This window comes from Pseudomonas viciae (assembly GCF_004786035.1).
Classification (GTDB): Bacteria; Pseudomonadota; Gammaproteobacteria; order Pseudomonadales; family Pseudomonadaceae; genus Aquipseudomonas; species Aquipseudomonas viciae.
The window spans coordinates 1971348-2029018 of sequence record NZ_CP035088.1; the positions used below are offsets into that span (position 1 = coordinate 1971348).

Consider the following 57671-nt stretch of genomic DNA (forward strand, 5'->3'; position numbering starts at 1 on the left):
GATGTGATCGCCCAGACGGCGTCCCAGAGCTTCGATATTTCGGTGTGGCAGTTCCTTGCCGCGCCGTTGTTCGGCGCCCGGGTGGACATCGTGCCCAATGCCATCGCCCACGACCCGCAAGGGCTGCTGGAGCATGTGCAACACCAGGGCATTACCGTGCTGGAAAGCGTGCCATCGCTGATCCAGGGCATGCTCGCCCAGGACCGCATCGGTCTGGACGGCCTGCGCTGGATGCTGCCCACCGGCGAAGCGATGCCGCCGGAGTTGGCCCATCAATGGCTGTTGCGCTACCCGGACATCGGCCTGGTGAACGCCTACGGTCCGGCGGAATGCTCCGATGACGTGGCGTTCTTCCGTGTTGATATGGCCTCGACTCGCGGCACGTATCTGCCGATTGGCACACCCACCGACAACAACCGCTTGTACCTGCTCGACGGCGCGCTGGACTTGGTGCCGCTTGGCGCGGTGGGTGAGTTGTGCGTGGCGGGAACCGGGGTTGGGCGCGGCTATGTCGGCGATCCGTTGCGCACCGCCCCGGTGTTTGTGCCCAATCCCTTCGGCGCACCGGGAGAGCGCTTGTACCGCACCGGCGACCTGGCGCGGCGACGCAGCGACGGGGTGTTGGAGTACGTCGGGCGCATCGACCATCAGGTGAAGATTCGTGGCTACCGCATCGAACTGGGGGAAATCGAAGCGCGGCTGCATGAACAGCCAGAGGTGCGCGATGGGGCGGTGAGCGTGCAGGAGGGCGCCAATGGCAAACATCTGGTGGGCTACCTGGTGGCTGCCGACACGGCACTGAACCCGACCGAACGCCTGGAGCGCATCAAGCAGCGCCTGCGCAGCGAACTGCCGGAATACATGGTGCCGCTGCACTGGCTGTGGCTTGATCGCCTGCCCCTCAATGCCAATGGCAAACTCGACCGCAAGGCCTTGCCGGCCCTGGAGATCGGCCAGTTGCAAAGCCAGGACTACCAGGCGCCCGGCAACGCGCTGGAGCAGACCCTGGCGGACATCTGGGCCCAGGTGCTGAAAGTCGAGCGAGTGGGTGTGCGCGACAACTTCTTTGAACTGGGCGGCCATTCCCTGCTGGCGACGCAAATCGCCTCGCGCGTGCAAAAAGCCCTGCAACGCAACGTGCCGCTGCGGGCGATGTTCGAATGCAGCACGGTGCAGGAACTGGCCGAATACATCGACGGGCTGGCGGCCAGTGAGATCACTGAGGAGAAGGTGGATCGGTTGAATGATTTGATGGCGGAACTGGAAGGATTGTAGTTTTGCGGCGTCTATAGAGGCCTCATCGCGAGCAAGCTCGCTCCCACAGGGGGGTTGTGTTCACCGCGAATCCAGTGTGGGAGCGAGCTTGCTCGCGATGGCGTCATTACTAACACCGAGAAGCCCGCGGTTGACGCCTCGCCCTGCGCAGCTCAGTCTTCCCAAGGCTTTCCCCCAGTCAAAACAAGGAAATCATCAATGCCCTTTTCAACTATTGACGGACAACAGCTTCACTATCTGGACCAAGGCCAGGGCCCTGCGGTGCTGCTGGGTGGCAGCTATCTATGGGACCACACCATGTGGGCGCCGCAGATCGAGCTGTTGTCCCGCAATCACCGGGTGATCGCCCCGGACCTGTGGGGCCACGGCCGGTCCGAGCAGTTGCCTGAGGGCACGACTTCACTGGATGACCTGGCCCGCCAGGCCTTGAGGTTGATGGATGAACTGAGCATTGACTGCTTCAACCTGGTAGGGCTCTCGGTCGGCGGGATGTGGGGCACCCGGCTGGCACTGGCGGCGCCGAAGCGGGTCAAGGCGCTGGTGCTGATGGACACCTACGTGGGCGTCGAGCCGGAGATGACTCGCCAGTATTACTTCTCGCTGTTCGACAAGATCGAAGCCAGCGGCAGCGTTCCCGAACCGTTGCTGGACATCATCGTGCCGATCTTCTTCCGGCCGGGCATCGATCCGCAGTCCGCGCTCTACCAGCAGTTGCGCGCCACACTGGCGGCACTGCCGGCTGATCGCCTGCGCAACAGCATCGTGCCGCTGGGGCGGATCATTTTCGGGCGGGACGATCTCCTGCCGCGGCTGCATGAGCTGGATGCCAAGAATACCGTGGTGATGTGTGGCGACGAGGACAAACCGCGCCCACCGTCCGAGTCCCTGGAAATGGCCGAGCTGATCGGTTGTTCCCATATTCTGATTCCGCAGGCGGGACATATCTCCAACCTGGAGAATCCGGAATTCGTGAATCGGATGTTGCTGGGATTTTTGCGTAGCTGACCTAAAACTGTGGGAGCGGGCTTGCTCGCGAATGCGGTGGGTCAGTCACAGCTGTATTAACTGATTCTGCGCGTTCGCGAGCAAGCCCGCTCCCACAGGGGGATCTGCTGTGGGGGCCAGTCACTTCGGCCCGAGAATCTTCACCAACTTGTCCGGCGACGGCGCGCCTTGCTGCTGTTGCAGTTCGCCTTTGTCATCCAGGTAGAAAATCGCCGGGGTGGCGGACAGTTCCAGCTCGTCCATCAACTGTTGGTTGGCGTCGAGTTTGGCCTGGATGGCCGCCGGGATGTCCTTGAGGGGCTTGAGCGCGCTGCCCTTGCCGGCCTTTTCATGCTCCGCCAGGGCTTTTTCAGGGTCCTTGGCGGCCAGTAAGGCGGCGGATTTACCGGGACTGTCTTCGCGGATGATGCCCACCATGATGTGACGCAACTGCACCTTGCCGGCCTTGACCCATGGCCGTGCCTGTTCCCAGAACATGTTGCAGTACGGGCAGTTCGGGTCACTGAACAGGTACACCGTGCGCGGTGCGTCCTTGCTGCCGTCGGCGATCCAGTTGCTCGTCTCCATCTTCGCCCATATTGCCTTGGCCATCGGTGCATAGACCAGTTTTTGCAGCGGCTCCGCGCTCAGGTCCTTGCCGTCGGCGTCGTACAAGTTGCCCAGCAGGACATGCTGGCCATCCGGCGTCAGGTACAGCGCCATGCCACGGTTCTGGTATTGCGCCGCGTAACCGCGCAGGCCGTCCGGCGCGTCGAAGGTGCCGACGATTTTCGCACCCTTGGCTTCGATCTTCTTGATGGCGGCCGGCAGTTCTTCGGCCTGGAGCAGCGGTGCCTGCGACAGTGCGGCGGCTACGGCCAGGGTCAGCAGGTGGCGGAGGCGGGGCATGGCGGTTTCCTTGTGGCGGTGTGGGGCGCCGCGCTCGAGCCCGGCGTTTCGAAGTGTTCCAGGGCACGGGCCAGGCTCGCTTCCGAGAGTTCACCCAGGTGGCTACCCAGCAGACGGCCGTCGGCGCTGTAGAACAGGGTCGTCGGCAGGGCCATGGAGCCGACGGCCTGACCGAGACGGCCACTGCCATCGAACAATACGTTGGTCAAGCTCAGGCCCTGGGTGGCGAGGTAGGTGCTGACGCTTTGCATGCTTTCGGCCTGGTTGACGAACAGGAAGGTCAGGTCTGGGCGCAACTGCTGGGCTTCTTCGAGCACCGGCATTTCCCGTCGGCAGGGTGGGCACCAGGTGGCCCAGAGGTTGATCACCAGGGGGCCGCCCTGATAATCGGTGAGTTTCACGGTTGCGCCATCGGCGGTGCGCAGGTTGATGTCCGGCAGCCGGGTGCCTTGTTCATAGATCGTCAACGACATGCTCGCCACCAGCCAGAATAGCAGGCCGCTGCCGACGCCCAAGCCCAGTGACTTGCGCAGTGGCGGTCGGCGCCGCGCCCAGAGCAACGCGCCAATCACCAGCGCCACGACGCCCGGCCAGGCCAGGAAACCACCGTCGCGCAGATCGACAACCTGCCACGGGTCGTCCTGGTAATGTTGCCAGTAGGCGGCGACAAAGCCGATTCGCGCAGCCAGCAGCCCGAGCAAAAACAGCACGAACAGCACTGATTCGGGGTTCTCGCCACCGCGCTTGGCCACCCGCCATCCGACAAAGGTTGCCAGCGCCAGGGCGCTGATCAGCAACAGATGATTAAGGGCGATGGCAAAGGTGCCGAGGGTGAACGTCAGCATCAGCGCGCGTCCCGGGTGATGTTCCAGCGCTCCAGGAACACCTTGGCATTGACTTCCCCAGTGATCCGCTGACTGCGGCGCTCTTCACCGTCGGTGCCGATCCACAGCAGGCTCGGAGGCCCTGGCACCCGGTAACGGCTCAGCAGTTCGCGACTGGCGGCGTTATCGGCGGTGACATCGAGGCGTACCAGGCGCACATCTTTCAAGGCGTCGAGCACCTCTGCGCGGCCGAATACCTGTTTTTCCATGATCTTGCAGGACACGCACCAGTCGGCGTAATAGTCCAGCAGCACCCATTGGCCCTGGGCCTTGGCCGCGTCCAGTTCCCGTTGCAGGGCGGCAGGTTCACTGATGGTGACGAAAGCATCATCGGCGCTGACGGTCGCGCTGCCCTCGGTGCCGGCGTACACCTTCAGGGGCTGGAAGAAATCATCGCCGCCGCCCGCTGCGCCAATCACCAGCAGGCTGCCCCACAAGCCGAATAGCAACGAGGCGCTGCCGCAGACATAGGCGATGCGGCCGAAGCCCTCGGTCTGGCGCCAGGCACTGTAGGCGGCAATCAACAACAGCACGCCCCACAGACCGACCCACAACGAACCGTCGATGACCGGACGAATCATCAGCAACGCAGTGCCCAGGAACAAAAAGCCGAACACGCCCTTGAGCAGGTTCATCCAGGCGCCGGGCTTAGGCAGGAAGCGGTTGCCCACGGTCACCAGCAGCAACAGCGGCAGGCCAATGCCGACGCCCATGGCAAACAGGATCAGCCCACCGTGCAGCGCGTTACCGCTCTGGGCGATGTACAGCAGCGCGCCTGCCAGCGGGGCGGTCATGCACGGGCCGACCAACAGGCCGGACAGCGCTCCGAGAACGCCAGCGCCCAGCAGACTGCCGCCGCGTTGCTGGCGCCCGGCGTTTTCCAGGCGGTCGCGCAGGGCGGCGGGCAATTGCAATTCGAAGAAGCCGAACATGGGCAGCGCCAACAACACGAATATTGCCGCGAAGGTGCCCAGCAGCCATGGCTGCTGCAGCAGCGCCTGGAGATTGGCCCCCAGCAGCGCGGCGAGCACGCCCATGGCGGCGTACACCAAGGCCATGCTGATCACGTAGCTGCCGGCCAATGCCAGGCCGCGCCGGGGCCCGGCGCCGCTGCCCACCACCAGCCCGGCCAGGATGGGCAGCATGGGCAGCGAACACGGCGTGAACGCCAGCAACAACCCCAGGCCGAAGAACACCAGCAGGCTCCAGCCCAATGCCCGTTGTTGCAGGCCGCTGGCCAGGGCCTGGTCCGGTGCCTCGCTGCTATTGGCTGTTGCGGGTGCGTTGCCACCGAGGTCGACCACTTGGGTCTGGGGTGGATAGCACAGGCCCGCGTCGGCACAACCCTGGAAGCCGACCTTGATCTTGCCGCTGGCGCCAGCCGGGATCTTCAGTTCCAGCGCCTGGCGATAGACTTGCTGGTCGCCGAAAAACTCATCGCTGTGGGCTTCACCCTCCGGCAGCTTCGGTTTTTGCGCCTCGGCAAGGCCATCGAACTTGAGCCGTTGCTGATAGAGGTAATAGCCATCGGCGATCTGCCAGAACAGCTGGGTTTCACCGGTGTCCAGGCGTTCGGAGGTAAACACGAACGCCTTTTCCACCGGCAGGAAATCGGGTTTGGTCTCGAAGGGATTGGCGGCCTGGGCCAGGCCCGAGATCAGCAGCAGCCACAGCAAAAACAATCGACGCATGGATAAAGCCTTAGAACGAAGCAAGTGGAAAGCACAATGGCGCCTGGCGATTAACCGTCGATTAACCCGGCGACGACCGGCAGGCAGCAATGATCGCCCATGTTTGCCGTACTCGTCGCATAATGTCGGCTTAATCGGCCAGCGGCCTAATGTACCTTTTTCCACGGGGCTTACCATGCACGTACTGGTCTGCGAAGACGATGAGTTGATCGCCAGCGGGATCGTCGCCGGGCTCACGGCCCAGTGCCTGACTGTCGAGCACGTCGCCACGGCATCGGCGGCGCGGGCGATGGTCGGCGTGGCCGAGTTCGACGTCATGGTGCTGGACCTCGGGCTGCCCGACGAGGATGGCCTCAAATTGCTCAAGCAACTGCGCCAGCAAGGCCTGGAGATTCCGGTGCTGATCCTCACCGCCCGGGACTCGGTGACCGACCGGGTCGACGGCCTGCAGGCCGGTGCCGATGACTATCTGCTCAAACCCTTCGACCTGCGCGAACTCGCCGCGCGCCTGCACACGCTGCTGCGGCGTGTGGCGGGGCGCAGCGTCAATCTGATCGAGCATGGCCGCCTGACCTACGACCCCAGCAGCCGGGAAACCACGCTGGGTGGGCAGCCAGTGGATTTATCCCGTCGGGAGCAGTCACTGCTGCAAGCGCTGTTGCACAACCGCGGCCGGGTGCTGTCCACCGAGCAACTCAAGGACAGCGTCTACGGGTTCAATGACGAGCTGGAAAGCAATGCCCTCAACGTCCACATCCATCACCTGCGGCGCAAACTCGGCAACGGGATTGTCGAGACGGTGCGCGGGCTGGGTTATCGCCTGGGGCCGGCCGACGGCGGGGAATCTTCCAAGTGATGAGCCTGCGACTGCGCCTGAGCCTGACCCTCGGCGCGGCCTTCGCCCTGATCTGGGCCTTGGCCGCGGCGTGGATGCTCAGCGACCTGCGCAACCAGATGATGTTCTCCCTCGACCAGCGCCTGGTGGCCTCGGCGCGGATGGTCGCCGGCCTGCTGGAACAGCTGCCGCCGTTGTCCAGCAAGGGTGAAGGCACGCATTTGAGTGCAGAGCAATTGAGCATTCCCGGGGGCATGGCCTGCCAGGTCAGCTCCTTGCGCGGCGAGATTCTGGCCCGCAGCCACGGCACTCCGGAACAAGTCCTGGAAGCCGAGAAGATGGGCTTTCGCGACCAGATGATCGACGGTGCGCCCTGGCGCAGCTTCACCCTGGCCCGAGGCGATCTGCGCATTACCACCGCCGACCGCCAGATCGAACGCGAAGCGCTGAACATGTCGATACTGCTGGCGGCCTCGGTGCCGGTGGGCGTGGCGTTGCTCGGATGCCTGTGCTTGCTTTGGCTGGGCACCGGCCAGGGGCTGGCGCCGCTCAATCGCATGCGCGATGCGCTGATGCGGCGCAATGCCGATTCCCTGGAACCCTTGCAGATTCATCCGCTGCCCAGCGAGTTGCGGCCACTGTTGGAAACCCAGAACCAGCTGTTCCAACGCATCGGCAAGACCATTGAGCGTGAGCGTCGGCTGACTGGCGATGCCGCCCACGAACTGCGCAGCCCGTTGACGGCGATCAAGACCCACCTGCAGGTGGCGCGCATGACCGAAGGCGCCGCCCGCGACCAATCCCTGGCCCGGGCCGAGGAGGGCGCCGACCGTTTGCATCGCACGCTCGAGCAGTTACTGTTGCTGGCCCGTGTCGAAGGCAGCCTGTCGTTCGACGATGGTGTGCAGTGCAACGCCGAGCAGGTTGCGCGCCTGGCGATTCAGGACGCGGCCAGCAGTGATTCCCGGCGGATCAAGCTGCACGTATCCCCCGGGTTGTCCGACGCCCCGGTGCAGATGCCGGCGGTGCTCTCCATCGCCGCCTTGCGCAATCTGCTGGACAACGCCCTGCGCCACACCCCGGCAGATACCGATGTGGAGCTGAGGCTGGAGATGATCGGCCAGCGCGTGCGTTTCCAGGTCCGTGACCATGGCCCTGGCATTGCTGCCGACGATATCCAGCACCTGACCCAACGCTTCTGGCGCAATGGCCAGAGCACCGGCTGCGGGTTGGGGCTGGCGATCGTCCAGGCCATCGTCCAGCGTTGCGGCTGCGGCCTGCATTTCGACAGCCGCCCTGACGGGCTGCGGGTCGAGTTGACGATGCCGGTGCAGGTGTTGCCGGGTTAGTCCCCTGTAGAAATAGAGCTTTGCTCCCACAGGCTCTGCTATGTACATCTGCTGTAACGACCTGCCATTGGCGCGCCCACCTGATCCGGGTCTATGTTTTTTCAGCTCGACTCAAGGACTGAGGAAAACCGCGCCATGGACACGCTCATCGAAATCAGCACGGCCTCGCCCAGCGATGCCGGCATCATCAGCCGCATCGCCGAACGCTCGATCCGGGTCGGTTGCGCCGTCGAACACCGTAACGATCCGCGCATCGTGGCGGCCTGGACCCGCAACAGCGCCCTTTCCCAGATCCAGCCCTGGCTGGTCGACCCGAGGTTACGCCTGACCCTGGCGCGTTTGCAGGGGCGGCCGGTGGGCACCGCCATGGCCTCGGTCAATGGCCGGATTGCGTTCTGCTACGTGCAACCGGAATGGTTTCGCCGCGGTGCCGGACAGGCACTGGTGCGCGACATCGAGGCCTGGCTGCAGGCGCGTGGGGTGGTTCAGGTGCGACTCAACAGCACCCGCACCAGCCATGCGTTCTACCGGCACCTGGGATTCGAGCAAAGCGCCGAGGCCTTCGCCATCGGCGGCGTCATGGCTATTGCCATGCACAAGCCGCTGATCGACCCCGCCGGGAATGTTCGGCCCGAGGGTAAATCCTTGCCGCGTTGATGCGTTTCCACAACAGGAAACCTGCACGTGCGCCCCAACCGGATGCGCACCTGCCCGGTGTGTCATTGGGTCACCACTTCAATGTATTGCGGGGTCGAGAGATGTCAGTCGCCAACAGCCTTATCGAAGCACAGCCGGCCCGGATCAGCGCCGCGCCGGTCGAGACGCTCTACCGGTTCAATGAATCGCCACTGCTGGCCCGCCAGAGCCGCCAGGAGTCCAACGCCCGCAGCTATCCGCGACGCATTCCCCTGGCCCTCAAGCGTGCCAAGGGGTTGTATGTCGAGGACGTCGAAGGGCGTACCTTCATCGACTGCCTGGCCGGGGCTGGCACGCTGGCGCTGGGGCATAACCACCCGGTGGTGATCGCGGCGATCCAGCAAGTGCTGGCCGATGAGCTGCCTTTGCACACCCTGGACCTGACCACGCCGGTCAAGGATCGCTTTGTCCAGGACCTGTTCGGCCTGTTGCCGGCGGGCCTGGCCGACGAGGCGAAGATCCAATTCTGCGGCCCCACCGGCACCGACGCGGTGGAAGCCGCGCTCAAGCTGGTGCGCACTGCCACCGGGCGCAGCACCGTGCTGTCGTTCCAGGGCGGCTACCACGGCATGAGCCAGGGGGCTTTGAGCCTGATGGGCAGCCTGGGGCCGAAGAAACCCCTGGGCGCCTTGCTCAGCAGCGGCGTGCAATTCATGCCATACCCCTACGATTACCGTTGCCCGTTCGGGCTGGGCGGCGCCGAGGGGGTGAAGGCCAATCTGCATTACCTGGAAAATCTGCTGAATGACCCCGAGGCCGGCGTGCAATTGCCCGCGGCGGTGATCGTCGAAGTGGTGCAGGGCGAGGGCGGGGTGATCCCGGCTGATCTGGATTGGCTGCGTGGCTTGCGGCGCATTACCGAGCAGGCCGGCGTGGCGCTGATCGTCGACGAAATCCAGAGCGGTTTCGGCCGCACTGGCAAAATGTTCGCGTTCGAACATGCCGGGATCATCCCGGACGTGGTCGTGCTGTCCAAGGCCATCGGCGGCAGCCTGCCGCTGGCGGTGGTGGTTTATCGTGACTGGCTTGACACCTGGCTGCCGGGTGCTCATGCCGGAACCTTTCGTGGCAATCAAATGGCCATGGCCGCCGGTTCCGCGGTGATGCGCTATCTGGTTGAGCACAACCTGCCCGCCCATGCCGCCGCCATGGGCGAGCGCTTGAGCGAACACCTATACATCCTGCAGCGGGACTTCCCGCAACTGGGCGACATTCGCGGTCGCGGTTTGATGCTCGGTGTCGAACTGGTGGACCCGACGGGTAAGCCAGATGCCCAGGGCCATCTGCCGGTGCATGCACGACTGGCGCCACGCCTGCAGCGTGAATGCCTCAAGCGTGGCCTGATCCTGGAATTGGGCGGCCGTCAGGGCGGTGTGGTGCGTTTCCTGCCACCGCTGATCATCACAGCGGCGGAAATCGATCGGGTCGCCGAGATCTTCGGACGCGCCTTGAAGGCTGCCGTCGCCGACGCCTAATTTTCAGCCGGCCCCGTACGTTCCTTTCATATCCTGGCTGCGCATGTGTTGCAGCAAACCTCGAGCAAAGATGGAGAGACACCCATGACTTCAGTATTCGACCGCGAGGACATCGTCTTTCAGGTCGTGGTCAACCACGAAGAACAGTATTCGATCTGGCCCGACTACAAGGCCGTTCCCGAAGGCTGGCGCACCGTCGGCAAAAGCGGCTTCAAGAAGGAATGCCTGGCCTACATCGAAGAAACCTGGACCGACATGCGCCCGTTGAGCTTGCGCAAGAAGATGGAAGAGCAGGCGGCTGCGATTCATTGAGTGTAGAACCTGTGGCAGCAAGGAGGCTTTTCACAGGACGGCTGCGGGAGGATGCAGATCTTGCAGCCACATCGAAACCCATGGGGGAGCGAGCAAGCTCGCTCCCCCATTAGGGGCCGGCGTTGTTGGTTATTGTCCCATCAAAAAATCAATCAACGCCCGTGCAGCCGCCGGCAATTGTCGATGGGGCGGGTAGATGATTGAAAACGGTCGGCTGCGCCCGCCAACGTCCTCCAGCAACGCCACCAGTTCCCCTCGCTCGATTCGCTCCCGGACGATGAAGTCATAGGTCTGGCAGATCCCCATCCCGGCCTGGGCCAGGGATACGATACCCAGCACATCGTCGGACACCTGGACATTGCCCGCTGGCAGCCATTCCCGATCTTCATGGTTTATGCGAAACAGCCAGGGTGCGATGCGTCCGCTGCTGGGCATCACGAAGGGCAGGCAGACGTGGGTGGCCAGTTCGTCGAGGTGCCGGGGCGTTCCGGCGCGTTCCAGGTATTGCGGCGCGGCCACCAGGCAAAGGCGGGCGTCTTCGAGCTTGCGGCCGACCAGTCCGCTGTCCGGCAGCGGCCCGAGACGGATCGCCAAGTCATACCCCTCAGCCACCAGATCGACATTGCGGTTGGTAATGCTCAGCTCGACCCGCACCTGTGGAAAAGCCTGGCCGAAGCACGACAGCAGCGATGGCAGGCGGTAATGGCCGTAGGTGGTCGGCACGCTCAGGCGTACGCGACCGGACAAGACGCCGTCCTGGCCCTGGATTCGCCGTTCGACATCGTCAATCAGGGCAAAGGCCGAGCGCGACTGTTCCAGGTACAAGGCCCCGGCATCGGTCAGGTTCAGCCGCCGGGTCGTGCGTCGTAGCAGTTGCACCCCGAGCCGGGCTTCGAGGCGGGAGATGGCGCGGCTCAGGACCGAAGGCGTGGTCCCCAGCGCCACGGCACCGGCGCTGAGGGTGCCTTTTTCCACGACCGTGACAAAGGCTTCCACGTCGGCCAGGTAATCAAATCGACGGGGCATTGTTGCCTCCAGAGGCCAGGTGATGTTCCGAGGCGCCAGTTTATCGCCGGTAAGCGCATCAATACAGTGAGCGCCTCTTTTATCGAAGCGTCCTGGAGTCATCATGAAAAAGCTCACGACCTTGGCAACATCGGTTGTTCTGGCAGGCATCAGTGTCGCGGCCCATGCCGATAACGTGCTGGTGGTCCTGTCCGATTCCGATCATCTGGATCTGAAAAATGGCAAGGTCTTCTCCACCGGGTTTTACCTCAACGAATTGCTGCAACCGGTGAAACTGTTGCTGGATGCCGGTCACCAGGTGACGTTCGCGACGCCCGAGGGCAAGGCGCCGACGCTGGACCGGTCCTCGGTGGACAAGATGTACTTCAATAACGACTCGGCGGAGCTGGAGCGCTATCAGGCGTTGCTGGCGCAGTTGAAGATCACGTCGGCCAAGGACTCGCCGGTAGTCAGCCTGGCCCGTGCCGAGCAGATCGGCCTGGAGCAGTTCGACGCCCTGTACATCCCCGGCGGGCATGCACCGATGCAGGATTTGCTCACGAGCGCCTCATTGGGGCGGGTGCTGACGCACTTCCACGACCAGGGCAAGACCACCGCGCTGGTTTGCCACGGACCAATAGCGTTGCTCTCGACCCTGCCCGATGCCAAGGGCTTCACTGGCCAGTTGGCCACCAATGGCCAGGCCTCGGCCCAGGCCGATTGGATCTACGCGGGGTACAAGATGACGGTGATCAGCAATCAGGAAGAAGAGCTGGCCAAGGGGCTGCTGGGCGGCGGAAACATGAAGTTCTATCCGCAAACCGCGCTGGAGCAGGCGGGTGGGCACTACAGCAGCAATACCTCGCCGTGGACGTCCCATGTGGTAACGGATCGGGAGTTGATCACGGGCCAGAACCCGGCGTCGGCGGTGGCGGTGGGGCAGGCGTTGCTCAAGCGGTTGAAGCGCTGACCCAGGAACACCCTAGCTTTCCTTGTGGGAGCGGGCTTGCTCGCGATAGCGGCGGATCAGCAACATTGATGCCGGCAGACACTCCGCAATCGCGAGCAAGCTCGCTCCCACAGGGACTGTTGGTTTATTTGAACCGCCGCTCCACCCCTTTCTCCACCAGAATCTTCGCCGAAATCTCTTCCACGGAAAAATGCGTGGAATTGATATGGGGAATGTTCTCCCGCCGGAACAGGTTTTCCACCTCGCGCACTTCGAATTCGCACTGGGCGTAGCTCGAATAGCGGCTGTTGGGTTTGCGTTCGTTACGGATCGCGGTGAGGCGGTCCGGGTCAATGGTCAGGCCGAACAGCTTGTGCTGATGGGCGCGCAGGGCGCTGGGCAGTTGCAGGCGCTCCATGTCGTCTTCGGTCAGTGGATAGTTGGCTGCACGGATGCCAAATTGCATCGCCATGTACAGGCACGTCGGCGTCTTGCCACAGCGCGACACCCCCACCAGGATCAGGTCGGCCTTGTCGTAATAATGCGTGCGGGCGCCGTCATCGTTGTCCAGGGCGAAGTTGACCGCCTCGATCCGCTCCATGTAATTGGAGTTGTGGCCAATGGAATGGGACTTGCCGACCGAGTAGGACGAGTGCTCGCTCAGTTCCTGCTCCAGGGGCGCCAGGAAGGTGGAAAAAATGTCGATCATGAAACCATTGGACGTTGCGAGAATCTCACGGATGTCCTGATTGACGATGGTATCGAAGATAATCGGACGAAAACCGTCGGTTTCGGCGGCTTTATTGATTTGCTGTACCATGGCCCGCGCTTTGTCGACGTTGTCGATGTACGGACGTATGAATTTGGCGAAGGTAATGTTTTCGAATTGCGCCAACAGGCTTTGGCCTAGCGTCTCGGCCGTGATGCCGGTGCCGTCGGAGATAAAGAAAGCAGATCGTTTCATTTGCGCCTTGGGCCTTAAGCTAGTGACGATTCTTGGATATGATAGGCGCGATTTGCTGGCCGCCAGTGGTCCGCATTCTCACTTATTTTCCAGGTCCAGGCCATATCGCCGGCAATCGCTCCCCTGGAGCCGTCGGTGCCTTGAGCTTTTCCAACACAGTTAGTGGAGAGATCACCTTGGTAGAGTACGTAGTTTCCCTCGATAAGCTCGGCGTCCATGATGTGGAGCATGTGGGGGGCAAGAACGCATCCCTGGGCGAGATGATCAGTAACCTCGCCGGTGCCGGCGTATCGGTGCCAGGTGGCTTCGCCACGACCGCTCAGGCTTATCGTGACTTTCTGGAACTGAGTGGCCTGAACCAGCAGATTCACGATGCGCTCGATGCCCTGGACGTCGATGACGTCAATGCCCTGGCCAAGACCGGTGCCCAGATCCGCCAATGGATCATGGAAGCCGAGTTCCCCGAGAAACTGAACGCCGAAATCCGTACCGCATTCGCCAAGTTGTCCGAAGGCAATCCCGACATTGCCGTCGCCGTGCGCTCCTCGGCCACCGCCGAAGACCTGCCGGATGCCTCCTTCGCCGGCCAGCAGGAAACCTTCCTGAACATCCGTGGCGTGGAAAACGTCATCCGTGCCGCCAAGGAAGTCTTCGCCTCTCTCTTTAACGACCGTGCCATTTCCTATCGCGTGCATCAGGGCTTCGACCATAAGCTGGTCGCCCTGTCCGCCGGTGTGCAGCGCATGGTCCGCTCCGAAACCGGTACCGCCGGCGTGATGTTCACCCTCGACACCGAATCGGGTTTCCGTGACGTGGTGTTTATCACCGGCGCCTACGGCCTGGGTGAAACCGTCGTGCAGGGCGCGGTGAACCCGGATGAGTTCTACGTCCACAAGGGCACGCTGGAAGCCGGTCGTCCAGCGATCCTGCGGCGCAACCTGGGCAGCAAAGCCATCAAGATGATCTACGGCGACGAAGCCAAGGCCGGTCGTTCGGTGAAAACCGTCGACGTGGACAAGGCCGAGCGCGCACGTTTCTGCCTGAGCGACGCCGAAGTCAGCGAGCTGGCCAAGCAGGCGATGATCATCGAGAAGCACTACAAGTGCCCGATGGACATCGAATGGGCCAAGGACGGTGACGACGGCAAGCTGTACATCGTGCAGGCCCGTCCGGAAACCGTGAAGAGCCGCACCCAGGCCAACGTCATGGAGCGCTACCTGCTCAAGGAAACCGGCACTGTGCTGGTGGAAGGCCGTGCCATCGGCCAGCGCATCGGCGCCGGCAAGGTGCGGATCATCAAGGACGTCTCGGAGATGGACAAGGTCCAGGCCGGCGACGTACTGGTCTCCGACATGACCGACCCGGATTGGGAACCGGTGATGAAGCGTGCCAGCGCCATCGTCACCAACCGTGGCGGGCGCACCTGCCACGCGGCGATCATCGCCCGTGAACTGGGCATCCCGGCTGTGGTGGGTTGCGGCAACGCCACCCAGTTGTTGAAAGACGGCCAGGGCGTGACCGTTTCCTGCGCCGAAGGCGATACCGGTTACATCTTTGAAGGCGAGCTGGGCTTCGACATCAAGAAGAACTCCGTCGATGCCATGCCGGACCTGCCGTTCAAGATCATGATGAACGTCGGCAACCCGGACCGCGCCTTTGACTTCGCGCAGTTGCCCAACGCTGGCGTGGGCCTGGCCCGCCTGGAATTCATCATCAACCGCATGATCGGCGTGCACCCCAAGGCGCTGCTGAACTACGACGGCCTGCCGCAGGAAATCAAGGACAGCGTCGACAAGCGCATTGCCGGCTACGACGATCCGGTCGGTTTCTACGTCGAGAAGCTGGTGGAGGGTATCAGCACCCTGGCGGCGGCATTCTGGCCGAAAAAGGTCATCGTGCGCCTGTCGGACTTCAAGTCCAACGAATACGCCAACCTGATCGGCGGCAAGCTTTACGAGCCGGAAGAAGAAAACCCGATGCTGGGCTTCCGTGGGGCCTCTCGCTACATCAGCGAATCGTTCCGTGACTGCTTCGAGCTCGAGTGCCGTGCCCTCAAGCGCGTGCGTAACGTGATGGGCCTGACCAACGTCGAGATCATGGTGCCGTTCGTCCGTACCCTGGGCGAAGCGAGCCAGGTCGTCGACCTGCTGGCGGAAAACGGCCTGGCCCGTGGCGACAATGGCTTGCGCGTGATCATGATGTGCGAGCTGCCGTCCAACGCGATCCTGGCTGAAGAGTTCCTCGAGTTCTTCGACGGTTTCTCCATCGGTTCCAACGACTTGACCCAGCTGACCCTGGGCCTGGACCGTGACTCCGGGATCATCGCCCACCTGTTTGACGAGCGGAACCCGGCGGTCAAGAAACTGCTGGCCAATGCCATCGCTGCCTGTAACAAGGCCGGCAAGTATATCGGCATCTGCGGCCAGGGCCCTTCGGACCACCCGGACCTGGCCAAGTGGCTGATGGAGCAGGGCATCGAAAGCGTTTCGTTGAACCCCGACTCCGTGCTGGAAACCTGGTTCTTCCTGGCTGAGGGTCAGGCTGCGGTCTGATTGAGTGAAGGGGCCTCACCGGTGATGTAAGCCGGGTAACCTTTGTGGGAGCGAGCTTGCTCGCGATAGCGGAGTGTCAGCCAAGATTATTTTTGCTGATCCACCGCAATCGCGAGCAAGCTCGCTCCCACAGTCGTCTTTTTTTGTGCAAGAGCATTATGCAAAGCAGCAGCAACCTATTTCCTGTCGCCCTGATCAGCGCCGAACGGCGTGGTGATCTGAGCGAAGACGTCTATCGTTTGAAGCCTGGCAACAGCCCGGACTACAGCGTTGAGCTGGCCGTTACCCGATTGGGCATGGCCGATGGCAGCGATATACGCGGCGTTCCGGTGATTCTGTTGCACGGCAGCTTTTCCAACCGACGTTTCTGGTACTCGCCCAAGGGCCTGGGCCTGGGGGCGTACCTTGCCCGCCTGGGGTTTGATGTCTGGATTCCCGAGATGCGCGGCCACGGACTGTCCCAGCGTAACCAGGGCTATCGCAACAACCGCGTGGCCGACTACGCCCGTTACGACTTGCCCGCCATCGGTGCCTTCGTGCGTGAGCAGAGCGGGCAGGTGCCACACTGGATCGGTCATTCCCTGGGAGGCATCACCCTGGCAGCAGCCCTGGGCGGCCACTACCTGGGCGAGCCTGCGGTGGCTTCAGTGGCGCTTTTTGGCACCCAGGTCAGCCGCACCTACTGGCCGCTGAAGATCCCTCCGGTGGAGTGGAGCGGACGCTTCATCCTCAAGCGGTTTGCCCAATTGTCTGGTTCACGGCTCAAGCGCGGCCCCGAGGACGAGCCCATCGGGCTGGCCCTGGAGAGCATGCGATGGTACGGCCTGTTCGGACGTTTCGGCGATGCCGAGAAGAACTGGTGGGCCGGATTGGCCGATGTCCAGGTGCCGGTGCTGGCGGTGAGTGCCACGGGTGATCACCAGGACCCGACCTGGGCCTGCCGCAAACTCTTCGACCAGATCGGTTCCGAGCACAAGCAGTTTGTCTGCCTGGGCCGGGAGCAGGGTTTCAAGGGTGATTTTGGCCACGTCGAGATGCTGGTCAGCAAAGCCGCACAGGCTGAGGTCTGGCCTTTGGTCGCGCGCTGGCTGCAGGATCAGCAGGCGCCGTTGCTGGAAAGCTTGCCCGCCCTGGCCGAGGCGGTTTAAGCGAAAGGCTCTGACGGGGGCATTTCGCTCTGGTCGGCTTGCGGCTAAGATATGACGCGTTACGCGGTTCCGGTCACAAACGGTTGCTCATTCAGTCTGACGTTCCAGCCTTCCAGGAGTTGTTCGATGAACCATTACCTCACGCCCGACCTGTGCGACGCCTACCCAGACCTGGTGCAGGTGTTGGAACCGATGTTCAGCAATTTCGGTGGCCGCGATTCCTTCGGCGGCGAAATCGTGACCATCAAGTGCTTCGAGGACAACTCGCGGGTCAAGGAGCAGGTTGAGCTCAAGGGCAACGGCAAGGTGTTGGTGGTCGACGGCGGTGGCTCCCTGCGCCGGGCGTTGCTGGGCGACATGCTGGCCGAAAAAGCCGCGAAAAATGGCTGGGAAGGGCTGGTGATCTACGGTTGCATCCGCGACGTCGATATCATCGCCCAGACGGATCTCGGGGTTCAGGCCCTGGCCAGTCATCCGATGAAAACCGACCGGCGTGGCGTCGGCGAACTCAATGTGCCGGTGACCTTTGCCGGTGTGACGTTTCGTCCGGGTGAATATGTCTATGCGGACAATAACGGCGTGATCGTCTCGCCGAGCCCGCTGAAGATGCCTGAATGAAGCGCCAGCTATAAGGGATGAGGATGTTCGAGGAAGAAAACGCGCAATGGGGGCTGGTGCATGCCCTGGTGCTGGACGGTAAAGGCGGCGCGCGTTCCATAGCCCGGACTGAACTCGATGATTTGCAGTTGCAGGCCCATGAAAGCCTGTGGCTGCACTGGGATCGCAGTCATCCGCAAACCCACACCTGGCTGCGCAAATCCAGCGGCCTGAGCGAATTCAACTGCGACCTGTTGCTTGAAGAGAACACCCGGCCGCGGCTGTTGCCGTTGCCCAACGCCGAGCTGCTGCTGTTTCTCAGGGGGATCAACCTCAACCCGGGTGCTGAGCCGGAAGACATGGTCTCGGTGCGCATCTTCGCGTCCGCCCAGCGGGTCATCTCCCTGCGCCTGCGTCCATTGCGCGCCACCGATGAGCTGCTGGCGCAATTGGCCGAGGGCAAGGGACCGAAAACCGCGTCGGAACTCATCCTCTATATGGCGCAATACCTCACCAACAAGGTGCAGGATCTGGTCACTTGCCTCTCTGAAATCGTCGATACCGAGGAAGAAAAACTCGATACCGACGAACGGTATACCCCTGAGCACGACGCCATTTTGCACATCCGTCGAAGGGCCGCCGGGCTGAAGCGATTCCTGGCGCCACAACGGGACATCTTCGCTCAGATGACTCGGCTTAAATTGCCGTGGTTTGTCGACGACGATGGCGACTACTGGAATGAATTGAACAACAGCCTGACCCGTTATCTCGAAGAGCTGGAATTGACTCGAGAGCGCGTGGGGCTTGTGCTGGAGGCCGAAGACCGGCGTCTTTCGGTACGCATGAACCGCACGATGTACCGCTTTGGCATCATCACCGGGATTTTCCTGCCGATGAGTTTTCTCACCGGCCTTTTGGGCATCAACGTCGGCGGTATTCCGTTCTCCGCGAGCCCTTACGGCTTCATGGTCGCTTGCTGCTTGATGGTCTGCGTGGCCCTGGGGCAGTGGTGGTTATTCCGCCGTTTGCGCTGGGTGTGATGGGGTTTCATGTGACCCGACGAAATTTGATCGCGTCTTTCACAGACATCACGAGAGGTGCGTATGCACGATCCGTTTGAACAGTCTTTGCGCGACATGCTCAAGGCTTCGCCGTCCAGCCGGGACGATGATGCTTGCCTGGGGCGTGTACTGAAAACCGCCAACCGCCAGGTCGGCGCCGGCGATCTGTTCAGCCTGCTGGGCCGCTGGTTGCCCGCGCTGATGATTGCCTTGAATAACGGCTCGGCCCACGTCTCGCCGGTCTCCCGTCGTAAACCTGTTACTCGCACCGCTGATAAGGCTGATTGAATATGGAACTTGATCTCTGGACCCAGAGCCTCGTCACGGCAATGACTGCGTTGTGGACCAAGGTGGCTAACTTCATTCCCAACCTTTTCGGCGCGCTGGTCGTGCTGCTGCTGGGTTTTGTCGTGGCCAAGCTGCTGGACACGCTGCTGTCCAAGTTGCTCGCCAAACTGGGTCTCGACCGCCTGATGGGGGGCACCGGCCTGACCAAACTGTTGTCCCGGGGTGGCATCCAGGTGCCGATCTCGACCCTGGTCGGCAAGATCGTCTATTGGTTCGTGCTGCTTATTTTCCTGGTTTCTGCGGCTGAGTCCCTTGGCCTTGAGCGAGTTTCAGCTACGCTCGATATGCTTGCGCTGTATTTGCCGAAGGTTTTTGGTGCTGCGCTGGTGTTGCTGGTCGGCGTCTTGCTGGCGCAACTGGCCAACGGGCTGGTGCGCGGTGCGGCCGAAGGCGTGGGGTTGGACTATGCGGCGGGCGTGGGGCGAATCGCCCAGGGCCTGGTGATCATCATCAGTATTTCGGTCGCGATCAGCCAGTTGGAGGTCAAGACTGACCTGCTCAACCACGTCATCGTGATCGTATTGATTACCGTTGGTCTGGCGGTTGCGCTGGCAATGGGCTTGGGAAGCCGGGAAATCGCCGGGCAGATTCTTGCGGGAATTTATGTGCGTGAATTGTATGAGGTTGGGCAACAAGTGCGTGTTGGCGAGGTCGAAGGCCAGATCGAAGAGATCGGCACGGTGAAGACTACATTGCTGACCGAGGAGGGCGAACTGGTGTCGCTCTCCAATCGGATCCTGCTGGAACAGCATGTGAGTAGCCGCTAACCCGGCAAACCCTGCTAATGTATGCCGCCGCAAAATGCCCGATATCGCAGGCTGCGGCGCACATTGACCTAGACTGTCGGCCCGACTTGTTTTGAACAAACCCCAATCGCTATCTACGCGCTACGACCCCCGTGATCTCTCCGATGAGGAGTTGGTTGCGCGCGCGCATACGGAGCTGTTTCACGTAACACGCGCGTACGAAGAGTTGATGCGCCGTTACCAAAGAACATTATTTAACGTTTGTGCACGATATCTCGGGAACGATCGCGATGCTGATGATGTCTGTCAGGAGGTGATGTTGAAGGTGCTGTATGGCCTGAAGAACTTCGAGGGGAAATCGAAGTTCAAGACTTGGCTCTACAGCATCACGTACAACGAATGCATCACCCAGTACCGCAAGGAACGGCGAAAGCGTCGCTTGATGGACGCCTTGAGCCTGGATCCTCTCGAGGAAGCGTCTGAAGAAAAGGCGCCCAAACCCGAGGAGAAGGGTGGACTCGATCGCTGGCTGGTTTATGTAAACCCGATCGACCGGGAAATTCTGGTGCTACGATTTGTCGCAGAGCTAGAGTTCCAGGAGATCGCAGACATCATGCACATGGGTTTGAGCGCGACAAAAATGCGTTACAAGCGCGCTCTTGACAAATTGCGTGAGAAATTTGCGGGTATTGCTGAAACTTAGTTCGGCGCAAATATCTCTTACGTGTAGGCAAGTTCTGATAGACTTGCCGCCGAGTTGTCCCCCGGTTTGCGGGACTGCTTCACAATCACCAGATGGGGATTTAACGGATGAAACTGAAAAACACCTTGGGCTTTGCCATTGGTTCTTTGATTGCTGCCACTTCGTTCGGCGCTCTGGCACAAGGCCAAGGCGCAGTTGAAATCGAAGGCTTCGCCAAGAAAGAAATGTTCGACAGCGCTCGGGACTTCAAGAACAACGGCAACCTGTTCGGCGGTTCGGTTGGTTACTTCCTGACCGACGACGTAGAACTGCGTCTGGCCTACGACGAAGTGCACAACGCACGTTCCGAAGACGGTCGTAACATCAAGGGCTCCAACACCGCTCTGGATGCTCTGTACCACTTCAACAACCCGGGCGACATGCTGCGTCCGTACGTTTCGGCTGGTTTCTCCGATCAGAGCATCGGCCAGAACGGCAAAAGTGGTCGTAACGGTTCCACCTTCGCCAACGTTGGCGGCGGTGCCAAGCTGTACTTCACCGACAACTTCTACGCCCGTGCCGGCGTTGAAGCTCAGTACAACATCGACCAGGGCGACACCGAGTGGGCTCCAAGCGTCGGTATCGGTGTGAACTTCGGTGGCGGCTCCAAGCCCGCTGCTGCTCCAGTTCCAGCTCCGGCTGAAGTCTGCTCCGACAGCGACAACGATGGCGTGTGCGACAACGTCGACAAGTGCCCTGACACCCCAGCCAACGTAACCGTTGACGCTGATGGCTGCCCAGCAGTTGCTGAAGTTGTACGTGTTGAGCTGGACGTCAAGTTCGACTTCGACAAGTCGGTCGTCAAGCCTAACAGCTACGGCGATATCAAGAACCTGGCTGACTTCATGAAGCAGTACCCATCCACCACCACTACTGTTGAAGGTCACACTGACTCCGTCGGTCCTGACGCTTACAACCAGAAACTGTCTGAGCGTCGTGCAACCGCCGTTAAGAACGTTCTGACCAACCAGTACGGTGTTGAATCGTCCCGCGTTCAGTCTGTTGGCTACGGCGAATCCCGCCCAGTTGCTGACAACGCCACTGAAGCTGGTCGTGCAGTTAACCGTCGCGTAGAAGCGCAGGTTGAAGCTCAAGGTAAGTAATTACCCCGCAGCTTTAGAAAAGCCCGGCTTAGGCCGGGCTTTTCTTTGTCTGGGATTTATGGAGGTGAGGGGAGCGTTGCCGCAAAACAGTTGGTTAAACACAAAACCTGTGGGAGCGAGCTTGCTCGCGATAGCGGTGTGTCAGCCAGTATTGATGCTGCTGACCCGACGCTATCGCGAGCAAGCTCGCTCCCACATTAGGTTGGATGTTGTTTGTTACAACGCCGAAGCCTGGACCCACGCCGGCTGCGACCCCGCACGTTCGGCAGCGCCTGCCACCGCACCAATGACCAGAATCGCCGGGCTCTTGAGTTGAAATGCGCCTGCATCGGCCTCCATCGAGGCCAGGTCGCTGCGGCAGTCACGCTGATGGGGCAGGGAAGCGTTTTCGATCATAGCCACCGGCGTGTTCGCCGCCAGGCCGCCGGCCAGCAGTTGTTCGCGGATTTCGCTGAGCTTCGCCACGCCCATGTACACCACCAGCGTTGTGCCGCTTTGGGCCAAGGCTTGCCAGTTCAAGCTGCTACCGTCCTGGGTGTGGGCTGTCACCAGCGTCACACCACGGGCAATCCCGCGCAGGGTCAGTGGAATATCGCACTGGGTAGCCCCTGCAAGCCCGGCGGTGATGCCATTGACCAGCTCCACCTCGACACCATGCTCGCGCAGCCACTGCGCCTCTTCACCGCCGCGGCCGAAGATGCACGGGTCGCCGCCCTTGAGACGCACCACGCATTTGCCCTGGCGGGCATAACGCAGCATCAGGCGATGGATGAAGGCCTGGGGTGTAGAGCGGCATCCGCCGCGCTTGCCCACGGCAATGATGCGCGCAGCGGGGCAATGCTCCAGCACGGCAGCGTTGACCAGGTCGTCGATCAGCACCACGTCGGCCTCGCGCAGGGCGCGCACGGCTTTGAGGGTCAGTAATTCAGGGTCGCCAGGACCCGCACCCACCAGCCAGACTTTTGCGTTCATAGTGTTTTCCTCACGAGATAGCCGCCAGTGGTTGCGCGGTGGCAACCAGCAAGCGCTTGATTTCCGGTACGCAGGAGCCGCACTGCGTGCCACAGCCCAATTCCTGTTTCAGTCCCTGCAAGTCCAAGCCACGTTCAATGCCCGCGCAGATCGCGCGCTGGCTGACGTTCATGCAGTTGCACAGCGTTTTGCTGCCGCCAAGCGCAGCGCCAACGTTGCCCGGCGGCGCGCTCAAAGGCGCCAGCAACCAACGGCGCAATTGCTCATCGGCACGACCTTCCAGCCATAGGTTTTGCAACCAATGCCGGGCCAGTGTTTCGCCAGCCAGGCGAATGGCGGTGATACGACCGTTTTCGATCCGCACCCGTTTGCCGATGGCGCGACGCGGATCGTCATAAGCCAGCACCGGCCCGTCGATCAGCCCCAATTGCTCGTCGATCGCCTGAAGCAGTTGCGCCTCGGGCGCGATGGCGCCGGCAGCGCGAATCAGCAACGCCGGGCGCTCACGGCCGGTCAGACTCAGGCTGACGTAGGAAAATGCCTCACACAGCGGTCGCAAGGCCTCCAGATGTTGTTGAACATCGCCCTCGATCAAGGCAAACAGCTGCCAGGGCAGGTTCACCGGTTCCAGGCGTACGCCGCTGTGCTTGAGTTCCGGTTGTTTCGACAGGGGGTCGAAGGCCGGTTGAGTCAGGGTATTGACCCCGCCCTTGAGGAACCGGTCGCCCCAGTGCATAGGCAGGAATGCCTGGCCGGGGCGAATGCTTTCGTCACTGTCCACGGCCACGATCACCGCGCCACGACGGCTTTTGAGGCTGACCAGGTCGCCCGCTTGCAGGCGGTGGCGAAGCAATTCGTCGGGATGCAGGCTCAGTACCGCTTCGTTCACATGACCAAACAACTGTGCGGCGGTACCGGTACGGCTCATGCCGTGCCATTGGTCGCGCAAGCGACCGGTGTTCAAGGTCAACGGGTAGCGCGCGTCACGCAGCTCTTTGGCGGGGCGATACGGTTCGGCCAAAAAGCGGGCACGGCCGCTGTCGGTAGGGAAAATGCCGTCTACGTACAGGCGCGCCGTTCCAACCGTAGCGCCCTCCGGGAAGGGCCATTGCTGAGGACCGAGCTGATCGATCAGCGCATGGCTGATGCCGGACAAGTCCAGGTCGCGGCCACGGGTCAGCTGTTTGTATTCATCGAACAGTTGGGCCGGGTTATCAAAGGCGAACAGGCTGGGCTGGCCCGGCCGCAGACGTTTCTCCAGGCGCTGTGCGAAATCCACGGTAATCGCCCAGTCCGCTCGTGCTTCACCTGGTGCGTTAATTGCCCGGCGGACGTGGGAAATACGCCGCTCGGAGTTGGTCACCGAACCTTCTTTCTCGCCCCAACTGGCCGCGGGTAGCAGCAGGTCGGCAAATGCGGCGGTCTCGGTGGTCCGGAAGGCTTCCTGCAACACCACAAACGGGCAGGCTTGCAGCGCTTCACGTACCGCCGTCTGGTCTGGCATCGATTGGGCCGGGTTGGTGCAAGCGATCCACAAGGCCTTGATCTTGCCGCTGCGAACCTGCTCGAACAGCTCGATGGCGCTCAAACCGGTGGTGGCGGGCAACTGCTCGACGCCCCAGTAGCGGGCGATTTCGGCGCGATGCTCCGGGTTGGCGGCTTCACGATGGCCCGGCAGCAGGTTCGACAGGCTGCCGGTTTCCCGCCCGCCCATGGCATTGGGTTGGCCGGTCAGCGAGAACGGGCCAGCACCCGGACGACCGATTTGCCCGGTGGCCAAGTGCAGGTTGATCAACGCGCTGTTCTTGGCGCTGCCGGCGGTGGACTGGTTCAAGCCCATGCACCACAGCGACAGGAAACTCGGCGAGGTGCCGACCCATTCGGCGCACTGGTGCAGTTGTTCGACGCTGATGCCGCACAACTGGGCGACCATCGCCGGGGTGTAGTCGCGCACCAGGTTCTTCAGGTCCGCCAGGCCTTCTGTGTGGGCCTTGATGAAGTCGCGGTCGACCCAGTCTTCCCACAACAACAGGTGCAAAATCCCATGGAACAGGGCGACATCGGTGCCCGGCAGGATCGCCAGGTGCAGGTCCGCCAGGTCGCAGGTGTCGGTGCGCCGGGGGTCGATGACGATGATTTTCATCTGCGGCCGGCGGGATTTGGCTTCTTCGAGGCGGCGAAACAGGATCGGATGAGCGTAGGCCATGTTACTGCCGACGATCATCACGCAGTCGCTCAGTTCGAGGTCTTCATAGCTGCAGGGTGGGGCATCGGCGCCGAGGCTGCGCTTATAGCCCACCACGGCGGAGGACATGCACAGGCGCGAATTACTGTCGATGTTGTTGGTGCCCACCAGCGCCCGGGCGAGTTTGTTGAAGGCGTAGTAGTCCTCGGTCAGCAGTTGACCGGAGATGTAGAACGCCACGCTGTCGGGGCCGTGCTCGGCGATGGTCTCGGCGAAGACACTGGCGGCGTGATCCAGGGCGCTGTCCCAGTCGCTGCGGGCCCGGGCCAGGCCCTTGCCCAGGCGCAATTCCGGGTAAAGAGCGCGTGCGGCGAGGTCACCGGTCAGGTGCAGTGTCGAGCCCTTGCTGCACAGTTTGCCAAAGTTGGCCGGATGGGCGGGATCGCCACTGACGCCGAGGATGCGCTCGTCGTCATGCTCGATCAAAACGCCGCAACCGACCCCGCAATAACAGCAAGTCGAAGCAGTGGTCTGGCTCATCAGCTTGCGTCCCGCAACGCCAGCATCACCCGGCCGTTCTCGACCCGTGCCGAGTGATGGTGGGCGCAGCCGACATCCGGGGCCTGGGCCTGGCCGCTTTCCAGGTCGATCTGCCAGTTGTGCAGCGGGCAGGCCACACGCTTGCCGTAGACCAACCCTTGGGACAAAGGACCGCCCTTATGCGGGCAACGGTCATCGAGGGCGAACACTTCATCGTCGCTGGTGCGGAAAATCGCGATATCGCCTTTGGGGCCATTGATGATGCGCGAACCGAGGATATTGATCTCTTCCAGGGCGCAGATATCCAGCCAGTTCATGCCGGCACCTCCAGGTTTTTCACGGGGATGACTTCAAACTCTTTTTTCAGCTGGGGCTGTTCCAGACGCTGTTTCCACGGGTCTTGTTCCAGTGACAGGGAAAACTTCAGGCGCTCGTGGAGGGCCTGGCGCCGCGCCGGGTCTTCGAGCACGGCTTTCTTGATGTGCTCCATGCCGACCCGCTGCATGTAATGCACGGTGCGCTCAAGGTAGAAGGCTTCTTCGCGGTACAACTGCAGGAAGGCGCCGTTGTATTCACGCACTTCTTCGGCGGTCTTGAGTTTGACGAAGAACTCGGCCACCTCGGTCTTGATCCCGCCGTTGCCGCCGATGTACATCTCCCAGCCGGAATCGACGCCGATAATGCCGACGTCCTTGATGCCCGCCTCCGAGCAGTTGCGCGGGCAACCGGAGACGGCCAGCTTCACCTTGTGCGGCGACCACATGTTGAACAGGTCATGTTCCAGCTCGATGCCCAGTTGGGTGGAGTTCTGCGTGCCGAAGCGGCAGAACTCGCTGCCCACGCAGGTCTTCACGGTGCGGATGGACTTGCCGTAGGCGTGGCCGGACGGCATGTCGAGGTCTTTCCAGACGCCCGGCAGGTCCTGCTTTTTGATTCCGAGCAAATCGATGCGCTGTCCGCCAGTGACCTTGACCATGGGCACGTTGTATTTGTCGGCCACGTCGGCGATGCGCCGCAGTTCTGACGGATTGGTCACGCCACCCCACATCCGTGGGACGACCGAGTAGGTGCCGTCTTTCTGGATGTTGGCGTGGGCGCGTTCGTTGATCAGGCGCGATTGTGGGTCGTCCTGGGCTTCGCCCGGCCAGGTGGAAATCAGGTAGTAGTTCAACGCCGGGCGGCAGGTGGCGCAGCCGTTCGGGGTGCGCCAGTTCAGGTAGCTCATGGTTCCGGCGATGGTCAGCAGGTGCTGGTCGCGGATCGCCTGGCGGATCTGGCCGTGGTTGAGGTCGCTGCAACCGCAGATGGCTTTTTCGCTTTTCGGCTTGACGTCCGCCGCACCGCCCACGGTGTTGATCAGGATCTGTTCGACCAATCCGGCGCAGGAACCACAGGAGCTGGCTGCCTTGGTGTGTTTTTTCACGTCGTCGACGCTGAACAGCCCGTGCTCCTGGATCGCCTTGACGATGGTGCCTTTGCACACGCCGTTGCAGCCGCAGACTTCGGCGGTGTCGGCCATGCTCATGGCTTTGTCCTGGCCCTGGTGTCCTACGTCGCCCAAGGCGTTTTCACCGAACATCAGGTGGTCGCGGATCTCGCTGATGGTGTGGTTCTCACGGATCTGGCGGAAATACCAGCCACCGTCTGCCGTATCGCCGTACAGGCAGGCACCGACCAGCACGTCGTCCTTGATCACCAGTTTTTTGTAGACGCCGCCGATCGGGTCGGAAAGGGTGATGGTCTCGGTGCCTTCGCCGCCCATGAAGTCCCCGGCGGAGAACAGGTCGATGCCGGTGACTTTGAGCTTGGTCGAGGTGACCGAGCCCTTGTAAGTGGCGAAGCCCAGTTGTGCGAGGTGGTTGGCGCAGACCTTGGCCTGTTCGAACAGCGGGGCCACCAGGCCATAGGCGGTGCCGCGGTGGCTGGCGCATTCACCGATGGCATAGATGCGCGGGTCGTAGGTTTGCAGGGTGTCATTGACCAGGATCCCGCGGTTGCAAGGGATGCCGGATTTCTCCGCCAGTTCGGTGTTGGGGCGAATGCCGGCGGCCATCACCACCAGGTCGGCGGGGATGATGTCACCGTTCTTGAACTGGACCGAGCCGACCCGGCCGTTGCCGGCGTCGTACAGGGCCTGGGTCTGCTCGCAGAGGCGGAATTTCAGGCCACGGTTTTCCAGGGCGGTTTGCAGCAGTTGGCCGCTGGTCTTGTCCAGTTGCCGTTCCAGCAACCATTCGCCCAGGTGCACCACGGTCACGTCCATGCCCCGCAACTTCAGGCCATTGGCGGCTTCCAGGCCGAGCAGGCCGCCGCCGATCACCACCGCATGCTTGTGGGTCTTGGCGGTGTTGATCATGGCCTGGGTGTCGGCGATGTCGCGGTAGCCGATCACGCCTTCCAGGGTGTTGCCGGGGATCGGTAGGATAAAGGGTGTGGAGCCGGTGGCGATCAGCAGGCGGTCGTATTCGGCCTCGCTGCCGTCTTCGGCGATGACCCGGCGCTTGACCCGGTCGATCTCCACCACTTTGCGGTTGAGCAGCAGCTTGATGTTGTTGTCCAGGTACCAGCTCAGGTCGTTGAGCACGATCTCTTCGAACGTCTGCTCACCGGCAAGCACCGGCGAGAGCAGGATGCGGTTGTAGTTGGTGTGGGGCTCGGCACCGAACACCGTGATGTCGTACAGCTCGTTACTCAGTTTGAGCAGTTCTTCGAGGGTTCGAACCCCGGCCATGCCGTTGCCGATCATTACCAGTTTGAGTTTTTTCATCAGGGTTCTCCGCAAGTACAGGCCCGTTTCATCACGGTGATCGGGCTGGCTCGGCAATTTTTTCGAAAACAAAAAAAGGCGTCCCGCTAGTTGCCTAGCGAGGACGCCTTTGTCCTGGTCCCGTTCTCTCGGGAAGCACCGCCTTCATCGTTGGAGGCGTTGCTTTATGTATGGTGAGAGAGGTTATGCAGTGGTTGTGCCAAGTGGCTTGAGGGCGTGGATTTATTGGGGGAACGGCTGATTGCACGAATGGGGGAGGGATTTATTGCACCGAATCAAAGCGTGTTGCCCGGTAATGGAGCGTGGAGGCGAGGGGCGCGACTGGATTTCAGCCATGAAATACCAAAAACAGCAGCACAATATTCACCACCAAAGACACCAGCGCCAACGTCCGCCAGACCTTCAGTGGTTCTCTTTCCAGCAGCGGCCGGGGCCTTACGCCCAAGCTGCGGCGTTCGCCCTGTTCCAGCAGCAACAGCCATTCCTCGGCGGTTTCAAAACGCTGCTGCGGATCGGCCGCGACGGCGCGTTCCAGGCTTTGTCCGAGCCATTCGGCCAGGTCTGGCCGATAGCGACTGGCATTGACCGGCACGCCAAAGCGCGGGCGCTGGAACGCCTCGATTTCGCCGTAGGGATAATGCCCGGTCAGCAGGAAATACAAGGTCACGCCGAGGGCATACAAATCCTGTTGCGCGGTCGGCGCAGCGCCACCAAAGGCTTCCGGTGCGATATAGCTAGGCGTGCCGGGCAGCATGTTAGCCTGATCTTCGGACAAGCCCGGGCAGTACGCCAGCCCGAAGTCCAGCAAGCGCAATTCCCCATCGTCTCCCAGGTGCAGGTTTTCCGGCTTGATGTCGCGGTGGTAGATCTGCCTTCGATGCAACAGGCCCACCGCCCGCACCAGCCGCTGCGCCAGGTCCAGCCATTGGGCCAGAGGGAGCGGCCCGCCCTGGTTGAACAGCTCGGCCAGGGTCATGCCCGAATATTCGCGCATCACGTAGTACAAATGCTGACGCTGGGGAACGCCATGGACCTCGGGAAACTGCCGCCCTGCGACCCGTTTGAGAAACCACTCTTCCGACAGCAATGCCTGTCCGGCCCGGGTGTCGTCCCGTAGCTGCCCGGGCAAGGTTTTCAGCAGCCATGGCTGGCCCTGCCCATCGTGTACCCGGTAGAGCAACGATTGCTGGCTCTGGCCGAGCAGACTTTCGATCTGCCAGCCCTCGAACACCTGACCCGGTTTCAGTGCCGGGGGAAGGGGCCATTGCTGCAATTGGATCAGCGCATCGCCGATGCTTGCCTCGCCCAGCGCATCGACACGTACCAGCAGAGCGCTGGCGTTGTCCTGGCTACCGGCCAGGTGCGCGGCGTTGACCAGTGTCTGCGCCGCGAGGTCCAGGTTCGGTTGGTCGCGAAGGATGCCGGCGATGGCCGTGTCCCCGAGGACCGCCCAGACGCCGTCGCTGAGCAGCACGAAGGTTTCGTCGGTGCGCAGTTCACCGTCGAGAAAGTCGAGGATCAGATGTTGATCCAGCCCCAGGGCACGCTTGAGCACATGTTGCATGCCCTGTTGCTCCCAGACGTGATCTTCGCTGACCCGCTGCAGATGATCGGCGTGCCAGCGGTAGACCCGGCAATCGCCGACATGCGCGAGGGTGAAGCGCCGGCCTCGCAGCACCAGGGCACTGACGGTGGTGAGCAGGGGTTGCCCGCCACCGTTGGCCTGCAGCCAGCGATTTTGTGCGAGTAACAGCCGGTCCAGCGCCTGGGCCACGCCCCAGGTTTGCGGCGTGGAGTAATAGTCCAGGGCCAGCGCCTGCAAGGTCGAACGGGCGGCCAGCCCGCCATCGGCGCATTGGCTCACGCCGTCAGCGATGGCGAACAGGTAACCCTTGCTGGCAGCCAGGGCCGGGGCCGGGGTGACCAGGCGCAGGGCGTCCTGGTTTTCTTCCCGCGGGCCAATGGCACTGGCTTCGGCGAAACTCAGTTGCAGGCTCATGGTTGCACGTCATACCCGAGCTGCGGTGACGGCGGCCGAACCCCAAGTGGTTCTCCAGCGACGTTTCACGCCGTACAGGCCGAACCAGGCCAGGACACCGAGGCTGGCGAACAACCACAGTGCCAGTTGATAGCTGCCGGTGCTCTGTTTGATCGCACCCATGCCCGCCGCCAGGGCGAAACCACCGATGCCACCGGCCATGCCGATCAGTCCGGTCATCACGCCGATTTCGCGACGGAAGCGTTGTGGCACCAGCTGGAATACCGCGCCGTTGCCCGCACCCAAACCGAGCATGGTGCAGACGAACAGGGCCAGGGCCGCGTAGGAACTCGGCAGGTTGAAGCCCACCGCCGCGATGCAGACCGCCGCAACGGTGTACATGCCGAGCAAGGTGCGGATGCCACCGAAACGATCCGCCAGGGCGCCACCCAACGGACGCATCAGGCTGCCACCGAAGACGCAGGCGGCGGTGTAGTAGCCGGCGGTGACCGGACTCAGGCCGTATTGGTCGTTGAAGTAGCCGGGCAGGGCGCTGGCCAGGCCGATGAAACCACCGAAGGTCACGCTGTAGAAGAACATGAACCACCAGCTGTCACGGTCGCCGAGGGCCTTGAGGTAGTCGGCCATGGATTTGGCTTTCGGCCGCTCGGGAGCGTTCTTGGCCAGCCAGGCAAAGAGCACCAGGGTCAGCACCAGCGGGATCAGCGCGAAGCCGAAGACGTTGCTCCAGCCGAATGCCACTGCCATCACCGGGGCGATCAACGCCGCCAGTACGGTGCCCGAGTTGCCAGCGCCGGCAATACCCATGGCCTTGCCCTGGTGCTGTGGCGGATACCACTGGGACGCCAGCGGCAAGGCCACGGCAAACGAAGCACCGGCCACACCCAGGAACAGGCCCAGCAGCAGCGCCTGTTCATAGCTGTGGATGCCCAGTTTCCAGGCGCAGAACAGCGCGCCGATCACAATCACCTGGCCCACCATGCCGGCGGTTTTCGGTGAGATGCGATCAGCCAGCAGGCCCATGAACAAACGCAGTACCGCACCGGCCAGGATTGGCGTCGCCACCATCAGGCCGCGTTGCTGGGTGGTCAGGTGCAGGTCGGCAGAGATCTGCACCGCCAGTGGACCGAGCAGGTACCAGACCATGAAACTCAGGTCGAAGTAGAGGAAGGCCGCGAACAGTGTCGGGGTGTGGCCGGATTTCCAGAAGCTTGAATTCATCGCGCACCTCAGCTGTAAAAGTCTCGAGAAATGAGTCAGTGCTTTGAGCAGTGCGCCGTCTGTGGTCGCACCACCGGCCCCGAGGGGCCAAAACAAAAAAACGCCGCAACCCGGATCGCCAGAGAGGCAAGGAGGGTGTGCGACGTCTTTGTCGTAGGTGGGGCAACCGCCGTTGGTTACCTGTGGGATTACTTAAGCGAGATCTGTGCCAACAGCGGGGATTGGTGTGAGGGCTATTGCGAGCAGGCTCGCTCCCACAATGGATCCTCAGGGGGCACGAACCTGTGGGAGCGAGCCTGCTCGCGGTGGCGCCAGCCCAGTCGCTACAGGGCTTTCAGCCCAGCAACTCATTCATGGCAATGATCTGCTCCGCCACCTGGATCAGCTTCTGCTGGCGGCTCATGGCCTGGCGGCGCATCAGGGTGTAGGCCTGTTCTTCGTTGCATTCTTTCATCTTCATCAGCATGCCCTTGGCCAGTTCGATGCGCTTGCGTTCGGCCAGTTGCTGGTCCCGCGCCAGGAGCTGGGCGCGCAGGGCCTGGTCGCTTTCGAAGCGGGCCATGGCCACGTCGAGGATCGGTTGCAGGCGCGCGGCGTGGATGCCTTCGACGATGTAGGCGCTCACCCCCGACTTGATCGCCTGGCGCATCACATCCGGGTCGTGCTCGTCGGTAAACATGACGATCGGTCGTGGTTGGTCGCGGCTGACCAGCACCACTTGTTCCATCACATCGCGTCCGGGTGACTCGGTATCGATCAGGATCACGTCCGGACGCACCGTTTCGACGCGCGCCGGCAGGTCAATGGTCAAACCGGACTCGTCGATGACTTCGAATCCGGCTTCAATCAGGGCGGCTTTGAGGCGGCCGACTTTTTTCGCCGTGTCGTTGATCAGCAGGATACGCAGCATGGTCGAGGCTCCTGTCAGCGGCTGGCGAGAAGGGGAGCCGCATCGCTCAAGGCGTGCAGTTTGAAGCTACGGGCATACGTGGCCGGGTCCGAGCCGTCCCAGATGATGCCGTCGATCAACTGGCTGCTGCGCACGTCCTGGCGTGGGGCCGCGATGTCCAGCGCCGCGCAGGCTTCACGGTACAGCGTGAGTTGCTGGACTTGCCGGGCCACGGCCAGGTAGTCCGGGTCTTCACGCAGTAGGCCCCAGCGGCGGAACTGGGTCATGAACCACATACCGTCGGACAGGTACGGCAGGTTCACCTCGCCGTTGCCATGGAAGCGCATCGCGTGAGGATCCTGCCAGCTATTGCCCAGGCCGTCGGCATAGATGCCCAGCAGGCGCGGCTCGATGCAGTCCAACGGTGCGTCGAGGTATTCGGGCGCACTCAACAGTTGCGCGGTGCTGCGACGGTTTTCCGTACTTTGTTCGATAAAGCGGCTGGCTTCAAGGATCGCCATCACCAGCGCCCTGGCGGTATTGGGGGACTGCTCGACGAACGCGCGGGTGCAGCCCAACACTTTTTCCGGATGATCGGGCCAGATGGTCTGGGTGGTCGCCAGGGTGAAGCCCAGGTTCTGCTTCACCGCGCTGGCGCACCAGGGTTCACCGACGCAGAAGCCGTCGATACGCCCGGCCTGCAGGTGCGCGATCATTTGCGGCGGCGGCACCACCACGCTGTCGACATCCGACAAGGGATGGATGCCCTGGGCGGCGAGCCAGTAATAAAGCCACATGGCATGGGTGCCGGTGGGGAAGGTCTGGGCGAAGGTCAGTTTCGGGCGAGTTTGGTGCACATGCTGCTCCAGTGCCTCAGGACTGGTCACGCCTTGGGCCTGGAGGCCATGGGACAGGTTGATGCTCTGGCCGTTCTGGTTCAGCCCCATCAGCACCGCCATGTCAGTCGGCGCGACGCCACCGATGCCCAGGTGCACCGCATAAATCAGGCCGTACAGGCTGTGGGCGGCATCGATTTCACCGCTGACCAGCTTGTCCCGCAGGTTGGCCCAGGACGTCTGGCGCTTGAGGTTCAGGGTCAGGCCGTAGGGTTGGGCGAAGCCCTGGGTGGCGGCCACCACCACCGGGGCACAGTCACTCAAGGCCATGAAGCCAAGATTGACCGCGCTCTTTTCCGGGGCATCGCTGCCGTTGACCCAGGCCAGGGGGTTGGCTGGAATTTCATTCATTGAGCATCACCTTCCACAAAAAAGGCGCCGTATCCGGACGGCTGCCAGAGCAGGGCCGGATGACGACGCCGTTGTCCCTTAAAACAGTGTGGCACGCATTCCGCCGTTGGCATGGGCACCGATGAACACAAATGGTGCAAGGCATATGCCAGCCCGGACCTCATCCGCTTTCCTTCAGATTTCAATACGGCGCCAAGCAGGGAGCAGGCAACTATCGGTTGCTCGCTCCCATCCCTTCACCCCGCTATAATCCGCGCCTCATTTCTCCGATCGAGTCAAACCCACCCATGTACACCCTGGCCCGTGAGCTGCTGTTCAAACTTTCCCCGGAAACCTCCCACGATCTGTCTCTGGACCTGATCGGCGCGGGCGGACGTTTGGGCCTCAACGGGTTGCTGTGCAAGGCTCCGGCGAAATTGCCGGTGACGGTCATGGGGCTGGAGTTCCCTAACCCGGTCGGGTTGGCGGCGGGGCTGGACAAGAATGGCGCGGCCATTGATGGGTTCGCCCAGCTGGGTTTCGGTTTCGTGGAAATCGGCACCGTCACCCCACGCCCGCAGCCAGGCAACCCCAAGCCACGGCTTTTCCGCCTGCCGGAGGCGGAGGCGATCATCAACCGCATGGGCTTCAACAACCTGGGCGTCGACCATTTGCTGGCCCGGGTGGCTGCGGCCAAGTACAAGGGCGTGCTGGGCATCAATATCGGCAAGAACTTCGACACCCCGGTGGAGCGCGCCGTCGACGACTACTTGATCTGCCTGGACAAGGTCTACGCCCATGCCAGCTATGTGACGGTCAACGTCAGTTCGCCGAACACTCCGGGCCTGCGCAGCCTGCAATTTGGTGATTCCCTCAAGCAACTGCTGGCAGACCTGGCCCGCCGACGTGCAGAGCTGGCGGTGATTCATGGTCGCCATGTGCCACTGGCCATCAAGATCGCTCCGGACATGACCGACGAAGAAACCGCTCAAGTCGCCCAGGCCCTGATCGAGACCGGCATGGACGCGGTGATTGCCACCAACACGACCTTGGGGCGTGAAGGCGTCGAGGGGCTGGAGCATGGCGATGAGGCGGGCGGCTTGTCGGGTGCTCCGGTGCTCGAGAAGAGCACCCACACCGTGAAGGTGTTGGCCGCCGAGTTGGCGGGGCGCTTGCCGATCATCGCGGCGGGTGGCATCACACAAGGCCGGCATGCCGCCGAGAAAATCACCGCTGGGGCGAGCCTGGTGCAGATTTATTCGGGCTTTATCTATAAAGGACCGGCGTTGATTCGTGAATCAGTGGATGCGATTGCGGCGCTGCGTTGATTGATCTTTTGAAGGCTACGCAGACCCATTGTGGCGAGGGAGCAAGCTCCCTCGCCACAATGGTGTTCACAGTAGAGTTAGTAACCCTGTTCAGAAAACCCAGGCATTAAAAAGGGCTCCTCGAAGGAGCCCCCTGGGCCGAAGCCCGCCGTCCGGATGGGACGCGCGTGGTTAAATCGATGTGAGTATCAAATTGTCGAGTTCTTGAGTGTTGAGCCCTGTGTCAGCCGACGGCGTGAAGTTCGTTGAGTCTATGGATACCCGCAGTGCCGGTCATACCGTCCCAGTTGTCGCCGCGTCCTTCTCGCCAGCCATTGATCCAGGCTTGACGTACTGACGGTAGAGTAAAGGGGCAAAGCTCACGGGATTTACCACCAACGCCATATTGGTAACCGCGTAAAAATGCTCTTTCCAACGGATCACGCTTAAGTCTTCTCATAGGGTGTTGCCCTCACTTGTTGACTGTTGCTTAGCGTCGACCTCTATCGAGGCCGGGGCAGAATCATTCTGCCGTTGGTGGCTCGTTGCCGGCGTGACGAGCCAAGGTGTTGGCGCCGTTGTGGCGTCAACCTGTGTTGAGTTCTAACCAAAGCGTCACATGGATGGAATGATCGTTTTGTCATAAGCACGTAACAATAAAGACGTTAGGGCGATAAGTAACTTGATGTTCGTTGACCGCTTTTGAGCTAGACCCCTGTATGATCGGCCTCGCGCCGAAGGGCGCGGTCTTTCCTCGAATGAGAATGTCCCCCCGTTGCACTCGGGTACTATTCGACGAAAGGGTCGAGTTTTCACAAATTGTTATACAGAATTTTTTATCTGCCCTCCCATCCAGGCTCTTCTAACCTGAACGGCGAGGGCGGGACGGCACACTTTCGTGCCACGTGGGTGCTCTTGAGAAAAGCACCTGATTGAACCCGGCCCGGCAATGCGTTGCCCGGTCCACTTAGCCAAAGGCGCTGGAAATCCCATGTCCGATCGTTTCGAACTCTTCCTCACTTGCCCCAAGGGCCTCGAAGGCCTGCTCATCGAGGAAGCCGTCGGGCTTGGCCTTGAAGAGGCGCGCGAGCACACTTCGGCCGTGCGCGGCATGGCCGACATGGAAACGGCTTATCGCCTGTGCCTCTGGTCGCGCCTGGCCAACCGCGTGTTGCTGGTGCTCAAGCGTTTCCCGATGAAGGACGCCGAAGACCTGTACCACGGCGTGCTGGACGTCGACTGGCAAGACCACATGCTCGCCGATGGAACCTTGGCGGTGGAGTTCAGCGGCCACGGCTCGGGCATCGACAACACCCACTTTGGCGCCCTGAAGGTCAAGGACGCCATCGTCGACAAACTGCGCACCCCGACGGGCGAGCGACCGTCCATCGACAAACTCAACCCGGACCTGCGCATTCACCTGCGCCTGGACCGCGGCGAAGCGATCCTCTCCCTGGACCTCTCCGGCCACAGCCTGCACCAGCGCGGCTATCGCCTGCAGCAAGGCGCCGCGCCGCTGAAGGAAAACCTCGCTGCCGCCATCCTGATCCGCGCCGGCTGGCCGCGCATTGCCGCTGAAGGCGGGGCGCTGGCCGACCCGATGTGCGGCGTGGGCACGTTCCTGGTGGAAGCCGGGATGATCGCTGCCGACATGGCGCCGAACCTGCGTCGCCAGCAGTGGGGCTTCACCGCCTGGCTCGGCCACGTGCCGGCGCTGTGGAAGAAGCTCCACGAAGAGGCCTCCGAGCGTGCCGCCGCCGGGCTGGCCAAGCCACCGTTGTGGATTCGCGGCTATGAAGCCGATCCACGGTTGATCCAGCCAGGCCGCAACAACGTTGAGCGTGCGGGCCTGAGCGAGTGGATCAAGATCTATCAAGGCGAAGTCGCCACCTTCGAGCCGCGTCCGGATCAGAACCAGAAGGGCCTGGTGATCTGCAACCCGCCGTACGGCGAGCGTCTGGGCGACGAAGCCAGCCTGCTTTACCTCTACCAGAATCTGGGCGAGCGCTTGCGCCAGGCTTGCTTGAACTGGGAGGCGGCGGTGTTCACCGGCGCGCCGGACCTGGGCAAGCGCATGGGCATTCGCAGCCACAAGCAGTATTCGTTCTGGAACGGCGCCTTGCCGTGCAAGCTCTTGCTGATCAAGGTGCTGCCGGATCAGTTCGTCACCGGCGAACGTCGCACCCCGGAACAGCGTCAGGCCGAGCGTGAGCAGGCAGCGTACGATCAGACGCCGGAGGTGCCGCAAGAGCGCCAGTACAACAAGAACGGCAACCCGATCAAGCCAACCCCGGCTCCGGCCCCTGTGGTCGAGCAGGCCCGTTTGAGCGAGGGCGGGCAGATGTTCGCCAATCGCCTGCAAAAAAACCTCAAGTTGCTGAGTAAATGGGCCAAGCGTGAAGGCGTGGACTGCTATCGGGTCTACGACGCTGACATGCCGGAATACTCCATGGCCATCGACCTGTATCACGATTGGGTGCACGTTCAGGAATACGTCGCGCCAAAATCCATCGACCCGGAAAAAGCCTCGGCCCGGTTGTTCGATGCCCTGGCGGCGATTCCACAGGCGCTGAATGTCGACAAGAGCCGCGTGGTGATCAAGCGTCGCGAGCGCCAGAGCGGCACCAAGCAGTACGAGCGCCAGAGCGCCCAGGGCAAGTTCACCGAGGTCAACGAAGGCGGCGTGAAGCTGCTGGTCAACCTCACCGACTACCTGGACACCGGACTGTTTCTCGATCACCGGCCGATGCGCCTGCGGATCCAGAAAGAGGCGGCCGGCAAGCGCTTCCTCAACCTGTTCTGCTACACCGCGACCGCCAGCGTCCACGCTGCCAAGGGCGGTGCGCGCAGTACCACCAGCGTCGACCTGTCGAAAACCTATCTGGACTGGGCACGGCGCAACCTGTCGCTCAATGGCTTTTCGGATAAGAACCGCCTGGAACAGGGTGACGTGATCGCCTGGCTCGAAGCCAGTCGGGACGAGTACGACCTGATCTTCATCGACCCGCCGACGTTCTCCAATTCCAAGCGTATGGAAGGGGTGTTCGACGTGCAGCGCGACCACGTCCAGTTGCTGGACCTGGCCATGGCCCGTCTGGCGCCGGGCGGCGTACTGTATTTTTCCAACAACTTCCGTAAGTTCCAGCTCGAGGACAACCTTGGCGAGCGATACGCCGTGGAAGAGATCACCGCCAAGACCATTGATCCGGATTTTGCGCGCAACAGTAAGATCCACCGTGCCTGGAAGATCATGGCCCGTTGATCCTATCGCTGATTGGATCCACGAAGCCTTGTAAATCAAGGCTTCTGGGCCCTTTTTGGGACTGGCTAAAGTGATGGCTAATAGCTATAACTTAGGCTGTGTCCAGGGCTGCGCCTACGCCTGGCTCCTTTCTGAGTTGTATTTATGGCATTGCATCAGGTACGCCCCAGAATCCTGGGCTTTATCAGCGAAGATGTGTCGGCCTGGCTGGTGGCTTCGCTGGTCTTGCTGGCCGGTACCTGCCTGACCGGCTTGCTGACCTGGTCGATGATGGAGCTGTTCAAGCAGCAACTGCGTCAGCGCTTCGAGCTGCAAGCCGAGGAACGTTTCAGCCGCCTCGAGGAACGCTTCCAGGGTCAGGAGCAACGCCTCGATAGCCTCAGGCGTTTCTTCGCCAATTCCGATGGGGTTTCCTACGCCGAATTCCGCGGTTACACCGAAGCTTTGTTGCCGCGCACCCGAGCCTTCGCCTGGGCGCCAAGGGTGCTTGGGGGCGAACGGCAGTCGTTCGAGCAGCAGGCACGGGCCGAGGGGGCAGACAACTTTACGATCCGTGAGGTGGATAACACCGGTGACCTGCGCCAGGCCCCCGAGCGGGACGAATACGCGCCGGTGCTCTACCTCCAGAGCCAGGCTTCCTACGGGTCACCGTTGGGGTTGGACCTGCTTTCTGACCCGCTGCGCCGGGCGGCGCTCGAGCGGGCCCGCCAGCGTGGCGGGTTGGTGGTCTCGCAGCCATTGGACCTGATGGGCGTCGACCCGAACTTGGCCCGTGGGGTTTTGCTGGTCGCGCCGGTCACCAGGGCGTCGGCCAAGGAGCCGTTCGGTTATGTGGTGGCGGCCATCAGCATGCGTCAGCTGGTGGGCGATGGCCTGCCGGAGTCCGGGCAAGACAACCTTTCGATGCGGGTCCTGGACCTGTCCACTGAGGACCGGGAGGAAGTGCTGTTCGAGTCTCTCGACCCATCGGTTGACAGCAGTTTGTCGGCGATCCGCTTGTTACGCCTGGCAGATCATGACTTTCGGGTGGAGTTGCGGCCCAGCGGGGCCTTCCTGGCAACCAACCATTCCACGGTGGAGAGCCTGGTGGTGCTGGGCGGTTTGCTCAGCCTGTTGCTCAGCGCCTTGCTCTATGTGTTGGTCAGCCAGCGCCAACGGGCCCTGAAATTGGTGGAACAGCGGACCCAGGAACTGCGCGCACGCGAGCAAGAGTTGCGGGGCACCCATGGGCAGTTGCGCGGAGTGCTGGATGCCGCGACCCAGGTTGCGATCATCGCCACGGACCTGCGCGGTGTCATCACTACATTCAATGCCGGTGCCGAACAGATGCTTGGCTATGCCAGCAGCGCCGTCCTGCAGAGCATGACCCTGGAAAGCTTGCACGTTCCGCGTGAACTCCAGGCCCGGGCCGCACAGCTTGGCGCACGCTACGGCAAACCGATTCCAACGTGTCACGCGATGTTGGTCGAGGGCGGTGAGCAGGGTGGCCAACAGGCCCGGGAATGGACGCTGGTGCGCCGCGATGGCAGCCATCTGACCGTGAATATGCTCGCCACCCCGATGCTCGATGACCAAGGGCTGTGGGTCGGCCATCTGGCGATCTGCATCGATATCACCGAGCGCAAGCGCGTCCACGAGGCCCTGGCCGCCCGGGACCTGTTACTGAAAAAACTCAGCGCCCACGTTCCTGGCGGCATCTACCAATTCAAGATGGATTTCAACGGTCGTTTCAGCGTGATCTACGCCAGTGACGGCATTCGCGACATCTATGAGCTGGAGCCTGATGTGTTGGTGCAGCACGCCGAAGCGGTTTTCTCGCGTATTCATCCCTTGGACGGCACACGGGTCCGCGCTTCGATTCGTGCTTCGGCGGCGACGTTGAGCCCCTGGCGCGAAGAGTACCGAGTGCAACTCCCGGTGCGTGGCCTGCGCTGGGTGCGTGGTGAGGCCACACCCGAGGAGCTACCCGGTGGCGGGGTGCTGTGGCATGGCTATATCTCGGATATTTCCGATCTCAAGCGCGTGGAGGAGGAGCTGCGGGCCCTGTCCGTGACCGACGCCCTGACCGGCATTCGCAACCGGCGCTATTTCCAGGAGCGCCTGACCTCGGAAATGGTTCGGGTCGAACGGGGTTCCGGTGAGTTGGCGGTGATCATGCTCGACATCGATCACTTCAAGCGTATCAACGACCAGTACGGCCACGCGGTGGGCGACCGAGTGTTGCAGGCGGTCTGCCAGCGCGTCGCCCAACGGTTGCGCCGTACTGACGTGTTCTGCCGGCTGGGTGGTGAAGAGTTTGTGGTGCTGTGCCCGGACACTGACGGTACCAGCGCCTATGCATTGGCCATTGGGCTGTGGGAAGGCCTGAGGGCCGCGCCGATCGATGGCGTGGGCGTCGTCACCGCCAGTTTTGGTATCGCCAGCTGGCGGATCGGTGAGGGCGCGGATGCGTTGCTGTTGCGGGCCGACTCAGGGGTGTATGCGGCCAAGCAGGCTGGGCGGGATCGGGTGGAGACGCAGTTGGGATAGCTATCTGGATATACGCGGTCAATTGTGGGAGCAGGCTTGCTCCCACACTGTTCTCTGGTGCCGCTGAAGTTGCGGCGAATCAAGGGTTCAGAGCACCGAAGCCGTCTGCGGCAGTTTCGGCTGGCGGTACAGGTCCAGCAGCACCTGGTCCAGCACCGAAGAAGCGCCCCAGGGCTTTGGATCATTGAGGATCGCCACCACCGCCCAGGTATTGCCATTGATGTCACGGCTGAAGCCGGCGATGGCGCGGACAGTATTCAAGGTGCCGGTCTTGACGTGGGCTTCGCCGGCCATGGCAGTGGTCTTGAGGCGTTTGCGCATGGTGCCGTCGGTGCCAGCGATCGGCATCGAACTGATGAACTCCGCCGAGTACGGGCTGCGCCAGGCGGCCTGCAGCATCGCCGCCATTTCCCGGGCGCTGACCCGTTCGGCGCGGGACAGGCCGGAGCCGTTCTCCATCACCAGGTGCGGTGCGGTGATGCCTTTCTTGGCCAGCCATTGGCGCACCACCCGTTGCGCCGCCTTGGCGTCGTCACCGTCGGCTTCGTTGCGAAACTGCGCGCCGAGGCTCAGGAACAGTTGCTGGGCCATGGTGTTGTTACTGTATTTGTTGATGTCGCGAATGATCTCGGCCAGGTCCGGCGAGAACGCCCGGGCCAGCACCTTGGCGCTGCTCGGGGTCGGAGCCAGGCGGTCCTTGCCCTGGATGCTGCCGCCCAGCTCCTTCCAGATCGCCCGCACGGCTCCGGCGGTGTAAGTGGCGTGGTCCAGCAGCGACAGGTAAGTCTGCGAGCTGCAACCGTCACCGAGCTGGCCGCCGACGGTCACGGTCACACTGCCGTCCGCCTGTGGCACCGGGTTGTAGCGCACGCCGCCGGTGCATTGCTTGGAATTGACGGCCTTGACCTGGTTTTCGATGCGAATAGTGGCAATCGGTGGCTCCACCGACACCAGCACCCGACCGCCGTCATTGCGGGCGACGAAGCGCAGGGCCTTGAGGTTCACCAACAGCGAGTCGGGCTTGACCAGGAACGGTTTGTTTTCGTCATTGCCGTCATCGTTGAACTCGGGCAGTTGCGGCTGGATGAAGAAGCTGCGGTCCAGCACCAGATCGCCAGTGATTTGCTGCACGCCGTTGGCCCGAAGGTCACGCATCAACAGCCAGAGTTTTTCCATGTTCAGCTTGGGGTCGCCGCCGCCCTTGAGGTACAGGTTACCGTTGAGAATTCCGCCGCTGAGGGTGCCGTCGGTGTAGAACTCGGTTTTCCACTGGTGATTGGGGCCGAGCATTTCCAGGGCCGCGTAGGTGGTCACCAGTTTCATGGTGGAGGCCGGGTTCACCGAGACGTCGGCGTTGTACAAGGTCGGAGTGCCGGGGCCGTTGAGTGGGATCAGCACCAGGGACAGGGCGTTGTCTTGCAGCTTGCTGTTCTTGAGGGCCTTTTGCACATTGGGCGACAGGGCGGTGTTGATGGTGGCGGCGTTGGTAGTAACCGGCAGGGCCAGGGGAAGAATAAGGCTGGCCAGAAGCAGTGGACGCAAAGATTTGATCATGTGAAATAAAACCCTACGGGCGAGGGGGAAAAAGACGAGGGCATGAAAATGAACGCCCTCAACGGTCATGAAAGTGTCGGCATTATGCCCCAAGGTGCACCGGCTTGTGCCGTGCCTGAGCCCTTGGGGGGGCTATTTTTTACCGACGGTAGGGCGAATGCGCCCGATCAGTCGGGCAATCGACGCACCAAACTGGTAAAGTGCCGGCCGTTATTACTTATGAGGATTGTTCCAATGGCGACTAACCGTTCCCAGCGTCTGCGCAAAAAGCTGTGCGTGGATGAATTTCAAGAGCTGGGTTTCGAACTGAACCTGGATTTCAAAGAAGATCTGGCCGATGAGGCTATTGACGCTTTCCTCGATGCTTTCCTCAAAGAAGCCATGGAAGCCAACGGCCTGGGCTATGTCGGCGGCGACGACTACGGTCTGGTTTGCCTGCAGAAGCGTGGCTCGGTGACCCAAGAGCAGCGTGCAGCCGTTGAAGCCTGGCTCAAGGCGCGTCCTGAGCTGACCAGCGTTGAAGTCAGCCCGCTGATGGACGTCTGGTACCCGGAAAAGCCGATCAATCCGGTCGCTTGATGTTCAAAAACCGGCAGCCCGTTTGGGCGCCGGTTTTTTTGTGCCTGTCATTTACTGGTTGTCTGTCAGGCCGCCTTCGCGAGCAAGCCCACTCCCACAGGAGTTATGTGGGCGACACAGATCTGCTGTGGGAGTGGGCTTGCTCGCGAAGCTTTTAGCCGTCAGGCGCTACGCCAGTTCAGAATCACTAAGGTCAACACCCCGGCCACAATCCCCCAGAACGCCGACCCGATGGAAAACAGCGTCAGTCCCGACGCCGTGACCATGAAGGTGATCAGCGCTGCTTCCCGTTCCTTGGCTTCGCTCATGGCGATGCTCAGGCCATTGATAATCGACCCGAACAGCGCCAGCGCCGCGATGGACAGCACCAACTCCTTGGGCAGCGCCGCGAACAAGGCCGCCAGTGTCGCGCCGAACACCCCGGCAAAGCCGTAGAAAACTCCGCACCAGACCGCCGCCGTGTAACGCTTGTTGCGGTCCTCATGGGCGTGAGGCCCAGTGCAGATGGCTGCGCTGATGGCTGCCAGGTTGATGCCATGGGAGCCGAACGGGGCCAGCAGCAACGAGGCGATGCCGGTGCTGGTGATCAACGGCGAGGCCGGCACGGTGTAACCGTCGGCCCTCAGCACGGCGATGCCCGGCATGTTCTGCGAGGTCATCGCCACCACAAACAGTGGAATGCCGATGCTGATGGTCGCCGCCAGGGAGAAATGCGGAGTGGTCCAGACTGGCGTTGCGACTTCCAGGGCAAAGCCGCTGAAGTCCAGCAGCCCCAACAGGCCGGACAGTGCCGTGCCGATCAGCAGCGCCGCCAGCACGGCGTAGCGCGGCGACAGGCGCTTGACGATCAGATAGCTGAAAAACATCCCCAGCACCAGGCCGGTGCGATGTTGTGCGGCGACGAAGATCTCGCTGCCGATCTTGAACAGGATCCCTGCCAGCAATGCCGCCGCCAGTGATGCCGGAATGCGTTTGACCAGGCGTTCGAAACTGCCGGTCAAGCCGCAGATCGTCACCAGCGCCGCGCAGGTGATATAGGCGCCGATGGCCTCGCCATAACTGACACCGCCAAGGCTGGTGATCAGCAATGCCGCGCCGGGAGTCGACCAGGCGATGGTGATTGGCGTGCGATAACGCAGCGACAGCCCGATGGAGCACACCGCCATGCCGATGGAAATTGCCCAGATCCACGAGGAAATCTGTCCACTGGTCAGCCCGGCTGCCTGGCCAGCCTGGAACATCAGCACCAGGGAACTGGTGTAGCCGGTCATCATCGCGATGAACCCGGCGACAATCGCCGAGGGCGAGGTGTCGGCCAGTGGGCGAAGTGGAGTGGTCGTGACTTCGGTCATGGTGTGCGATGGTCCTTGTTGTAGATTGACGGGCTTGGAGGAGCCACAGGTTGCGGGTTTAAGCCTAAACTCAACCCAGGAGCCGATTGCAATACAGCCATGCCTGCAAACAGCCGTACAGTCGTGTTGCCATCAGAGGTTGTGTACAATCGGGCTGTTTTTTACGCGATACTTGCCAGCGATCCGCTGTGCCGTATTACAGTCACGGTCAATTCGCCGCAGTTCTCCCGACTCGAGTGCCCATGAACGAACAGTTGCAGCCCCTCAAGAAACAACCGCGAGCAGGTAAAGCCGGCCGCAGCGGAACCCAGGACGATATTGTCTATGCGCATATCTTTGAGGCCATCCTCGAACAGCGCCTGGCGCCCGGTACAAAATTGAGCGAAGAGGCGCTGGGGGAGATTTTCGGGGTCAGCCGCACCATCATCCGCCGGGCGCTGTCACGCCTGGCCCACGAAGGGGTGGTGTTGTTGCGGCCCAATCGCGGTGCCGTGGTAGCGAGCCCGAGTGTCGAAGAGGCCCGCCAGGTGTTCATGGCCCGGCGTCTGGTGGAGCGGGCGATCACCGAGTTGGCGGTGCAGCACGCCACCGCTGAGCAGTTGGCCGAACTGCGGCAGATGGTCAGCGACGAGCGCGACAGTTTCTCCCGTGGCGACCGTGGCGCCGGCATCCGCCTGTCGGGCGAGTTTCACCTCAAGCTGGCCGAAGCGGCGAAGAACGCCCCGCTGATCAGCTTCCAGCGCAGCCTCGTGTCGCAGACTTCGTTGATCATCGCCCAATACGAAAGCGGCAACCGCTCCCACTGTTCCTACGATGAACATACCCAGTTGATCGACGCCATCGAGGCCCGCGACGCCACGCTGGCCGTGGACCTGATGATGCATCACATGGACCACATCGACAGCAAACTCAACCTCGACGAGGAAAGTGCGTCGGATGATTTGCATGCGGTGTTTTCGCATTTGTTGCAGAGCAAGAAACCGGGACGGTCGACGGCCAAGCTTTGATGGGTTGAGCCAGTCATACCGAGTCGCGCCCTTCGCGAGCAAGCCTGCTCCCACATTGAAATGCATTCCAAATGTGGGAGCAGGCTTGCTCGCGAAGGCGATTTGGCAGGCGATAAAAATCTACCGCTGATGCACCAACCTGCCAGCCGCATAAGTCTGCATCACCGTCCGGTCATCCCCCAGCGTCATCAACACAAACAACTTCTCGGCAATGTCCCTGGCCTGCTTCAGGCGATAGCTCAACAGCGGCGTGGCGTTGTAGTCCAGTACCAGGAAGTCCGCATCGCTGCCCGGCTGCAAAGTCCCGATCCGCTCTTCCAGGCGCAGGGCCCGGGCGCCGCCCAGAGTCGCCAGGTACAGCGATTTGAACGGGCTCAACCGCGCGCCCTGTAGCTGCATCACTTTGTAGGCTTCGTTCAGGGTTTGCAGCAGCGAAAAACTGGTGCCGCCGCCCACATCCGTGCCCAATCCCACGTTCACCTTGTACTTCTCGGCCATCGGCAGGTTGAACAGGCCGCTGCCCAGGAAAAGATTCGAGGTCGGGCAGAACGCGATGGCCGAACCGGCCTCGGCCAGGCGCGCACATTCGTCGTCGCACAGGTGCACGCCGTGGGCAAACACCGAACGCTCGCCAAGCAACTGGTAATGGTCGTAGACGTCCAGATAACCCTTGCGCTGCGGGAACAGCTCCTTGACCCACTGCACCTCCTGCAGGTTTTCACTGATGTGGGTCTGCATGTACAGGTCTGGATATTCCCCCAGCAGTTGACCGGCCAAGGTCAATTGTTCCGGGGTGCTGGTAGGCGCGAAACGCGGGGTCACGGCGTAATGCAGGCGGCCCTTGCCGTGCCAGCGCTCGATCAGCGCCTTGCTTTCGGTGTAGCTGGATTCGGCGGTGTCGGTCAAGTAGTCCGGGGCGTTGCGGTCCATCATCACTTTGCCGGCGATCATGCGCAGGTCAAGTTTCTCGGCCACTTCGAAAAGCGCGTTCACCGATTGCGGATGGACGCTGCCGAATACCAGTGCGGTGGTGGTGCCGTTGCGCAGCAGTTCCTTGACGAAAATATCGGCCACCGCATCGGCATGGGCCTGGTCGGCGAACTGGCTTTCGCAGGGGAAGGTGTAGGTGTCGAGCCAGTCCAGCAACTGCTCGCCATAGGCGCCGACCATGCCGGTCTGCGGCAAGTGGATGTGGGTGTCGATGAAGCCTGGGGTGATCAGCGCGTCCGGGTAATGGTTGATCTCGATGTCCGCCGCCAGGGTTGGCAGCAGGTCATGGGCAGGGCCGATGGCGCTGATCTGGCCGTTCTCCACCACCAGCAAACCGTCTTCGAAATATTCATAGGACGCTTCGATCCCAACTTCGGCGGGGTCGGCGAGGCTGTGGAGCAGGGCGGCGCGGTAGGCTTTGCGTGTCAGGGGCATGAGGAACTTCTCAACAATGAATTAACGATTGGCCTGGCTACGGCGCGAGGCCGGCAGCAGCTTGGCAATCGGTTCGGCGCGGGCGGTGTGCTGGCCGAAATCGGCGTTATAGGTGGCGATGATTTCACCGGCGATGGAGATGGCGATTTCCACCGGTAACTTGCCTTTGACTTCGCCAATGCCCATCGGGCAACGCATGCGTTGCAAGGCGCTGCTGTCGAAGCCACGATCACGCAGGCGGTGTTCGAACTTTACCCGCTTGGTCTTCGAGCCGATCAGGCCGAAGTAGGCGAAGTCGTTGCGCTTGAGGATCGCGGCGCTCAATTCCAGATCGAGCTGATGGTTGTGGGTCATGACAATGCAGTAACTGCCGGCGGGCAAGTCGTCGATTTCATCCTGTGGGTCTTCGCTGACGATCTTGCGCACGCCGTGGGGCAGGTGTTCGGGGAACTCCGCCTCCCGGGAGTCGATCCAGCGCACTTTGCAGGGCAGGCTTGCCAGCAGCGGGACCAAGGCGCGGCCGACGTGGCCAGCGCCGAACACGGCGATTTGTGCCTGCACCTGGCCCATGGGTTCGAACAGCAACACCGTCACGCCACCGCAGCATTGGCCCAGGCTGGCGCCGAGGCTGAAGCGCTCCAGATGCGTGCTTTGCTGGCCGCTGGCGAGCATTTGCCGGGCGAGTTCCATGGCCTTGTATTCCAGGTGCCCGCCACCAATGGTGTCGAAGGTCTGGCTGGCGCTGATGACCATCTTCGAACCGGCGTTGCGTGGTGTGGAGCCGAGCTCTTCGATGATCGTCACCAGTACGCAGGGTTCACCGCGATCTTGCAGGTCGGCGAGGGCGCTGATCCAGTTGTACATATTCCACCTCAACATTTCTGTTGTCTGTTCGGCCGCCTTCGCGGGCAAGCCCGCTCCCACATTTGGATCGCGGTCCCCTGTGGGTGCGGGCTTGCTCGCGAAGGCCGCGCCGCGGTCTTAGAGCGAAGCCAGCTCGGTTTCAGCTTCCCCAACCTTCGCCACCCTCAACCCGCGCATCTGCTCACACCCCCACAACACCCGCTCCGGTGTCGCCGGCGCGTCGATTTTCGGTTGGTGCCGGTAATCCCCCAGGCTCGCTACGGCGTCCTTGATCGCGCACCACGCGGCGATGCCGAGCATGAACGGTGGCTCGCCGACGGCTTTGGAATGGAACACCGTGTCTTCGGGGTTCTTGCGGTTCTCCACCAGTTTGACCCGCAGATCCAGCGGCATGTCAGCCACTGCCGGGATCTTGTAGCTGGCCGGGCCGTTGGTCATCAGCTTGCCCTTGTCGTTCCACACCAGCTCTTCCATGGTCAGCCAGCCCATGCCCTGGATGAAGCCGCCCTCGACCTGGCCGGTGTCGATGGCCGGGTTCAATGAGGCGCCGACGTCGTGAAGGATGTCGGTGCGCAGCATCTTGTACTCGCCGGTGAGGGTGTCGACGATCACCTCGGCACACGCCGCGCCGAAGGCGTAGTAGTAGAACGGCCTACCCCGGGCCTGGCTGCGGTCGTAGTAGATTTTCGGGGTCTTGTAGAAGCCGGTGCTCGACAGCGAGACCTGGGCGAAATACGCCTGCTGCACCAGCGCGTCGAACGTCAGGATGTGATCGCGTACCCGTACATGGCCATTGTGGAATGCCACGTCTTCCTCGCTGACCTTGTACTGCCGCGCGGCGAATTCCACCAGGCGCTGCTTGATGGTTTCGGCGGCATTCTGCGCGGCCTTGCCATTCAGGTCGGCGCCGCTGGAGGCGGCAGTCGGCGAAGTGTTCGGCACCTTGTCGGTGTTGGTCGCGGTGATTTGCACGCGGTCCATTTCCACCTGGAATACTTCGGCCACCACTTGCGCGACCTTGGTGTTCAGGCCCTGGCCCATTTCGGTGCCGCCATGGTTCAGGTGGATGCTGCCGTCGGTGTAGATGTGGATCAAGGCACCTGCCTGGTTGAGGAAACTGGCGGTGAACGAAATACCGAATTTCACCGGGGTCAGCGCCAGGCCTTTTTTCAGGATCGGGCTATTGGCGTTGTAACGACGAATCGCTTCGCGACGCTCGGCGTACTGGCTGCTTTCTTCAAGTTCGGCGGTCATTTCCTCGAGCATGTTGTGCTCGACGGTCTGGTAGTAGTGGGTGACGTTGCGCTCGGTCTTGCCATAGTAGTTGGCCTTGCGCACCGCCAGCGGATCGAGCCCCAAGTGCCGGGCGATGGCGTCCATCACCTCTTCGATGGCGACCATGCCTTGCGGCCCGCCGAACCCCCGATAGGCGGTGTTCGACGCGGTGTTGGTCTTGCAGCGATGGCCATTGATGGTCGCATCGCCCAGGTAATAGGCGTTGTCGGCATGGAACATCGCCCGGTCGACAATCGAGGCCGACAGGTCCGGCGAACAACCGCAGTTGCCGGCCAGTTCCAGGGCGATGCCATGCAGGCGCCCGGTGCTGTCGAAGCCCACGTCGTATTCGATGTAGAACGGGTGGCGCTTACCGGTCATCAGCATGTCTTCGACCCGGGGCAGGCGCATCTTGGTTGGCTGGCCGGTGAGGTGGGCGATGACTGCGCACAGGCATGCCGGGCTGGCGGCCTGGGTTTCCTTGCCACCGAAGCCGCCACCCATGCGGCGCATGTCCACCACGACCTTGTTCATCGACACACCCAGCACTTCGGCCACCAGTTTCTGCACCTCGGTGGGGTTCTGGGTCGAGCAATAGACGATCATGCCGCCGTCTTCGGTGGGCATCACCGAGGAGATCTGGGTTTCCAGGTAAAAGTGTTCCTGGCCGCCAATGTGCAGCGAGCCCTGGATGCGATGCTCGGCACTGGCCAGTGCCGTGGCCGAATCACCCCGTTGATGGGTATGGCTGTCGAGCACGAAATGGCGTTTGCGCAGGGCCTCGACCACATCCAGCACCGGTTCCAGGTCTTCGTATTCGACGATGGCGGCCAGCGCGGCCTTGCGTGCGGTTTCCAGGTCTTTGGCGGCGACGGCGAGCACCGGTTGGCCGACGAACTGCACGTCATCGATGGCCAGCAACGGATCACCGGGCAGCAACGGGCCGATGTCCTTGAGCCCCGGGATGTCTGCATGGGTAATGGCGATGCGCACGCCTTCGAAGGCGTAGCAGGGCGCGGTGTCGATGCGGATGATCCGGGCGTGGGCGCGGTCCGAAAGTCGGGCGTAAACGTGCAGCTGATTAGGGAATTCCAGGCGATCATCAATGTACTGGGCTTCGCCGGACACATGCTTGGCGGCGCTGTCATGCTTGACGCTGCGGCCCACGCCAGTGGTCAGCTCACGGGCGAACAGCTCGGCCAATTCGACTTGAGTCTTCTCTACGGCGTGATGGTTAGACATAAGCGGTCACCCGAGTCTCGATGTGCGGCGTTTGCAGTTCGATGAAGTATTTGCGCAACAGATTGCGGGCGCTGAGCAGGCGGTATTCCTTGCTGGCGCGGAAGTCCGACAGCGGCGTGAAATCTTCGGCCAGGGCGGCGCAGGCGCGTTCGATGGTGCTGTCGTTCCACTGCGCACCGATCAATACGGCTTCGCAATGCGTGGCGCGTTTGGGCGTCGCGGCCATGCCGCCGAAGGCCACGCGAGCGTCGCGGACCACGCCGTTGTCGATGCGCAGGTTGAATGCCGCGCACACCGCGGAAATGTCATCGTCCAGGCGCTTGGAGACCTTGTAGGCGCGGAACGCCTGTTCGGCGCTGGCCCGCGGGACGATGATCTTTTCGATGAATTCGCTTTCCTGACGGGCGGTGACCCGGTAGTCGATGAAATAGTCTTCCAGCGCCAGGGTGCGACGGGTCTGGCCCTTGCACAACACGATCTGCGCACCCAGGGCGATCAGCAGGGGCGGGGAGTCGCCAATCGGTGAAGCGTTGCCGATGTTGCCGCCCAAGGTGCCCTGGTTGCGGATCTGCAGCGAGGCGAAGCGCTGCAGCAGTTCGCCGAAGTCCGGGTATTCGGCTTTCAGGGCCTCGTAGCAATCGGACAGCGCCGTGGCGGCGCCGATCTCCAGGCGATCGTCAAAGCGTTCGACACGCTTGAGTTCGGCGACGTTGCCCACGTAGATCATCACCGGCAGGGTGCGGTGGAACTGGGTGACTTCCAGGGCCAGGTCCGTGCCGCCGGCCAACAGGCGCGCCTGGGGATAAGCGTCGTAGAGGTCGGCGAGGTCGGCGACGGTCAGCGGCACCAGGCAGCGCTTGTCGCCGCTGTTGAGTTCGCCAGTCTCGGTCGGGGCGATGGCTTTGAGGCGGGCGATGGTCTCGGCCTCGCGGGCGTCGAACTGGTCCGGTTGCTTGCCGCAACAAGCCTGCTCGGCGGCGGCCAGGATAGGCCGATAGCCGGTGCAGCGGCACAGGTTGCCGGCCAAGGCTTCGTGGGTTTTGTGGGTGTCGGCTTGCTCGCTGTTCTTTTGCAGGGCGAACAACGACATGACGAAGCCGGGTGTGCAAAAGCCGCATTGCGAACCGTGGCAATCGACCATCGCTTGTTGGACGCTGTGCAACTGGCCCTGGTGCTTGAGGTCTTCGACGCTGATCAGTTGTTTGCCGTGCAGGGCCGAGACGAAGGTCAGGCATGAATTGAGGCTGCGATAGCGCATGCGCTCGTGGCCGGTTTCGTCCGTGTGCAATTCGCCCACCACCACGGTGCATGCGCCACAGTCGCCACTGGCGCAGCCTTCTTTGGTACCGGGTTTGCCGACATGCTCGCGCAGATAGTTGAGCACGGTCAGGTTCGGGTCCAGGGCGTGCTCGCTACGGAGTTCCTGGTTGAGTAAAAACTGGATCACGGAAGGCCTCGCAGACTCATTATTGTTGTATCGACTTGGGCTGAATTTATCAGTTCTGACTTTACGGTCAATGATTTTCTGACTTTAAGGTCAGGAAAATCTGTTTTGTCGATGAACAATGGGGTTCGGGTATTGGTCCTTGGGCGATGTCCTACTTCTATCAGTTAAGCGCAAATCCATGTGGGAGCGGGCTTGCTCGCGAAGACGGCGTTTGTGTCGGAAAATTTCTCGCTCACGGACTGGCCTCTTCGCGAGCAAGCCCGCTCCCACAAGGTCTGCACTACTGAAAAAATTGCTTATATCGTGCCAAAACCCGGTGCAGGCCCTGCGCCATGACGTATTGAGTGCGCTACACTGCGCCGCTTGTGCAAATCGAAGAGTTTGAAGGACAACCATGACGTTCAAGGCCCCGGACAGCCTCGCCGAGCAAATCGCCCACCATCTCGCCGAACGCATCATTCGCGGCGAAATGAAGCCGGGGGAGCGCATCCAGGAGCAAAAGGTCACGCTGGCACTCAACGTCAGCCGCGGCTCGGTGCGCGAGGCCCTGTTGATTCTCGAGCGACGTCACCTGATCGCCATCCTGCCGCGCCGTGGCGCCCACGTCACCGAGCTCACCGAACATAATGTGCGCAGTCTCTGTGCGTTGATGAGCGAGCTGTACATCCTGCTGGGCAATGCCGTGGCCCATGGTTGGCAGGATCAGGCCGACATGGCGCCGTTCGTGGCCATCCAGCAGCGGCTCAAGGACGCCTTTGCGCGCCAGGACATCCGCACCTTTGTCGACGAAAGCTTCAGCGTGATGCGCGCCGCGTATCCTTTCGCCAACAACCCGTACTTGCAGGAAACCGTCGAGAACCTGCAACCGGCCATGAGCCGTGCCTATTTCCTCGCCCTGGAACAGCGCAAGGCGGAAATGAGTGAATTCCTCGAGTTGTTCCAGCGCCTGCTCACCGCCGTGCTGGCCCGTGATTTGCCGCAGATCCGCATCGTGCTCACGGCCTACGCCCAGCGCAGTTGCGATCTGGTGGTTTCTGCCCTGACGGCGGCCTGACGTGCGACTCAAGTGCATCAAGCTGGCGGGGTTCAAATCCTTCGTCGACCCGACCACGGTGAACTTCCCCAGTAACATGGCGGCGGTGGTCGGGCCCAACGGTTGCGGCAAGTCGAACATCATCGACGCCGTGCGCTGGGTGATGGGCGAGAGTTCGGCCAAGAACCTGCGCGGCGAATCGATGACCGACGTCATCTTCAATGGCTCCACCAGCCGCAAGCCGGTGAGCCAGGCCAGCATCGAGTTGGTGTTCGACAACTCCGACGGCACCCTGGTCGGCGAATACGCCGCCTATGCGGAAATCTCCATTCGTCGCAAAGTGACTCGCGACAGCCAGAACAGTTATTTCCTCAACGGCACCAAATGCCGGCGTCGCGATATCACCGATATTTTCCTCGGCACCGGCCTGGGGCCGCGCAGCTATTCGATCATCGAGCAGGGCATGATCTCCAAGCTGATCGAGGCCAAGCCCGAAGATCTACGCAACTTCATCGAAGAAGCCGCCGGTATTTCCAAATACAAGGAACGGCGACGCGAAACTGAAAACCGCATTCGCCGCACCCACGAAAACCTGGCGCGCCTGACCGACCTGCGTGAAGAGCTCGAACGTCAGCTTGAGCGCTTGCACCGACAGGCCGAGGCCGCCAAGAAGTATCAGGAATACAAGGGCGAGGAGCGTCAGCTCAAGGCCCAGCTCTCGGCCCTGCGCTGGCAGGCGTTGAACGAGCAGGTCGGCCAGCGCGAGGCGGTTATTGGCAACCAGGAGGTCAGCTTCGAAGCCTTGGTGGCTGAACAGCGCAACGCCGATGCCGCCATCGAGCGCCTGCGGGACGGCCACCACGACCTGTCCGAACGCTTCAACCTGGTGCAAGGGCGCTTCTATTCGGTGGGCGGCGACATCGCCCGGGTCGAACAGAGCATTCAGCACGGTCAGCAACGACTGCGGCAGTTGCAGGATGATTTGAAGGAAGCCGAGCGGGCGCGCCTGGAAACCGAATCCCACCTGGGCCACGACCGCACTTTGCTGCTGACCCTCGGCGAAGAGCTGGACCGGCTCACGCCGGAGCAGGAAATCACCAGCGCCGCCGCCGAAGAGGCTGCCGCCGCCCTGGAAGAAGCCGAGCTGACCATGCACGGTTGGCAAGAGCAGTGGGACAGTTTCAACCTGACCTCGGCCGAGCCACGGCGTCAGGCTGAGGTCCAGCAGTCGCGCATCCAGCAGCTGGAAACCAGCATGGAGCGCCTGGCCGACCGTCAGCGCCGTCTGGCCGAAGAGCGTGCCTTGCTGGCGGCGGATCCGGAAGATGCGGCGATCCTCGATCTGAGCGAGCAACTGGCCGCCAGCGAAGCCACGCTTGAAGATTTGCAGGCCAGCGAAGACGCCCAGGTCGAACGGCTTGAGCAACTGCGCCAGGCCTTGCAACTGGCCTTGCAGAACCAGCAGCAGGCCCAGGGCGAATTGCAACGGCTTAACGGGCGCCTGGCCTCGCTGGAGGCCCTGCAGCAAGCCGCGTTGGACCCGGGCACCGGCACCGCCGAATGGCTGCGCGATCAGCACCTGGCCGAGCGCCCGCGCCTGGCCGAGGGCCTGAAGGTCGATGCCGGTTGGGAGCTGGCGGTGGAAACCGTGCTGGGCGCTGACCTGCAAGCGGTGCTGGTGGACGATTTCGCCGGTTTCGACCTGTCGGGTTTTACCCAAGGCGATCTGCGCCTGCTCAGCCCGGCCGGTGACGGCGTGCGGGTGCCCGGCAGCTTGCTGGATAAAGTCGAGGCCCAGGTCGATCTGTCGCCGTGGTTGGGGCAGGTCAAACCGGTAGAAAGCCTCGAACAGGCCTTGGCCTTGCGCGGACAATTGGCGGCCGGCGAAAGCCTGATCAGCCGCGACGGGTATTGGGTGGGCCGGCATTTCCTGCGGGTGCGCCGGGCCAGCGAAGCCGAGAGCGGCATGCTCGCCCGCGGCCAGGAAATCCAGCGCCTGAGTGCCGAGCGCGAAGAGCGCGAGGCCAGCGTCGAAGCCCTGGAAACCGAATTGCAGAACCTGCGGGCGCAACAGCGTCAACAGGAGAACGGCCGCGAACACTTGCGTCGGCTGTTGCAGGACGAAGCACGCCAGCAAGGCGAGCTCAAGGCGCAGTTGTCGGCCGGCAAGGCCAAGGTCGAACAATTGGCCCTGCGCCGCACCCGTCTTGAAGAAGAGATTGCCGAGCTGGGCGAGCAGCGGGCACTGGAACACGAACAGATCGGCGAAGCGCGCCTGCAACTGCAGGAGGCCCTCGATGCCATGGCACTGGACACCGAGCAGCGCGAGCTGTTGCTGGCTCAGCGCGACAGCCTGCGCGAACGCCTCGACCGGGTGCGTCAGGAAGCGCGGCAGCATAAGGATCACGCCCATCAGTTGGCGGTGCGCCTGGGCTCGCTCAAGGCCCAGCACGATTCGACGCGCCAGGCACTGGAACGGCTGGAAATGCAGTCCGAACGCCTGACCGAAAAGCGTGAGCAGTTGAGCCTCAATCTGGAGGAGGGCGAAGCGCCGCTGGAAGAGTTGCGCCTCAAACTCGAAGAACTGCTCGACAAGCGCATGAGCGTCGATGAAGAACTCAAGACTGCGCAAATTGCCCTGGAAGACGCCGACCGTGAACTGCGCGACGCTGAGAAGCGCCGCAGCCAGGCCGAGCAGCAATCCCAGTTGATCCGCGGCCAGATGGAACAGCAGCGCATGGAATGGCAAGCGCTGACGGTACGGCGCAAAGCCATGCAGGACCAATTGCTGGAAGACGGCTACGACCTCGACGGCGTGCTTGCCACCTTGGTGGCCGGGGCGAACGAGAAGGAGGCCGAGGAAGAACTGGAACGTATTGCCCTGCGCATCCAGCGGCTGGGGGCGATCAACCTGGCGGCCATCGACGAGTATCAGCAGCAGTCCGAGCGCAAGCGCTATCTGGATGCCCAGAACGACGATCTGGTGGAAGCGCTGGAGACCCTGGAAAACGTCATTCGCAAGATCGACAAGGAAACCCGCAACCGCTTCAAGGATACCTTTGATCAGATCAACGGTGGTTTGCAGGCACTTTTCCCAAAAGTTTTCGGTGGTGGCAGCGCCTACTTGGAACTGACGGGCGAAGATTTACTCGATACAGGGGTGACTATCATGGCGCGTCCTCCTGGCAAGAAGAACAGCACCATCCATTTGCTCTCCGGTGGCGAAAAGGCGCTGACCGCGCTGGCCCTGGTTTTTGCCATTTTCAAATTGAACCCGGCGCCGTTCTGCATGCTCGACGAAGTCGATGCGCCACTGGACGATGCCAACGTGGGCCGTTACGCACGGCTGGTAAAGGAGATGTCGGAAACGGTGCAGTTCATCTACATCACCCACAACAAGATCGCCATGGAAATGGCCGATCAGTTGATGGGCGTGACGATGCACGAGCCGGGTTGCTCGCGGCTGGTGGCGGTGGATGTGGAGGAAGCCATGGCGATGGTGGATGCCTGACCCTCGGGTTGTAGGGCATCTACTGGGAACGCTGTAGGTATTTTTTACCCTTGGGCTTGTTGTTCAATTCACAGATTGGCACGAGCCTATGCGACAGACGGTGTAAAGTTATCTTTGGTCGTGCTAGTTTAATGTCAATTTTTCGTGTGCGTGGGCAAAACGCCATTCAGAACATAGAGTTGGCGCCACGTTTTAAAGCGGTTTGCAAATAGCTAAGCCCCTTATTTTTCAGCATTTTTATAGAGGCACGGGATTACATGGAAATCGGTCTGCGCGAGTGGCTGATCGTCATCGGCATCATTGTCATTGCCGGTATTCTTTTCGACGGCTGGCGCCGCATGCGCGGCGGCAAGGGGAAACTGAAGTTTCGTCTTGATCGCAGTCTGTCGAACCTGCCGGATGACGATGGCAATGCCGAGCTGCTGGGGCCGCCACGGGTGCTGGACACCCATAAGGAGCCGCAGCTGGACGAGCACGACCTGCCGTCGATGAGCGCACCTGCACGTGAGCCACGGGAGTCGGGTTCCAAGCGCGGCAAGCGCAACAGCGAGCCGTCCCAGGGTGACCTGAATCTCAATCTGGACCTGGACGGCGGCCCGAGCTTCAGCAGCCGTGACGGCGATTTCCCCGATGAGAACAAATCCTCGGGTGCCGACAAAGACCAGGCCCAAGCCGAAGAAGTGTTGGTGATCAGCGTGATCTGCCGCGACCCGGCCGGTTTCAAGGGCCCGGCGTTGCTGCAGAACATCCTGGAAAGCGGCTTGCGTTTCGGTGAGATGGACATTTTTCACCGTCACGAAAGCATGGCCGGCAATGGCGAAGTGTTGTTCTCCATGGCCAACGCGGTCAAGCCGGGCGTGTTCGACCTGGATGACATCGACCACTTCAGCACGCCGGCAGTGAGCTTCTTCCTCGGCCTGCCAGGCCCGCGTCATCCCAAGCAAGCCTTCGACGTGATGGTGGCCGCGGCGCGCAAGCTGTCCCAGGAACTCAACGGCGAACTGAAGGATGACCAGCGCAGCGTGCTGACCGCCCAGACCATCGAGCACTACCGTCAGCGCATCGTCGAATTCGAACGCCGGGCACTGACCCAGAAGCGCTGAGGCCAAAGATCGCTGGCCCTGTAGGCGCTGCCGAAGGCTGCGATCTTTTGACCTTTCGCTTGAGATTCAAGTGTCTGGGGAAAGATCGCAGCCTCGTTGCACTCGTCAGCTCCTACAGCGCCTACATGCGATCGAAGTATTGAGAATGAGCAGCTTAGGCTGCTCTTTTGCTTTATGAGAGAACATCCATGACTGCCGTCGAAACCCGCATTCAACAGCTGCGTACCGAGCTGGACCAGCACAACTACCGCTACCACGTCCTCGATGAACCGAGCATCCCCGACGCCGAGTACGACCGCCTGTTCCATGAGCTCAAGGCCCTGGAAGAGCAGTACCCGGAACTGGTGACCAGCGACTCCCCAACCCAGCGGGTCGGCAGCGTGGCGCTGTCGGCGTTCAGCCAGGTGCGGCACGAGATCCCGATGCTCAGCCTGGGCAACGCTTTCGACGAAACCACCATGCGCGAGTTCGACCGACGGGTGACCGAAGGCCTCGATCTGCCAATGGGCGATCTGCTGGGCGGCGGCGCGGCGGTGGAATACAGTTGCGAACCGAAGCTCGATGGCCTGGCGGTCAGCCTGTTGTACCAGGACGGCATGCTGGTGCGCGGCGCCACTCGCGGTGACGGCACCACCGGCGAAGACATCAGCGTCAACGTGCGCACCGTGCGCAACATTCCCCTCAAGTTGCAGGGCAGCGGCTGGCCGCCGGTGCTGGAAGTGCGCGGCGAGGTCTACATGTCCAAGGCCGGCTTCGA

At 61.9% G+C, this 57671-nt stretch carries 45 protein-coding genes (2 of these 45 cut by a window edge); 25 read left to right on the forward strand and 20 right to left on the reverse strand.

All coding sequences use genetic code 11. The features are described 5' to 3' along the window. Together EPZ47_RS09035 and EPZ47_RS09040 are read left to right on the forward strand one after the other, a co-directional pair. A protein-coding gene (locus EPZ47_RS09035) for a non-ribosomal peptide synthetase (protein ID WP_135844460.1) crosses the window boundary here: on the forward strand, positions 1–1275 show its 3' portion. The gene continues 11712 nt to the left of window position 1, outside the view; the window shows 1275 of its 12987 coding nt (coding positions 11713–12987); its start codon lies beyond the left edge, outside the window; the stop codon is at positions 1273–1275. A 198-nt stretch (positions 1276–1473) separates the two neighbouring features. After that, positions 1474–2280, forward strand: coding sequence for an alpha/beta fold hydrolase (locus tag EPZ47_RS09040; protein ID WP_135844461.1), 807 nt, complete (start codon positions 1474–1476; stop codon positions 2278–2280). A gap of 120 nt (positions 2281–2400) precedes the next feature. Here EPZ47_RS09040 and dsbG read toward each other — a convergent pair whose 3' ends face one another. The 3 genes from dsbG to dsbD are packed head-to-tail and all read right to left on the reverse strand — an operon-like array spanning position 2401 to position 5743. Then, positions 2401–3168, reverse strand: coding sequence for a thiol:disulfide interchange protein DsbG (gene dsbG / locus EPZ47_RS09045; protein ID WP_135844462.1), 768 nt, complete (start codon positions 3166–3168; stop codon positions 2401–2403). Next, on the reverse strand, positions 3144–4013 hold the full coding sequence (locus tag EPZ47_RS09050) for a TlpA family protein disulfide reductase (protein ID WP_135844463.1): 870 nt from the start codon (positions 4011–4013) through the stop codon (positions 3144–3146). The genes dsbG and EPZ47_RS09050 overlap by 25 nt, the downstream gene beginning before the upstream one ends. Next, entirely contained in the window at positions 4013–5743 is a 1731-nt protein-coding gene (dsbD, locus tag EPZ47_RS09055; protein ID WP_135844464.1) for a protein-disulfide reductase DsbD, read from the reverse strand. The genes EPZ47_RS09050 and dsbD overlap by 1 nt, the downstream gene beginning before the upstream one ends. A gap of 175 nt (positions 5744–5918) precedes the next feature. On the opposite strand from dsbD, the gene EPZ47_RS09060 reads away from it, so the two are divergent. The 5 genes from EPZ47_RS09060 to EPZ47_RS09080 all read left to right on the forward strand — a co-directional run bounded on the left by EPZ47_RS09060 (position 5919) and on the right by EPZ47_RS09080 (position 10410). Next, entirely contained in the window at positions 5919–6599 is a 681-nt protein-coding gene (locus EPZ47_RS09060) for a response regulator (RefSeq protein WP_135844465.1), read from the forward strand. Continuing rightward, positions 6596–7927 carry an ATP-binding protein gene (locus EPZ47_RS09065; protein ID WP_135844466.1) on the forward strand — a complete coding sequence of 444 codons (1332 nt, stop codon included), beginning with the start codon at positions 6596–6598 and terminating at the stop codon, positions 7925–7927. Before EPZ47_RS09060 ends, EPZ47_RS09065 begins: the two co-directional genes overlap by 4 nt. Before the next feature lie 135 nt (positions 7928–8062). Next, positions 8063–8584 (forward strand): GNAT family N-acetyltransferase, encoded by a 522-nt coding sequence (locus tag EPZ47_RS09070; RefSeq protein WP_135844467.1) that lies wholly within the window; start codon positions 8063–8065, stop codon positions 8582–8584. A gap of 101 nt (positions 8585–8685) precedes the next feature. After that, positions 8686–10098, forward strand: coding sequence for an aspartate aminotransferase family protein (locus EPZ47_RS09075; RefSeq protein ID WP_135844468.1), 1413 nt, complete (start codon positions 8686–8688; stop codon positions 10096–10098). A gap of 84 nt (positions 10099–10182) precedes the next feature. Continuing rightward, positions 10183–10410 carry an MbtH family protein gene (locus EPZ47_RS09080; protein ID WP_135844469.1) on the forward strand — a complete coding sequence of 76 codons (228 nt, stop codon included), beginning with the start codon at positions 10183–10185 and terminating at the stop codon, positions 10408–10410. 129 nt (positions 10411–10539) lie between these two features. On the opposite strand, the gene EPZ47_RS09085 is transcribed toward EPZ47_RS09080, so the two are convergent. After that, positions 10540–11436 (reverse strand): LysR family transcriptional regulator, encoded by an 897-nt coding sequence (locus EPZ47_RS09085; protein ID WP_135844470.1) that lies wholly within the window; start codon positions 11434–11436, stop codon positions 10540–10542. 103 nt (positions 11437–11539) lie between these two features. Here EPZ47_RS09085 and EPZ47_RS09090 point away from each other — a divergent pair, with 103 nt between their 5' ends. Further along, the gene (locus EPZ47_RS09090; protein ID WP_135844471.1) at positions 11540–12385 is read left to right on the forward strand and encodes a type 1 glutamine amidotransferase domain-containing protein; all 846 of its coding nucleotides are present in this window, start codon (positions 11540–11542) and stop codon (positions 12383–12385) included. A gap of 124 nt (positions 12386–12509) precedes the next feature. Here EPZ47_RS09090 and ppsR read toward each other — a convergent pair whose 3' ends face one another. Continuing rightward, a complete protein-coding gene (gene ppsR, locus EPZ47_RS09095; protein ID WP_014337326.1) occupies positions 12510–13328 on the reverse strand; it encodes a posphoenolpyruvate synthetase regulatory kinase/phosphorylase PpsR in 819 nt (272 codons plus the stop codon). A gap of 176 nt (positions 13329–13504) precedes the next feature. Here ppsR and ppsA point away from each other — a divergent pair, with 176 nt between their 5' ends. The 8 genes from ppsA (at position 13505) to EPZ47_RS09140 (ending at position 21625) form a co-directional block, all read left to right on the forward strand. Further along, complete coding sequence (gene ppsA, locus EPZ47_RS09105; RefSeq protein WP_135844473.1) at positions 13505–15880, forward strand: phosphoenolpyruvate synthase; 2376 nt, start codon at positions 13505–13507, stop codon at positions 15878–15880. A gap of 158 nt (positions 15881–16038) precedes the next feature. Beyond that, the gene (locus tag EPZ47_RS09110) at positions 16039–17028 is read left to right on the forward strand and encodes an alpha/beta fold hydrolase (RefSeq protein WP_135844474.1); all 990 of its coding nucleotides are present in this window, start codon (positions 16039–16041) and stop codon (positions 17026–17028) included. Positions 17029–17154: 126 nt separating this feature from the next. Next, positions 17155–17646, forward strand: coding sequence for a ribonuclease E activity regulator RraA (gene rraA, locus EPZ47_RS09115; RefSeq protein WP_135844475.1), 492 nt, complete (start codon positions 17155–17157; stop codon positions 17644–17646). Positions 17647–17669: 23 nt separating this feature from the next. Continuing rightward, positions 17670–18665, forward strand: coding sequence for a zinc transporter ZntB (locus tag EPZ47_RS09120; protein WP_135844476.1), 996 nt, complete (start codon positions 17670–17672; stop codon positions 18663–18665). 63 nt (positions 18666–18728) lie between these two features. After that, positions 18729–18974, forward strand: a complete 246-nt coding sequence (locus EPZ47_RS09125; RefSeq protein ID WP_014337331.1) for a hypothetical protein — start codon at positions 18729–18731, stop codon at positions 18972–18974. Positions 18975–18976: 2 nt separating this feature from the next. Beyond that, entirely contained in the window at positions 18977–19801 is an 825-nt protein-coding gene (locus tag EPZ47_RS09130) for a mechanosensitive ion channel family protein (RefSeq protein ID WP_003199523.1), read from the forward strand. 91 nt (positions 19802–19892) lie between these two features. Beyond that, positions 19893–20483, forward strand: a complete 591-nt coding sequence (gene sigX / locus EPZ47_RS09135; RefSeq protein ID WP_025212681.1) for an RNA polymerase sigma factor SigX — start codon at positions 19893–19895, stop codon at positions 20481–20483. A 107-nt stretch (positions 20484–20590) separates the two neighbouring features. Further along, positions 20591–21625, forward strand: coding sequence for an OmpA family protein (locus EPZ47_RS09140; RefSeq protein ID WP_135844477.1), 1035 nt, complete (start codon positions 20591–20593; stop codon positions 21623–21625). Between the two features lie 216 nt (positions 21626–21841). Here the strand turns inward: EPZ47_RS09140 and cobA are convergent, their stop codons facing one another. The 8 genes from cobA to EPZ47_RS09185 form a co-directional block, all read right to left on the reverse strand. Continuing rightward, the gene (gene cobA / locus EPZ47_RS09145; protein ID WP_135844478.1) at positions 21842–22597 is read right to left on the reverse strand and encodes a uroporphyrinogen-III C-methyltransferase; all 756 of its coding nucleotides are present in this window, start codon (positions 22595–22597) and stop codon (positions 21842–21844) included. A 10-nt stretch (positions 22598–22607) separates the two neighbouring features. After that, complete coding sequence (locus EPZ47_RS09150) at positions 22608–25322, reverse strand: nitrate reductase (RefSeq protein WP_178084243.1); 2715 nt, start codon at positions 25320–25322, stop codon at positions 22608–22610. Continuing rightward, the gene (gene nirD / locus EPZ47_RS09155; protein ID WP_025212685.1) at positions 25322–25639 is read right to left on the reverse strand and encodes a nitrite reductase small subunit NirD; all 318 of its coding nucleotides are present in this window, start codon (positions 25637–25639) and stop codon (positions 25322–25324) included. The genes EPZ47_RS09150 and nirD overlap by 1 nt, the downstream gene beginning before the upstream one ends. Beyond that, complete coding sequence (gene nirB, locus EPZ47_RS09160; protein WP_135844480.1) at positions 25636–28089, reverse strand: nitrite reductase large subunit NirB; 2454 nt, start codon at positions 28087–28089, stop codon at positions 25636–25638. The genes nirD and nirB overlap by 4 nt, the downstream gene beginning before the upstream one ends. Before the next feature lie 328 nt (positions 28090–28417). Then, positions 28418–30088, reverse strand: coding sequence for a bifunctional protein-serine/threonine kinase/phosphatase (locus tag EPZ47_RS09170; RefSeq protein WP_135844481.1), 1671 nt, complete (start codon positions 30086–30088; stop codon positions 28418–28420). 9 nt (positions 30089–30097) lie between these two features. Beyond that, positions 30098–31309, reverse strand: a complete 1212-nt coding sequence (locus EPZ47_RS09175) for a nitrate/nitrite transporter (protein ID WP_014337339.1) — start codon at positions 31307–31309, stop codon at positions 30098–30100. 334 nt (positions 31310–31643) lie between these two features. Beyond that, complete coding sequence (locus EPZ47_RS09180; RefSeq protein ID WP_025212689.1) at positions 31644–32219, reverse strand: ANTAR domain-containing response regulator; 576 nt, start codon at positions 32217–32219, stop codon at positions 31644–31646. A gap of 14 nt (positions 32220–32233) precedes the next feature. Next, positions 32234–33445, reverse strand: a complete 1212-nt coding sequence (locus EPZ47_RS09185) for a CmpA/NrtA family ABC transporter substrate-binding protein (RefSeq protein ID WP_135844482.1) — start codon at positions 33443–33445, stop codon at positions 32234–32236. A gap of 287 nt (positions 33446–33732) precedes the next feature. Between EPZ47_RS09185 and EPZ47_RS09190 the strand changes: the two genes are divergently transcribed. Continuing rightward, complete coding sequence (locus EPZ47_RS09190; RefSeq protein WP_135844483.1) at positions 33733–34752, forward strand: quinone-dependent dihydroorotate dehydrogenase; 1020 nt, start codon at positions 33733–33735, stop codon at positions 34750–34752. Positions 34753–34975: 223 nt separating this feature from the next. Here EPZ47_RS09190 and rmf read toward each other — a convergent pair whose 3' ends face one another. Continuing rightward, entirely contained in the window at positions 34976–35191 is a 216-nt protein-coding gene (rmf, locus tag EPZ47_RS09195; RefSeq protein WP_003223300.1) for a ribosome modulation factor, read from the reverse strand. Between the two features lie 531 nt (positions 35192–35722). Here rmf and rlmKL point away from each other — a divergent pair. Both rlmKL and EPZ47_RS09205 read left to right on the forward strand, forming a co-directional pair. Continuing rightward, positions 35723–37993 carry a bifunctional 23S rRNA (guanine(2069)-N(7))-methyltransferase RlmK/23S rRNA (guanine(2445)-N(2))-methyltransferase RlmL gene (gene rlmKL, locus EPZ47_RS09200; protein WP_135844484.1) on the forward strand — a complete coding sequence of 757 codons (2271 nt, stop codon included), beginning with the start codon at positions 35723–35725 and terminating at the stop codon, positions 37991–37993. A gap of 144 nt (positions 37994–38137) precedes the next feature. After that, complete coding sequence (locus EPZ47_RS09205; RefSeq protein ID WP_135844485.1) at positions 38138–40522, forward strand: sensor domain-containing diguanylate cyclase; 2385 nt, start codon at positions 38138–38140, stop codon at positions 40520–40522. Between the two features lie 87 nt (positions 40523–40609). Here the strand turns inward: EPZ47_RS09205 and dacB are convergent, their stop codons facing one another. Then, positions 40610–42076 carry a D-alanyl-D-alanine carboxypeptidase/D-alanyl-D-alanine endopeptidase gene (dacB, locus tag EPZ47_RS09210; RefSeq protein WP_135844486.1) on the reverse strand — a complete coding sequence of 489 codons (1467 nt, stop codon included), beginning with the start codon at positions 42074–42076 and terminating at the stop codon, positions 40610–40612. 234 nt (positions 42077–42310) lie between these two features. Between dacB and EPZ47_RS09215 the strand changes: the two genes are divergently transcribed. Next, a complete protein-coding gene (locus EPZ47_RS09215) occupies positions 42311–42655 on the forward strand; it encodes a YggL family protein (RefSeq protein WP_025212695.1) in 345 nt (114 codons plus the stop codon). A 161-nt stretch (positions 42656–42816) separates the two neighbouring features. Here EPZ47_RS09215 and EPZ47_RS09220 read toward each other — a convergent pair whose 3' ends face one another. Next, a complete protein-coding gene (locus EPZ47_RS09220) occupies positions 42817–44007 on the reverse strand; it encodes a benzoate/H(+) symporter BenE family transporter (RefSeq protein WP_135844487.1) in 1191 nt (396 codons plus the stop codon). Positions 44008–44249: 242 nt separating this feature from the next. Between EPZ47_RS09220 and EPZ47_RS09225 the strand changes: the two genes are divergently transcribed. After that, the gene (locus EPZ47_RS09225; RefSeq protein WP_003183531.1) at positions 44250–45014 is read left to right on the forward strand and encodes a GntR family transcriptional regulator; all 765 of its coding nucleotides are present in this window, start codon (positions 44250–44252) and stop codon (positions 45012–45014) included. Between the two features lie 120 nt (positions 45015–45134). Here EPZ47_RS09225 and guaD read toward each other — a convergent pair whose 3' ends face one another. The 4 genes from guaD to xdhA all read right to left on the reverse strand — a co-directional run bounded on the left by guaD (position 45135) and on the right by xdhA (position 51267). Next, positions 45135–46439, reverse strand: coding sequence for a guanine deaminase (gene guaD, locus EPZ47_RS09230; RefSeq protein WP_135844488.1), 1305 nt, complete (start codon positions 46437–46439; stop codon positions 45135–45137). A 21-nt stretch (positions 46440–46460) separates the two neighbouring features. After that, entirely contained in the window at positions 46461–47303 is an 843-nt protein-coding gene (gene xdhC / locus EPZ47_RS09235; protein WP_135844489.1) for a xanthine dehydrogenase accessory protein XdhC, read from the reverse strand. A gap of 117 nt (positions 47304–47420) precedes the next feature. Further along, a complete protein-coding gene (xdhB, locus tag EPZ47_RS09240; protein WP_135844490.1) occupies positions 47421–49820 on the reverse strand; it encodes a xanthine dehydrogenase molybdopterin binding subunit in 2400 nt (799 codons plus the stop codon). Beyond that, positions 49813–51267 carry a xanthine dehydrogenase small subunit gene (gene xdhA / locus EPZ47_RS09245; protein WP_135844491.1) on the reverse strand — a complete coding sequence of 485 codons (1455 nt, stop codon included), beginning with the start codon at positions 51265–51267 and terminating at the stop codon, positions 49813–49815. Before xdhA ends, xdhB begins: the two co-directional genes overlap by 8 nt. Positions 51268–51661: 394 nt before the next feature. Between xdhA and EPZ47_RS09250 the strand changes: the two genes are divergently transcribed. The 4 genes from EPZ47_RS09250 to ligA form a co-directional block, all read left to right on the forward strand. Then, positions 51662–52321: a GntR family transcriptional regulator gene (locus tag EPZ47_RS09250; RefSeq protein WP_135844492.1), complete on the forward strand. Its 660-nt coding sequence runs from the start codon at positions 51662–51664 to the stop codon at positions 52319–52321. A gap of 1 nt (position 52322) precedes the next feature. Beyond that, positions 52323–55811: a chromosome segregation protein SMC gene (gene smc / locus EPZ47_RS09255; RefSeq protein ID WP_135844493.1), complete on the forward strand. Its 3489-nt coding sequence runs from the start codon at positions 52323–52325 to the stop codon at positions 55809–55811. A 257-nt stretch (positions 55812–56068) separates the two neighbouring features. Continuing rightward, the gene (gene zipA / locus EPZ47_RS09260; RefSeq protein ID WP_135844494.1) at positions 56069–56914 is read left to right on the forward strand and encodes a cell division protein ZipA; all 846 of its coding nucleotides are present in this window, start codon (positions 56069–56071) and stop codon (positions 56912–56914) included. A gap of 188 nt (positions 56915–57102) precedes the next feature. Further along, a protein-coding gene (gene ligA / locus EPZ47_RS09265) for an NAD-dependent DNA ligase LigA (RefSeq protein ID WP_135844495.1) crosses the window boundary here: on the forward strand, positions 57103–57671 show its 5' portion. The gene runs 1789 nt beyond the window's last position; the window shows 569 of its 2358 coding nt (coding positions 1–569); the start codon lies at positions 57103–57105; the stop codon falls past the right edge of the window.

What these genes read in the sequence shown, in the direction of transcription:
- EPZ47_RS09040 (WP_135844461.1), top strand. Translation starts at nt 1,474, where the DNA reads ATGCCCTTTTCAACTATTGACGGACAACAGCTTCACTATCTGGACCAA.
- guaD (WP_135844488.1), bottom strand. Translation starts at nt 46,439, where the DNA reads ATGCCCCTGACACGCAAAGCCTACCGCGCCGCCCTGCTCCACAGCCTC.
- xdhC (WP_135844489.1), bottom strand. Translation starts at nt 47,303, where the DNA reads ATGTACAACTGGATCAGCGCCCTCGCCGACCTGCAAGATCGCGGTGAA.
- dacB (WP_135844486.1), bottom strand. Translation starts at nt 42,076, where the DNA reads ATGATCAAATCTTTGCGTCCACTGCTTCTGGCCAGCCTTATTCTTCCC.
- rmf (WP_003223300.1), bottom strand. Translation starts at nt 35,191, where the DNA reads ATGAGAAGACTTAAGCGTGATCCGTTGGAAAGAGCATTTTTACGCGGT.
- EPZ47_RS09140 (WP_135844477.1), top strand. Translation starts at nt 20,591, where the DNA reads ATGAAACTGAAAAACACCTTGGGCTTTGCCATTGGTTCTTTGATTGCT.
- EPZ47_RS09170 (WP_135844481.1), bottom strand. Translation starts at nt 30,088, where the DNA reads ATGAGCCTGCAACTGAGTTTCGCCGAAGCCAGTGCCATTGGCCCGCGG.
- EPZ47_RS09225 (WP_003183531.1), top strand. Translation starts at nt 44,250, where the DNA reads ATGAACGAACAGTTGCAGCCCCTCAAGAAACAACCGCGAGCAGGTAAA.
- EPZ47_RS09125 (WP_014337331.1), top strand. Translation starts at nt 18,729, where the DNA reads ATGCACGATCCGTTTGAACAGTCTTTGCGCGACATGCTCAAGGCTTCG.
- EPZ47_RS09180 (WP_025212689.1), bottom strand. Translation starts at nt 32,219, where the DNA reads ATGCTGCGTATCCTGCTGATCAACGACACGGCGAAAAAAGTCGGCCGC.
- nirB (WP_135844480.1), bottom strand. Translation starts at nt 28,089, where the DNA reads ATGAAAAAACTCAAACTGGTAATGATCGGCAACGGCATGGCCGGGGTT.
- EPZ47_RS09075 (WP_135844468.1), top strand. Translation starts at nt 8,686, where the DNA reads ATGTCAGTCGCCAACAGCCTTATCGAAGCACAGCCGGCCCGGATCAGC.
- EPZ47_RS09090 (WP_135844471.1), top strand. Translation starts at nt 11,540, where the DNA reads ATGAAAAAGCTCACGACCTTGGCAACATCGGTTGTTCTGGCAGGCATC.
- dsbG (WP_135844462.1), bottom strand. Translation starts at nt 3,168, where the DNA reads ATGCCCCGCCTCCGCCACCTGCTGACCCTGGCCGTAGCCGCCGCACTG.
- xdhB (WP_135844490.1), bottom strand. Translation starts at nt 49,820, where the DNA reads ATGTCTAACCATCACGCCGTAGAGAAGACTCAAGTCGAATTGGCCGAG.
- EPZ47_RS09205 (WP_135844485.1), top strand. Translation starts at nt 38,138, where the DNA reads ATGGCATTGCATCAGGTACGCCCCAGAATCCTGGGCTTTATCAGCGAA.
- nirD (WP_025212685.1), bottom strand. Translation starts at nt 25,639, where the DNA reads ATGAACTGGCTGGATATCTGCGCCCTGGAAGAGATCAATATCCTCGGT.
- cobA (WP_135844478.1), bottom strand. Translation starts at nt 22,597, where the DNA reads ATGAACGCAAAAGTCTGGCTGGTGGGTGCGGGTCCTGGCGACCCTGAA.
- EPZ47_RS09085 (WP_135844470.1), bottom strand. Translation starts at nt 11,436, where the DNA reads ATGCCCCGTCGATTTGATTACCTGGCCGACGTGGAAGCCTTTGTCACG.
- zipA (WP_135844494.1), top strand. Translation starts at nt 56,069, where the DNA reads ATGGAAATCGGTCTGCGCGAGTGGCTGATCGTCATCGGCATCATTGTC.
- EPZ47_RS09050 (WP_135844463.1), bottom strand. Translation starts at nt 4,013, where the DNA reads ATGCTGACGTTCACCCTCGGCACCTTTGCCATCGCCCTTAATCATCTG.
- EPZ47_RS09150 (WP_178084243.1), bottom strand. Translation starts at nt 25,322, where the DNA reads ATGAGCCAGACCACTGCTTCGACTTGCTGTTATTGCGGGGTCGGTTGC.
- rraA (WP_135844475.1), top strand. Translation starts at nt 17,155, where the DNA reads ATGAACCATTACCTCACGCCCGACCTGTGCGACGCCTACCCAGACCTG.
- EPZ47_RS09185 (WP_135844482.1), bottom strand. Translation starts at nt 33,445, where the DNA reads ATGAATGAAATTCCAGCCAACCCCCTGGCCTGGGTCAACGGCAGCGAT.
- EPZ47_RS09190 (WP_135844483.1), top strand. Translation starts at nt 33,733, where the DNA reads ATGTACACCCTGGCCCGTGAGCTGCTGTTCAAACTTTCCCCGGAAACC.
- dsbD (WP_135844464.1), bottom strand. Translation starts at nt 5,743, where the DNA reads ATGCGTCGATTGTTTTTGCTGTGGCTGCTGCTGATCTCGGGCCTGGCC.
- EPZ47_RS09215 (WP_025212695.1), top strand. Translation starts at nt 42,311, where the DNA reads ATGGCGACTAACCGTTCCCAGCGTCTGCGCAAAAAGCTGTGCGTGGAT.
- EPZ47_RS09060 (WP_135844465.1), top strand. Translation starts at nt 5,919, where the DNA reads ATGCACGTACTGGTCTGCGAAGACGATGAGTTGATCGCCAGCGGGATC.
- EPZ47_RS09250 (WP_135844492.1), top strand. Translation starts at nt 51,662, where the DNA reads ATGACGTTCAAGGCCCCGGACAGCCTCGCCGAGCAAATCGCCCACCAT.
- EPZ47_RS09130 (WP_003199523.1), top strand. Translation starts at nt 18,977, where the DNA reads ATGGAACTTGATCTCTGGACCCAGAGCCTCGTCACGGCAATGACTGCG.
- rlmKL (WP_135844484.1), top strand. Translation starts at nt 35,723, where the DNA reads ATGTCCGATCGTTTCGAACTCTTCCTCACTTGCCCCAAGGGCCTCGAA.
- EPZ47_RS09110 (WP_135844474.1), top strand. Translation starts at nt 16,039, where the DNA reads ATGCAAAGCAGCAGCAACCTATTTCCTGTCGCCCTGATCAGCGCCGAA.
- EPZ47_RS09070 (WP_135844467.1), top strand. Translation starts at nt 8,063, where the DNA reads ATGGACACGCTCATCGAAATCAGCACGGCCTCGCCCAGCGATGCCGGC.
- EPZ47_RS09220 (WP_135844487.1), bottom strand. Translation starts at nt 44,007, where the DNA reads ATGACCGAAGTCACGACCACTCCACTTCGCCCACTGGCCGACACCTCG.
- ppsR (WP_014337326.1), bottom strand. Translation starts at nt 13,328, where the DNA reads ATGAAACGATCTGCTTTCTTTATCTCCGACGGCACCGGCATCACGGCC.
- EPZ47_RS09120 (WP_135844476.1), top strand. Translation starts at nt 17,670, where the DNA reads ATGTTCGAGGAAGAAAACGCGCAATGGGGGCTGGTGCATGCCCTGGTG.
- EPZ47_RS09080 (WP_135844469.1), top strand. Translation starts at nt 10,183, where the DNA reads ATGACTTCAGTATTCGACCGCGAGGACATCGTCTTTCAGGTCGTGGTC.
- EPZ47_RS09175 (WP_014337339.1), bottom strand. Translation starts at nt 31,309, where the DNA reads ATGAATTCAAGCTTCTGGAAATCCGGCCACACCCCGACACTGTTCGCG.